This is a genomic window from Streptomyces sp. NPDC054796, assembly GCF_053611545.1.
Genome location: NZ_JBSHAO010000040.1, coordinates 20,267 through 75,906 on the forward strand (window position 1 = coordinate 20,267; position 55,640 = coordinate 75,906).

Sequence of the window (55,640 nt, forward strand, 5' to 3'; positions counted from 1 at the left end):
GCACCGGCCACCGGCACCGGATCCGGCATCCGCTCCGGCATCAGCAGCTCCTCACGAATCGGTGGGCGAGTTCGGGAGTGGCGGCCCAGTGGACGTGCGGGGAGGAGGCGTGCACGCTGCCCTGCGCGAAGCCTTTGGTGCGGTGTCGGGTGGGCGCTGTGCCGGTTGCGGTTGCGGTGGCGGCCTGGCGGTGGCCGGGTGTCGGTTGCTCCGGCATCAGCAGCTCCTCACGAATCGGTGGGCGAGTTCGGGAGTGGCGGCCCAGTGGACGTGGAGGTAGGAGGCGTGCACGCCGCTCTGCGCGAAGCCCTCGGCGCGGTGCGTCGGAGTCGTCAGGCCCCAGGCGGGGGCCGTGCCGGTGCCGGGCTCCAGTGCGGTGCGGTGGAACTCGTGCCCGGCGACGCGGAGTCCGGCCGGGGCGAGCGCGCTGTCGGTCACGGCGACGGCCTGGCGGTAGCCGAGGGTCAGCCGCTCCGTCATCCGCGCGCTCGCGTCCAGCACCCCGCACATCGGCGCACCGTCCAGCTCCCGCGCCAGATACAGCAGCCCGGCGCACTCGGCCGCGACGGGCGCGCCCGAGGCGGCGAGCGAGGCGACCTCCTTGCGCAGCAGCTCGTTCGCCGACAGCTCCGGCGCGTACACCTCCGGGAACCCGCCGCCGATGACGAGGCCGCGGGTGCCCTCGGGCAGCGTCTCGTCGCGCAGCGGGTCGAAGGTGACGACCTCGGCGCCCGCCGCACGCAGCAGTTCGGCGTGTTCGGCGTACGAGAAGGTGAACGCGGCACCTCCCGCGACGGCCACCACGGGCCGGTCACCGGCACCGGTCGCGGCGGCCGGACCGTCGCCCGCTCCAAGCCCCGCCCCCGCCGGGTCCCACGGCGCGCAGTCCAGCGGCGGCGCGCTCCGTGCCAGCGCCAGCAGCGCGTCGAGATCGACCCCCTCGCGCACCCGTTCCGCGAGCGCGGCCACCGCCTCGACGGCCTCGTCGGCGCGCTCGGCGACCGGCACGAGCCCCAGGTGACGGCTCGGCGTCCGCACGGCACCGACGCGCCGCAGCACACCCAGCACCGGCACACCCGACGTGTCCAGCGCCTCGCGCAGCAGCTCCTCGTGGCGGTCGGAGGCGACCTTGTTCAGGATGACGCCCGCGACCCGCACCTCCGGATCCCACGAGGCGAAGCCGTGCACCAGCGCCGCCACCGAGCGGGACTGCGACGAGGCGTCCACGACCAGCACGACCGGGGCCCGCAGCAGCTTCGCCACCTGCGCCGTCGAGGCGAGTTCGCCCTCGCCGCCCGCACCGTCGTAGAGGCCCATCACGCCCTCGACCACCGCCAGCTCCGTGCCCGCCGCGCCGTGCGCGAACAGCGGCCCGATCAGCTCGGTACCGCTCAGGTACGCGTCGAGGTTGCGGCCAGGGCGGCCCGTCGCCAGCGCGTGGTAGCCGGGGTCGATGTAGTCGGGGCCCACCTTGTGCGGGGACACGGCGAGACCGCGCCCGGAGAACGCCGCCATCAGGCCCGTCGCCACCGTGGTCTTGCCGCTCCCGGAGGACGGCGCGGCGACGACGAGCCGGGGGATGGACACGGTCACGCCGCGCCCACCCCCGTGCGCGCGCCGCGCGAGCGCGACCCGGTGGCCATGTTCACCATTCGATGCCCCGCTGGCCCTTCTGCCCCGCGTCCATCGGGTGCTTGACCTTCGACATGTCCGTGACCAGATCGGCGGCGTCCACCAGCGCCTGCGGCGCGTTGCGGCCCGTGATGACCACGTGCTGGTTGCCTGGGCGCTCGCGCAGCGCCGCGACCACCTCGTCGGTGTCCACCCAGCCCCAGTGCATGGGGTACGCGAACTCGTCGAGCACGTACATGCGGTACGTCTCGGCCGCCAGGTCCCGCTTGACCTGCTCCCAGCCCTCGCGCGCCGCGTCCTCGCTGCTCATCTCGCCGTCGCGCTGGATCCACGACCAGCCCTCGCCCATCTTGTGCCAGGCGACGGTGCCGCCCTCGCCGCTCGCGCCCAGCACGCGCAGCGCCCGCTCCTCGCCGACCTTCCACTTCGCGGACTTCACGAACTGGAAGACCCCGATCGGCCAGCCCTGATTCCAGGCCCGCAGCGCCAGCCCGAAGGCCGCCGTCGACTTGCCCTTGCCGATGCCCGTGTGCACGGCGACCAGCGGCCTGTTGCGGCGCTGACGTGTCGTCAGCCCGTCGTCCGGTACGACGCTCGGCTGTCCCTTCGGCATTACGCGGCCCTCCGTGTGCCCGTGTTGGCGCCCCTGTTCGCTCCCGTGCCCTTGCCCGTGTGCGTGCCCCGCACCGCGCGGACGAGGTCGGTCACCGCGTCGGCGCGCAGCTCGTCCAGCGTGACGGCCGGGCCGCCCAGCTCCCGCGCCAGCGCGCCCGCGAGGCCAAGACGCACCGGACCCGACTCGCAGTCCACGACCACCGAGGCCGTGCCCTCCCCGGCCAGCAGCCGCGCCGCCCGGTGCGCGCGTGCCACCGGCTCCGGGCCGCCCGTCGCCCTGCCGTCCGTGACCGTGACCAGCAGCGGACGCCGCGACGGATCGCGCAGCCGCTCGACGCGCAGCACCTCGTGCGCCCGCAGCAGCCCCGCCGCGAGCGGGGTGCGCCCGCCCGTCGGCAGTGACTCAAGACGCGCTGCGGCCGTGTCCACCGACGAGGTGGGCGGCAGGGCCAGTTCGGCCTCGCTGCGACGGAACGAGATCAGCCCGACCTTGTCGCGCCGCTGATAGGCGTCCAGCAGCAGCGACAGCACCGCGCCCTTCACCGCGCTCATCCGCTGCCGCGCCGCCATCGAGCCCGAAGCGTCCACCACGAACAGCACGAGGTTGCCCTCGCGCCCCTCGCGCACCGCCTCGCGCAGATCGTCGCGGCGCACGACGAGACCGCGCCCGCTGCGCCCCCGCGCCCGCTGGTGCGGCGCCGCCGCGTGCATCGTCGCGGACAGGTGCAGCTTGCCGAGCGTGCCGCTGGGGCGGCGGGCTCCCGTGGTGCGGCCGTGCGGTGTACGGGCCCGCGAGCGGCGGCCCTGCGCGCCCTCGCCGAGTCCGGGCACCGAGAGGGTGCGCGCCTTGAACGGCTCGGTCGCCGCCGCCGGTGCCTTCTCCTTGGCGTGGCCGCCCTCGGTGTCCTGCGCCTCCTCGTCGCGGGGGTCCTCGTCGGGGCGCGCGTCCGAGCGGGACGGCTGCGGCTCGGGGCGCTCCTGGTCCGGCTGCTCCTGACCCGGTTCCGGCTCCTGGTCCCGCTGCTCGGGCACGTCGGCGCCCGAGGAGTCGCCGGGCGGGTCCTGGGGCGGCTCGCCCTCGGGGGGCTGCCCGCCGGGACCGCCGTCGGGCCCGTCCGGGTCCGGGTCGTCGTCCTCGCCGCTGTGCCGGCGCAGTGTCTCGTCGAGCTTGTCCTCGTCCAGGTCGGGCGAGTCGAACGGGTTGCGCCGCTTGCGGTGCGGCAGCGCCAGGAGCGCCGCCTGCCGCACGTCCTCGGCCATGACGTCCGTGCGTCCCGCCCACGCGGCCAGCGCCGTCGCGGTGCGCGACATGACGATGTCGGCGCGCATCCCGTCGACCTCGAACGCCGCGCACGTCGCCGCGATCTGGCGCAGTGCCGCGTCCCCGAGCCGCACCTTCGGCAGCAGCGCGCGTGCCGCGACGATCCGCTCGCGCAGCGCCCGCTCCTCGTCGGCCCAGCGCGCGGCGAACTCCTCGGGCGCGTCGTCGTAGGCGAGGCGCCGCCGTACGACCTCCACGCGCTCGTCGGTCTCCCGCGACGCCGTGACCTCCACCGTCAGCCCGAACCTGTCCAGGAGCTGCGGGCGCAGCTCGCCCTCCTCGGGGTTCATCGTGCCGACGAGAAGGAACCTGGAGGCGTGCCGCACGGACACGCCCTCCCGCTCGATGTGGTTGACGCCCATGGCGGCGGCGTCCAGGAGCGAGTCGATGAGGAAGTCCTGGAGGAGGTTGACCTCGTCGACGTAGAGGATGCCCCGGTGCGCCTTGGCGAGGAGCCCCGGCTCGAACGCCTTGACCCCTTCGGCCAGCGCCCGCTCGATGTCCAGCGATCCGACGAGCCGGTCCTCGGAGGCGCCGACGGGCAGCTCCACCAGCTCACCGGCGCGCACGGCGCCGGTGCCCGGCTCGTGCGGCCCGTCGGGGCACCGGGGGTCGGGCGCGGCCGGGTCGCAGGAGAAGCGGCAGCCGGGCACCACGTCGAGCCGGGGGAGCAGCGCGGCCAGCGCCCGCACCGCCGTCGACTTCGCGGTCCCCTTCTCGCCGCGCACGAGCACGCCGCCGATGGAGGGCGAGACGGCGTTGAGCAGCAGGCCGAGCCGTAGATCGTCCTGGCCGACGAGGGCGGTGAACGGGAAAGGGGCACTCATGCGGCTGTTCCTCCTTCGGGTGAACGGAAGGCGTGCGGGGCGCGCGGGGAGGGTTCGGGGGTTGCGGGGGCGCTCACTCGCCGTCCCCCTCCAGGTCGCCTTCCAGCTCCAGGTACGTCTCGCGCAGCCGCTCCAGCGTCCGCCGGTCCGGCTCCTCCCACAGGCCGCGCTCGGCGGCCTCCAGCAGCCGCTCGCTGATGCCGCGCAGCGCCCAGGGGTTGGACTTCTTCATGAAGTCGCGGTTGGTCTCGTCGAAGACGTACTCGGACGCGAGCTTCTCGTACATCCAGTCGTCCACGACGCCCGCCGTCGCGTCGTACCCGAAGAGGTAGTCGACGGTCGCGGCCATCTCGAAGGCGCCCTTGTAGCCGTGCCGCCTCATCGCCGCCATCCAGCGCGGGTTGACGACACGGGCGCGGAAGACGCGGTGCGTCTCCTCGCCCAGGGTGCGTGTCTTGACCTGGTCGGGGACGGCCGAGTCGCCGATGTACGCCTCGGGGGAGTCGCCCGTCAGATGGCGGACCATGGCGACCATGCCGCCGTGGTACTGGAAGTAGTCGTCGGCGTCGTGGATGTCGTGCTCCCTGGTGTCGACATTTTTCGCCGCCACCTGGATGCGCCGGAACGCCGCCTCCATGTCGCCCCGCGCCGCGCGCCCGTCCAGACCGCGCCCGTACGCGTAGCCGCCCCACACCGCGTAGACCTCGGCGAGGTCCGCGTCCGAGCGCCAGTTGCGCGCGTCGATCAGGGGCAGCAGGCCCGCGCCGTACGCGCCCGGCTTCGAGCCGAAGATGCGGGCCGTCGCGCGCCGCCGGTCGCCGTGCTCGGCGGTGTCCTCGTCGGCGTGCGCCCGTACGTAGTTGTCCTCGGGGCTCTCGTCCAGCTCGGCCACCGCGCGCACCGCGTCGTCCACGAGCCCCACCACGTGCGGGAACGCGTCACGGAAGAAGCCCGAGATGCGCACCGTCACGTCGATACGGGGCCGCCCCAGCTCCGCCAGCGGCATCACCTCGAAGCCCGTCACGCGCCGCGACGCGTCGTCCCACACCGGGCGGCAGCCCAGCAGGGCGAGGATCTCCGCGATGTCGTCGCCCTGCGTACGCATGCAGGCCGTGCCCCACACGGTGAGCCCGACGGACTTCGGGTAGCTGCCGTTGTCGTCCAGGTGCCGCTTCACCAGCGACTCGGCCAGCGCCGAGCCCACGTCCCAGGACAGCCGCGAGGGGATGGCCTTGGGGTCGACGGAGTAGAAGTTGCGACCCGTCGGCAGCACGTTGACCAGGCCGCGCGTCGGCGAGCCCGAGGGCCCGGCGGGGACGTAGCCGCCCTCCAGCGCGTGCAGCACGTTGCCGATCTCGTCGGTCGTACGCTCCAGCCGGGGCACCAGCTCCTCGGCCGCGAACTCCAGCACCCGCACCGCGTCCGCGAGTTCCACGCCCAGCACCGAGGCCACCACGGGCGCCGCTGCCTCGGTCTCCCAGCCGCGGGCCTCCATCGCCTCGGCCAGATCGCGCGCCAGCCGCTCCAGCAGATCGACGGCGTCCGAGGCCGTACGGGCCGGGCCCTCGGCCAGCGCCGTCAGCGCCTGGGGCACCGCGATCCGCGCGCCCGGCTCGGCCAGCAGCTCGGACTCCGTCAGCCCGAAGTGCTCGGCGAGCGCGGCCCGCAGGCCCGGCAGGGCCCCGCCGACGCCGCCCCACACCTGCGCGGAACGCAGCACGGCCAGCGCCAGGTTGACGCGGGGCTCGCCCTCGGGGCCTCCGCCCAGGATGTGCAGCCCGTCGCGGATCTGCACGTCCTTGATCTCGCACAGCCAGCCGTCGATGTGCATGACGAAGTCGTCGAACTCGTCCTCGCCCGGCTGCTCGTCCACGTGCAGGTCGTGGTGCAGTTCGGCGGCCCGCACCAGCGTCCAGATCTGGCTGCGCACGGCCGGCGCCTTGTCCGGGTCCAGGTCGGAGACGAGCGCGTACTCGTCGAGCAACTGCTCCAGCTTGGCCAGGTCGCCGTAGGAGTCGGCGCGGGCCATCGGCGGCACCAGGTGGTCCACGACGGTCGCGTGGCCGCGCCGCTTGGCCTGGGTGCCCTCGCCCGGGTCGTTGACGATGAAGGGGTAGATCAGCGGCAGGTCGCCCAGCACCGCGTCGGGCGCGCAGGAGGCGGACATGCCCAGGCCCTTGCCCGGCAGCCACTCCATGGTGCCGTGCTTGCCCATGTGCACCACGGCGTCGGCGCCGAAGGTGTGCTCCATCCACCGGTAGGCGGCCATGTAGTGGTGCGAGGGCGCCATGTCCGGGTCGTGGTAGATCGCGATCGGGTTCTCGCCGAAGCCGCGCGGCGGCTGGATCATGACCACGACGTTCCCGAACCGGAGCGAGGCGAGCACGATGTCCTCGCCGTCCACGTACAGCTCGCCGGGCGGCTCGCCCCACGCCTCGGTCATGCTGTCGCGCAGCTCCGGGTCCAGCGAGGCGAACCACTGCCGGTAGTCGGCGAGCGGGACACGCGCGGGCGCGGCGGCCAACTGCTCCTCGGTCAGCCACTCCACGTCGTGGCCGCCCGCCGCGATGAGGCGGTGGATCAGCTCGTCGCCGTTGTCGGGGTAGCCGGAGACGCCGTAACCGGCCTCGCGCAGCGCGTCGAGGACCTTCACGGCGGAGGCGGGAGTGTCAAGACCGACGGCGTTGCCGACGCGCGAGTGCTTCGTCGGGTACGCGGTGAAGACGAGGGCGATCCTCTTCTCGGCGTTCGGCTTGTGCCGCAGCGCGGCGTGCCGTGCGGCGATGCCCGCGACGCGCGCCGCACGCTCCGGGTCGGCGGTGTAGACCGGCACCCCGTCGGGCCCGTCCTCCTTGAAGGAGAAGGGGACGCTGATGATCCGTCCGTCGAACTCGGGGATCGCGACCTGCATGGCCGCGTCCATCGGCGAGAGCGCCGCGTCCGACTCGGACCACGCCTTGCGCGAGCCGGTCAGGCACATGCCCTGGATCAGCGGCACGTCCAGCTCGGCCAGCGCGCCGATGTCCCACGCCTCGTCGTCGCCCCCGGCGGACGCGTCGCTGGCCCGGGTGCCGCCGGAGGCGAGCACGGTGGCGACGATCGCGTCGGTCTGGCCGAGCAGGTCGTAGAGCCCCTGGTCGGCGCCGCGCAGCGAACCGCAGTAGACGGGCAGCGCGTTGACGCCGCGTGCCTCGATGGCGTCGCACAGCGTCTCGACGAATGCGGTGTTGCCGGACATCTCGTGCGCCCGGTAGAAGAGCACGCCCACCGTGGGACGCCCCGGCTCCGGCACGTACGAGCCGTGCACCCCGTACTGCGGCATGGCGGCGGGCGGTTCAAACCCCTCGCCGCTCATCAGCACCGTGTCGGAGAGGAACCGCGCGAGCTGCGTCAGGTTCTCCGGGCCGCCTTCGACCAGGTACTTCAGCGCCTCCGCGACCAGTCCGGCCGGGACGCTGGACTCGGCCATCAGCTCCGCGTCCGGCACGGACTCGCCGCCCAGCAGCACGGTCGGCACCCCGGACGCCTTCAGCGCCGCGAGCCCGTCCTCCCAGGCCCGCTTCCCGCCGAGCAGCCGTACGACCGCGACGTCGGCGCCCTCCAGGAGCCCCGGCAGGTCCTCGGCGGCGTCCACCCGGGTGGGGTTGGCGATCCGGTATCCGGCGGCCGAGGCGCGGGCGGCGAGCAGGTCCGTGTCGGAGGTGGACAGCAGCAGGACGGTGCCCGGGGCGTCCTCCGCGCCCCGCGCGTCCTCGGTGCTCCTGGTGTCCACAGCGCCCTCGGTGTCCTCGGTTTCCTCGGTGCCCTTGGCGTCCTTGGCGTCCGCAGTGCTCATGCGCGTACTCCCGCGTCTCCAGCGTCGGGCGCTCCCGGGGCGATGAACGGCAGGCCCTTGGGCGGGCCCGACTCGATCAGCCGCAGCAGCGCGTCCGTATCGGCGTGTTCCTCGATCAGATCGCCGAGGCGATCCAACTGCTCCTCGCGCAGCGCGGCGAAGCTTGTGTCCGGTGCGGGGACGAAGCCGTCGCGGCCCGCCTCCTCCGCGACCCGGCGCAGCAGCGCACGCCGGAAACCGTCGCTCTCCAGCGATCCGTGCCAGTGCGTCCCCCCGACGGCGCCCACCCGGCACCCGTCCAGGCTGTTGCCCAGGGGGTCCGAGAAGAATGCGTCCCCGCCCAGCACCTCGGCCACACCGTGATGGATCTCGTATCCCTCGACGTGCTCGCCCAGCGCCGTGCCGCTCGGCCGCGCGAGGGTCTTCTCCGCAGCGAACCGCACCCGCAGGGGCAGCAGCCCCAGCCCCTCGACGGTCCCGGCCCGCGACTCGACCTCGTCCTCGATGCGCTCGCCCAGCAACTGGTAGCCGCCGCAGATGCCCAGCACGGGGCGCCCCTCGGCGGCGCGCCGCACCAGCGCTTCCGCCAGGCCGCGCTCCCGCAGCCACTCCAGCGCGCGCACGGTGCCGCGGGTGCCGGGCACGACGACGAGATCGGCGTCGGCCAGCTCCTCCGGTCTGTCGGTGAAGCGGACGACGACGCCGGGCTCGGCGGCCAGCGCGTCCACGTCGGTGAAGTTCGACATCAGCGGCACGGGCAGCACCGCGACCCGCAGCACGTCGGTGCCGTGCGGGGGCGCGACGGTGGACTCGCGCACGGTGCCGCGCAGCGACACGCGCAGCCCGTCCTCCTCGTCGATGCCCAGACCGTGCCGGAAGGGCAGCACCCCGAAGGACCGCCGCCCCGTGATGCGGCGCAGCATGTCGAGACCGGGCTCCAGCAGGGACACGTCGCCGCGGAACTTGTTGACGAGGTAGCCCGCGAGGAGTTCCTGGTCCTCGGGGGCCAGCAGCGCCGTCGTGCCGAAGAAGGACGCGAAGACGCCGCCCCGGTCGATGTCGCCGACGACCACGACGGGCAGCCGTCCGGCGCGGGCGAGGCCCATGTTGACGATGTCGCTGCGCCGCAGGTTGATCTCGGCGGGGCTGCCCGCGCCCTCGCAGATGACGGCGTCGTGGGTGCGGCGCAGCTCGTCGAGGCAGTCGGTGACCGTGGCCAGCAGCTTCTCCTGGCGGCCCTCGTGGTAGCCGCGTGCGCTGAGTTCGCCCACGGGCCTGCCCAGCAGCACGACCTGGCTGGTGCGGTCGCCGCCCGGCTTCAGCAGTACGGGGTTCATCAGCGCGCTGGGCTCCACCCTGGCCGCCGCGGCCTGCATGGCCTGGGCGCGGCCGATCTCGGCGCCCTCGCGGGTGACGAAGGAGTTCAGCGACATGTTCTGGGCCTTGAACGGGGCGACCTTCACGCCCTTGCGGGCCAGCCAGCGGCAGATGCCCGCGGTGACGACGCTCTTGCCCGCGTCGGAGGTCGTGCCCGCGACGAGGAGGCCGCCGCCCCTGGTGGTCGGGCGCGGTCCGGCGTTGCCGCCGTTGCCGTTTCTGCCGTTGCCGTTGCCGCTGTCGGCCGTGCCGCTCATGAGGTCCCCTTCCGTGGCCCGCGCACGCGGGAGTACCGGGAATGCGCAGCCCCGGCGGCGAGCCGCCCCGCCGCGGTCACCGCGAGCGCGAGCACGCCGACGCGACGCGACAGCCGCGCCGCGCGCGCGATGTCACCGGTCTCCACGGCGCGTCCGGGCGAGTTGAGTACGGGCCTGTGCTCGGTCCGCCCGCCGTAGGAGAGCGTTCCGCCCAGCCGCACGCCCAGCGCACCGGCGAACGCGGCCTCCACGGGGCCCGCGTTGGGGCTCGGGTGGCGGTGCGCGTCCGTACGCCAGGCGCGCAGCGCGCCGCGCGGGTCCGGGCCCGCGAGCGCTGCGAGGACGGCGGTGAGCCGGGCACCGGGCCAGCCCGCGACATCGTCGAGCCGGGCCGAAGCCCAGCCGAAGCGCAGATGGCGGGGGGAGCGGTGGCCGACCATCGCGTCGAGCGTGTTGACGGCGCGGAAGCCCGCCATCCCGGGCACTCCGGCCAGCGCGCCCCACACGAGGGCGCCGACGACCGCGTCCGAGGTGTTCTCGGCGACGGACTCGACCACGGCGCGCGCGATCCCGTCGGCGTCCAGCGCCTGGGGGTCGCGTCCGCACAGATGGGGCAGCCGCCGCCGCGCCGCCGCCAGATCGCCCGCCTCCAGTGCGGCGCCGACGGCGCGTGCCTCGCGGACCAGCCCGGCGCCGCCGAGCACGGTCCAGGTGACGCCCGCGGTGAGGGCGACGCTCGCGGGGCCGTGGGCCACGGTGTCAGCGCTGTTCGTACGGCGGTCCGCCGCACGCGCGGCGCGCGTCAGCGCCGTCGCAGCGGCGACGGCGCCCGCGACGCACAGGGCCGTGTAGGCGGCGCCGCTGTCGCGCCGGTCGCGCCACAGGCGGCGCTCGGCCGCACCGGCGGCGCGCCCGAAGGCGGCCACGGGGTGGCCGCGCCGGGGGTCACCGAGCAGCAGGTCGCCGAGGAATCCGAGGGCTGCGCCACAGGCGTGGGCGCGTGGGGCCCGCATCCGTCAGCGCGCCGTCATGCCTCGTAGGGCCGGTGCCGTGGTGGGCACCGGGCGTGCCGTGCCCACGTCAGGGCGTGCGGCCAGGAGTTGGTTGGCGGTGAAGCCGGGCATGGCGGTGTCCTCACTCAGGGTCCTCGCCCTGGCTCGACGTGACCGGCGGTGAGAGTCTCCTGGCTCCCGGATCGGCGCTCAGGGGGTGTCGTACGGACCCCCTCCCCGGCCTTCCAGCCCGCATGTGCGCGTGGGCCGTGACCTTCTGGTTGGGGAGCGCTCCCCGGTGACAGTGGCGGGACCGCGCCGGATTCGCACCGGCTTCCTCTCCTGCCGCCGTTGGGCAACGGGAAGTCCACCACGGTTCACGAGAGGGCGTCAACTCGCCCTGACCTGCGACGGGAGAGTGTGAGGAGACACACGGGCGCACATGGACGAGGGGTACGAGCAACCGCTCGTACCCCTCGTCAGGATGCCGTCGTGTGCGGACGGACGGACGCTGTCGTCCGCTGTCGTCGCTAGGCGGCGATGAGGTAGATGCCGAACGCCACGGCCGCCGCGCACAGCGCGAAGCAGGCGTAGGCACCGGTGCGGGCGAGCGCCGGGGCGCCGGTGCCGTCCGCCTTGCGGGCCGAGGAGCCGACGATGCCGAGCGTGAACACGCCCACCAGGCCGACCGTCGCCACGAGGCTGACGCCGAAGACCTGGCCGAGAGCGGCCCAGTCGATGTTCATAGCGGTCTTCCTTCTGACTTCCTGGACGGGGTGGGGTGCCGGGGCCTCTAGGAGGGGACGCCGGACCGGGGACGTGCGGTGCCCGCGCGCGGGCGAGGCTCCGGAAGCGTGGGCTCCGCTCCTGCGAACGGCACATGCTCGGGCCGGGGCTCGGAGGCGGTCTCGTCGGTCTCGTCGGACGAGGTCCCGTCGGCCGTGTCCGCGCCCAGGGCCGCTGCCGCCGCCTCGGAGGTGACGGGCGTGCCGGGGGCCGGAGGCGGTGCGACGGAGCGCATGGCCGCGGTGACGACACCGGCGGGCTCGTCCGCGCCGCCGAGAACGCCGGGAACACCGGAGCCGTCGGCCGGTGCGGGGGTCGCGCCGTCGTGGACGTCGTTCACGTTGGTGTGGTCCACCGGCTGGCGCCGCGAGAGCGCCCAGATGGTGAGGCAGATCGCCAGCGCGAGGACCGCGACCGTGGCCACGCCCCAGTCGCCCTGGTCGGCCAGCAGGGCCGAACCCGCGGCGACGAGACCGGCCGCGGGGAGGGTCAGTGCCCAGCCCGTGACCATCCGGCCCGCCGTCGACCAGCGCACGACGCCGCCCTTGCGGCCGAGCCCGGAGCCCATGACGGCGCCGGAGCAGACGTGGGTGGTCGAGAGGGAGAAGCCGATGTGCGAGGAGGCCAGGATGGTGGCCGCCGCGCTGGTCTGGGCCGCGAAGCCCTGCGGGGGCTGGATGTCGGTGATGCCCTTGCCCATGGTGCGGATGATCCGCCAGCCGCCGAGGTACGTACCGGCCGCTATGGCGATGCCGGCGGCGGCGATGACCCACACCGGCGGGTCGGCGCTCGGCGCGAGGGCGCCGCCGGTGATCAGCGCGAGCGTGATCACACCCATGGTCTTCTGCGCGTCGTTGGTGCCGTGCGCGAGGGAGACGAGCGCGGCCGAGGTGATCTGGCCCGCGCGGTAGCCCTTGGCGGTCTGGCCCTCGTCGGCGTGCCGGGCGAGCCGGTACGTCAGCCGCGTCGCGACGAGCGCTGCGATGCCCGCGACGAGCGGCGCCGCGAGTGCCGGGATGAGGACCTTCATCACGACGACGTCGGCGTTGACGGCCCCGAGGCCGACGGAGGCGACGGTGGCGCCGATGAGGCCGCCCATCAGGGCGTGGGAGGAGCTGGAGGGGAGGCCCGCCAGCCAGGTCAGCAGGTTCCAGATGATGGCGCCGACGAGACCCGCGAAGATCACTTCGGGCCGGATACCGGAGCCTTCGTCAATGATTCCCGACGAGATGGTCTTGGCCACCTCGACCGAGAGGAACGCGCCGACGAGGTTGAGGGCCGCCGACATCGCCACCGCGGTCTTGGGCTTGAGAGCCCCCGTGGAAATGGTGGTGGCCATGGCGTTGGCCGTGTCGTGGAAGCCGTTCGTAAAGTCGAACACCAAGGCCGTGACGATCACGATCCCGATGAGAAGCGTGATGTGTTCCATTCACCCAGGCCACAATCAGTTCGAAGGTTGATGACTCGGTGAACGTAAGAAGCACGGGTGAACGGAAGGTGAACTGCGGCAGGCGTCGGAGTGTCACTACCTGACGCCTGTTGTGAGCGGCGCTTCCGGGGCGCTTGCGCGCGCCCTCCCGTGTGTTCTGAGATCACCGCCGGGGCCCCGGTGGCCCCTTGGGGAAACTTAGGGGAAGGGGCGCTGGTCAGCCGCGCGCGTAGCGTCTGAGCTGGGCCATCGAACCGTTGAAGAGATTCTGGTCACCCGGCAGCTTGCCCTTGTTCGCGTACTGCCAGATGGTACGCGTACCCCATCCGGCCGGGAGCGGCCCCGCGCTCCTGCTCCAGTCCGCCAGCCACAGCGGATGCCGGGCCGCGAACGCGCGGCTGTTGCCCGTGCAGCTCTTCCACCAGCGGGTGGAGGTGTAGATGGCCGGATAGCGGCCCGTGCGCCGCCGTGTCTCCTCGCTGAACGCGCGGATCCACGCGCGCATCCGCGCCTTGCTCAGGCCGTGGCACCTGCTCCCGTACGCCGCCTCCAGGTCCACGGCGGGGGGCAGTGTCCAGCCGTCGCGCTTCCACGTGCCGCCGTTGGCCGTGAAATAGGCCGCCTGGCGCTTGCCCGAGGACTTGTCGGCGCGTGCGAAGTGGTACGTGCCGTGCAGGATGCCCGCCTTGCGCGCGCCGCGGAACTGCCGCGCGAAGTAGGGGTTCTTGTAGTGGGTGCCCTCGGTGGCCTTGACGTATACGAACCGCGCGCCGTTCGCCTTCGCGCGCACCCAGTTCACGGTGCCCTGGTGCGAGGAGACGTCGTGCCCCTTGGGCTTGGCCGAGGCTCCGGCGGGCCCCGGTGCGGCGAGCGCGCCGCCCGCGAGCGCGAGGGCGACGGCGGCCACGGCCAGCGACCGCGCCGTCCCGGTGGCGCGGGGGCCCTGCGGGAGCGGGTGGGGGAGGGAGAGGGGGAGGGGGAGCGGGGACCGTCGCGGAAGGCGGCGGGATGGGGCCATTTCTCTCCTCTGGTGCGGAAGCAAACCGAAGTGCACCGAAGCGGGTGCGGAAGGCGCCCGAGATTAGGGGATGTGGTGGAGAAGATAGGCGTTCTCCGGCCAAAGCCATGAAGTATCCCCATAACCCATACGTGTGATGAGGCGTTCAGCGGTCCGCGCTACAGTGCCCCGCCGGAGGTGCGGCATATGCAGAACGCCTGGCAGCAGCTGGTGGAAACGGCCCGTCGGACGGTTGAGGACGGTCTTGTCGTGGGCACGTCGGGCAATGTCTCGGTGCGTGTCGGCGACACGGTGCTGGTGACCCCGACCGGAGTCCCGTACGACCGTCTCGGTGCCGACGAGCTGTGCGCCGTCGACCTGGAGGGACGGGTCACGGCCGGGGACATGCGGCCCACGAGCGAGCTGCCGATGCACCTCGCCGTCTACCGGCACACGGACGCGCGGGCCGTCGTGCACACCCACGCCGTGCACGCCACCGCCGTCTCCACGCTCGTCGACGAGCTGCCCGCGATCCACTACATGACGGCGGCCCTCGGCGGCCCGGTGCGCGTCGCCCCGTACGCCACCTACGGCAGCGACGAACTGGCCGCGCACATGGTGGAGGCGCTGAAGGACCGCAGCGGCTGCCTGCTCCAGAACCACGGCACGGTCGTGTACGGCGACAGCCTGGAGCAGGCGTACGACCGCACCGCGCAGTTGGAGTGGATGTGCCGCGTCTGGCTCACGGCCTCCTCCCTGCCGGGGCGCGAGCCCAGCCTGATCCCCCGGGACGAGCTGGACCGCGTGGCGCGCAAGCTCAGCGGCTACGGGCAGCGGCGTGCCGAGGGCGCCGAGCCCACGGCCTGATGGGCCACGGCCTGACGGGCCCGGCCCGCGCGGCTCGCCCGGCCCGGGGGCCCGCCGGACCGGGCCCGGTCACCCGGCCGACGCGGCCCACTGGCCCCCGGCCGCCGTTCGCACGACACTGGGCGGAATGCGCCTGCGTACGTCAGCGGCCCTCGCCGCCACCTCCGCACTGGGTGCCGGTGCCGCCGCCATGGCGGCGGGCCGGTACGCGGCGGGGGCTGCCCTCCGACCGGCCCGGCCCAAGGCGGGCAGGGCCGCGCTGCCCGCGGGGTTCGAGCGCCCGGCGCTCACCGTGCACTCCAGCGGCCCCGACCACGTCGCGCTGACCCGCTCGCTGGCCGCCCGGCTGCCCGGCACCTACGGGCTCGCCGGGCGCGGCAGCCACGCTGTCGTCGGCCCCGTGCTGGAGGCGGAGTCCACGGACTCCGGCGCCGACACGGTGGTACGGCGCCTGGAGCGGATCCAGAGCGGCAGCCTGAACCCCGGCGACCGCGTCTGGCTCACCCCCCAGCTCCACACGGGCAACCCGCGCGACGCGCTCGGCCTGCACTGCGCCGACGTGGAGGTCCCCGGCGAACTCGGCATGCTGCCCGCCTGGTTCGTGCCCGGCGAGCGCGACACCTGGGTCATCGCCGTGCACGGCCTCGGCGCGACCCGCGAGCAGCCCCTGAACGTGGTACCGGCACTGGCACGGCTGCGCCTGCCGGTGCTCGTCCTCGCCTACCGGGGCGATCCGGGCGCGCCCAGCCCGTCCGACGGTTTCGGACACCTCGGCGACGCCGAATGGCGCGATCTCGACGCCGCGATCCGCTACGCCGTCCGCCACGGCGCCCGCCGCGTCATCCTCCACGGCTGGTCGACGGGCGCCTCCATGGCGCTGCACGCCGCTGCGAACTCCGCGCTGCGCGACCGCGTCAGCGGGCTGGTGCTGGACTCGCCCGTACTGGACTGGCAGGTCACCCTCCGCGCCCTCGCCTCGGCGCGCCGCACCCCGCGCCCCCTGCTGCCCCTGGCCGTACGGGCGGCCCAGGGCCGCACCGGGCTCACCACCGACCGGCTCTCCTCTGTCGCCGACCCGTCCCTGCTGAGGGTGCCCGCGCTGCTGGTGCACGGGCCCGACGACACCATCGCGCCCTGGTCCCGCTCCCAGGACTTCGCGGCGGCCCGCGACGACCTCGTCACCCTCCACACGGTCGGCCACGCCCCCCACGCGGCCATGTGGAACGCGTCCCCCCGCCCCTACGAAGAGGCCCTGCGCCGCTTCCTCGTCCCCCTCATGTAGACACCCCCATCTCCTCCCCACCTGCCACGACGCCGGACCGCCACGAGGGCGCGGGCACCCGGAGGCATGGCGGCCTCCCGCACCGGGGCACCGCACACCGGGCCCGGAAACGGGCGCCCCGCCTCCCGGAAACGGGCCCTGCCCGGGGCCCTCCGCGAGAGGCCGGGGACCCCGATTCCGGTCCCGTGTTTGGGTTTTGCCGTCACACCATGAAGACTGCTCCTTGTGACGTCGTCCCGTACTCCGCGTGACAACCGGCTCCGCCTCGTCCCCAGACGGCCGGTCGCCGCCGCCCGCCGCACCGTGACGGCCCGGCGACCACGGCCCGCGCCCCGGCCGCCCGAGGGCGTGCTGCCGCGCGACCAGTTGGCCCGCCAGGCGCGCGCGGCGCTCGCCGATGCCGTGGCCGTCGCGCGCTGGGTCGAACAGGACGGCTCGCTCCCGGAATCCACCCCGGACGCCGAGCGCGCCGGAAGCGAGCTGCGGATGCCCAGCCGGCACGTGCGCACCCACTGGGACCGCGCCAGGCTCGCCGGGCTCATCGAGCTGCACGGCGACGTCGCCCGCGCGGGCTGGCGGCTGCGCGCCTGGGACCGCGACGACGGCGCCGTGCTGCGCGGCTGGGTCGCCCTCTTCGACGCCTGGTCCCTCGCCTATCCCGCGCCCACACCCGCCGACCCCTCCCTGGTGGCGGAAGTCGTGGAGGCCGCGCCTCAGTTGTTGTCGGTCATGCACCTGACCGCCGGTCCGCTCACCTTCCCCTCGCTGCACGACCTGCTCGTCCAGCGCATCGCGGAACTCCGCGCCGAACGCGAGGCCCCTGGCACCGGCGCCGAGCTCGGCGCCGACCCGGGCGCCGCCGAGCTGCCCGCGCTGCCCGGCCTGCTCGACTGGGCGCTCGACGGCCTCGCCGCCGTCGGCGCGCTGACCCGCTGCCCCGACGAGGAGACCGGCGTACGGCAGGGCTCCGCCGTGCTCACCCCCCTGGGCAACTGGGCCGTGTGGACCAAGCTGGAGCAGATCTGCGTCGCCGCGCAGAGCCCGGCGGGCAACATCGAGCAGTCGGCCGAGGACATGCTCCGCGGCTGCGCCCGCCTCACCCCTGGCCCGGCCCGCGACGAGTACCGCGCCTGGCTGGCCGCCCGCCCCACAGGCCCCGCCGTCGCCGAGCTGCTGGAAGCGGCACGCGGCGACGACGCCCTGATCCGCGGCCTGGCCTTCGAGGCGCTGCGCGTCGTCGGCGCCCCGGCCGAGGGCGAGGTCCGCCTGGCCTCCGCCGAGCCCACCCTGCGCCCGTACGCCCTGCTCTGGCTCGCCGAGCTGGAGGGCGTCGACCCCGAGGACCTCGCGGGCGGCGCGGAGGGCGTCCTCACCAGGGAAGAGGCGACCTGGCTCTGGGTGGACACCGCGGCGGCCGTCACGGACCACGGCGAACAGCGGCTCCTCGTGGACCACTTGGAGACGGCCGTCCAGGGCACCGTCCCCAAGCTCCTCGAAGAGGTGCGCGCCACGGGGCACCCCCGCACGGTCCAGATCCTCGTGGCCCTCGCCGCGGCGCACCCCGACCCAGCGCTGGCCAAGGCCGTCCGCCGCGCCGCGTTCCAGGTCCACACGGGCGAGGGCTAGGGCGTGTTGCGGAAGTAGCGCCGTCCGCCGCGCCGCGTTCCAGGGCCACACGCCCCAGCCGCGCACCGGGTCAGGGGCGGCGCGGGATCAGGCGTCGGCCTGGCCCGGTATGTAGGTGCCGAAGCTCCACACGTTGCCCTCCAGATCACGCGCCATGTAGTCCCGCGCGCCGTAGTCCTGGTCCGTGGGCTCCGTCAGGATCTCCGCGCCCGCCTGCCGTGCCCGCGCGCAGTGCGCGTCCACGTCCTCGACGGCCACATAGACCCCCACGGGGCCCGCGCCCTTCATCGCCTGGACGAAGGCGCCCTCCCCGCCCTTGCTGCCCAGCATCACCGTGCCGCCGCCGTGCGTGAGTTCGGCGTGGAGCACGGCGCCGTCCTCCGCCTCGTACACCCCGGCGACGGTGAAGCCGAAGGCGTCCTTCAGCTGGGCGATGGCGGCCTGCGCGTCCTCGTACAGCAGCGTGGGGCAGATCGTCGGTCCGCCTGCCATGCCGATCACCTTCTTCCGCTCGTCAGAACCTGATCGCAGTCTCGCAGCGGCCACTGACAATCCCGCCCGTACCGCAGCTGAGCGGCGCGGGAGCCCCGGCCCGGCGTTCCGGCGTCCTGGTCCCGGTATCTCGATTATGGGCGGAATAACACGCGACGGCTCATTCGTTCCGTCAATGGCCGGGACCAGGACGGAACCGTGCCGGGCCGTGCCGGGCTCCGCCCCGGGAGGAGCGCGGGAAGGCGCGGGGGACCGCCTGCGGGAAATCCGGTTGCGGCCCGCCGTTAGACTGGTGGCATGTCTTGCCTCCTCGTGCATTAGCGGTCGTACGTCCACCGTCGCCCGACACCCAGTCCTCGGTCGTCCGTACGTCCGTCATCCCTGCCTTGGAGCCTTCGTGATCACCGCCACCGGTCTTGAGCTGCGCGCCGGAGCCCGCGTCCTCATCGAGTCCGCCACCTTCCGCATCGCGCGGGGCGACCGCATCGGCCTCATCGGCCGCAACGGCGCGGGCAAGACCACCCTCACCAAGTGCCTCGCGGGCGAGGCCGTCCCCGCCGCGGGCACCATCACGAGCAGCGGCGAGGTCGGCTATCTCCCGCAGGACCCGCGCACGGGCGATCTCGACGTCCTGGCACGTGACCGCGTCCTGTCGGCCCGCGGGCTCGATTCCGTCATCCGCAAGATGCGCGAGAACGAGAACCGCATCGCGTCGGGCCAGGGGGCCACCCGCGAGAAGGCGCTGAAGCGGTACGAGCGCCTGGAGACCGAGTTCCTGACCAAGGGCGGCTACGCGGCGGAGGCCGAGGCCGCCACCATCGCGGCCAGCCTCGGACTGCCCGACCGCGTGCTCGGCCAGCCCCTGCACACCCTCTCCGGCGGTCAGCGGCGCCGGGTCGAGCTGGCCCGCATCCTCTTCTCGGACGCGGACACCCTGCTCCTCGACGAGCCGACGAACCACCTGGACGCGGACTCCATCGTCTGGCTCAGGGACTTCCTCAAGACCTACCGGGGCGGCCTGATCGTGATCTCCCACGATGTGGCGCTCATCGAGACCGTCGTCAACAAGGTCTTCTATCTCGACGCCAACCGCGCGGCCATCGACACCTACAACATGGGCTGGAAGCAGTACCAGACCCAGCGCGCCGACGACGAGAAGCGCCGCAAGCGCGAGCGGGCCAACGCCGAGAAGAAGGCGGCGGCGCTCTCCTCGCAGGCCGCCAAGATGGGCGCCAAGGCGACGAAGGCCGTCGCGGCCAAGAACATGGCACGGCGCGCGGAGAAGCTGCTCTCGGGGCTGGAGGCGCAGCGCCAGGACGACAAGGTCGCCAAGCTGCGCTTTCCGGAGCCCGCGCCCTGCGGCAAGACGCCGCTCATGGCCGAGGACCTGTCGAAGTCGTACGGCTCGCTGGAGATCTTCACGGGTGTCGATCTCGCCATCGACAAGGGTTCGCGGGTCGTCATCCTGGGCCTCAACGGCGCGGGCAAGACCACCCTGCTGCGGCTGCTCGGCGGCATCGAGGAGCCGGACACCGGCAAGGTCGTCCCTGGTCACGGACTCAAGCTCGGGTACTACGCGCAGGAGCACGAGACCCTGGACCCGGACCGCACGGTGCTGGAGAACATGCGCTCGTCCGCGCCCGACATGGACCTTGTCGCGATCCGCAAGACGCTGGGCTCCTTCCTCTTCTCCGGTGACGACGTGGACAAGCCGGCCGGGGTGCTCTCGGGCGGCGAGAAGACGCGGCTGGCGCTGGCCACCCTCGTCGTCTCCTCGGCCAACGTGCTGCTCCTCGACGAGCCCACGAACAACCTCGACCCCGCCAGCCGCGAGGAGATCCTCGGCGCGCTGCACACCTACACCGGCGCTGTCGTGCTCGTCACGCACGACGAGGGCGCCGTGGAGGCGCTGGAGCCGGAGCGGATCATCCTCCTGCCCGACGGTGTCGAGGACCTGTGGGGCGACGAGTACGCGGATCTGGTCGCCCTCGCGTAGGCGTCCCCCGCCCGCTCGCACCCGCTCCTGACCGCCTCCACCTGCTTCCCGCAAGGGCCCGGCCGCCGTCGCGCGCCGGGCCCTTTCCCATGCCGCACCCGTGCGCGGACGCCCGTGTCAGAGCTTGATCAATCTCTTCTGGATCATTCGGCCGACGCGTGATCCTTCATCTGAGTGAGGGTGGCTCGTACCTCGGCGTGCCTCCGCGCCGGGCGTGCGCGACTGCGGGATGCGCCGCCCGCGGCGCGGGCGTGAGCCGGGTACGCCGCGCTGACCTGCCCCTTCTCGGAAGCACCGTCGCGCGAGGCCACTCACAGCTCAGCGGAATCAGTCGTTCCGGCCGAATCGGGTCACCCGTCCACGGGCGAGGCAGTTCGACGGACCTTGCCGAATGGGTGGCCAGAAGTGGGAGGAGGGGTGATCATGAGAGTCACAGAGCGCACTTCCCATGAGGAGGCACGGGTGGCCGAGACTCTGAAGAAGGGCAGCCGGGTGACCGGCGCCGCGCGCGAGAAGCTCGCGGCAGACCTCAAGAAGAAGTACGACTCCGGTGCGAGCATCCGGGCGCTGGCCGAAGAGACGGGTCGTTCGTACGGGTTCGTCCACCGGATGCTCAGCGAATCCGGCGTGACCCTCCGTGGTCGCGGCGGAGCGACCCGCGGAAAGAAGTCCGCCTCGTCCTGACGGGTGCTGCCCCATGTTCCGGCAGGGCTTCCACGTATCCGATCCCGGTGGTTACTCTTCAGTTAACTTAACTACGGAGTAACCACCGGAGGATGCGCGATGACCCTGCTCGACAAGGACGGCGTACGGCTGACCGTGGAAGGCGCCGTGGCCACGGTCACGCTCGCCAACCCGGACAAGCGCAACGCGCAGTCGCCCGCCCTGTGGCGGGCACTGACCGAGGCGGGCCGTGTTCTGCCCGGTGACGTACGCGTCGTCGTCCTGCGCGGTGAGGGCAAGTCCTTCTCCGCGGGGCTGGACAGGCAGGCGTTCACGCCCGAGGGCTTCGACGGCGAGCCGTCGTTCCTGGACATGGCGCGCGGGCCCGAGGCCGAGCTGGACGCGATCATCGCCGAGTACCAGGAGGCGTTCACCTGGTGGCGGCGTTCCGACGTGATCACCATCGCCGCCGTGCAGGGGCACGCCATCGGCGCGGGCTTCCAGCTCGCGCTCGCCTGTGACCTGCGGGTGTGCGCTGAGGATGTCCAGTTCGCCATGAAGGAGACCAGCCTCGGCCTGGTCCCCGATCTGACGGGCACCCACCCCTTGGTCGGCCTTGTCGGATACGCGCGTGCGCTGGAGATCTGCGCCACGGGCCGCTTCGTGCGCGCGGACGAGGCCGAGCGTACGGGCCTGGCCAACCTCGTCGTCCCCGGCGAGCAGCTCGACGGCGCCGTCTCCGATCTGACCGCCGCCCTCCTCGCCGCGCCGCGTGACGCGGTCATCGAGACCAAGGCCCTGCTGACGGGGGCCGTCTCCCGTACGTACGAGGAGCAGCGGGCCGCCGAGCGCGCCGCTCAGGGCCGTCGCCTCCGCGACCTCGCGGGGCTCTCGGACTGACGTCGCGTCGCGTACGCGGTGGGTCGTACGTGGCGGCGGGTGGGCCCGTGCCCGCCCGCCACCACGCTCAGTCCTCGTCCTCCGGGAAGCCGTCGACGGCGGTGACCAGGATCGCGACGGTCACCTCCGGCACCGCGGCCGCGGTCGCCGCCGCGCGGGCCGCGCGGGCGACGTCCAGCGCCCGGTGGCCCGCCGCGACGGCCAGTTCCACCTGGACGTGGCGCCCCTCCCGCCCGGTGATCTGGACGGCGTGAGCGGGGCCGTCCCCCGAGCCGTCACCCGAACGGGGGAAGGGGCGGCCGAGGACCGGGGCGAGCCGTGCGACTCCGGGTACGGCGACGACGGCGTCGGCCACCGCCCGTACCGTCCCCTCCGTTCCCCCGCCCGGCGCTGCTTCCGTTCTCGCTTCCGCTTCCCCTTCCGCTTCCGTCGCGGTGCCGGATCGGGTCCCGGCGTTCCCGTCCGCCGTACGCCGTGCGCTCCCGTCCCACGGATCCAGCAGGTCCGTCACCCGGATGTCCACCGCGGCCAGGCGCAGCCCCAACTTCCCCTCCGCGACGGCGAACAGCGCCGCGCGCAGCCGCTCCGTCACCACCGGAAGCGGCTCGCCGACGGGAACGGCGCACTCCGACTCGACGCGGAGGGGGCCGGGCGGCAGCGCCGACGGCGGCGCGGGGACGGCCGGGGGAGCGGGGTCACCGGGGTCCGCCAGGGAGAGCCGGAGCGCATCGATCCGTACCCCTGACAGCGCCTGCGTGTGCGTGTGCGCGTGCGCGGGCGTCGTGACGGAGCGGAGCGCTGCCCGTGCCGCCCGCTCCGTCAGCCATGCGCCGTCGTCCGCCCCGCCGAGTGGCAGCAGCCGCCCGATGCCGAGTTGATGCCGTACGGCCTGCGCCAGCCGGTCAGTGTCCACGGCGCTCACCCCTTCCCTCTCTTCTTCGGCTTCCGGCTCCGGCTTCCAGTTCCCGCGTGGGCGCCGGGGAAGCGCGGGTCACCCGTTCGGTATCCGTGCACGAGGCGCGATCGCCTGGACACGCTTAGTGTGAATCGCGGAGCGGCAGGCCGCTCTGTTTCCCGGATTCCTCGGAAGGGTGTGAAGGCGATGTCCGACACCGCGTCCCGCGAGCGTGCGAACGCCGACGCGTCGCAGGAGCCGGGACCAGGGCCCGGACCGGGTTCGGGGCCCGGTCCGGGGGCCCGCCGTTCCCACGGGGACGGCGCCGGACGGACGGAGCGGGGCCGTACGACCATCGCGGACGGCGTCGTCGAGAAGATCGCCGGGCTCGCGGCCCGCGATGTCACCGGAGTGCACGCGATGGGCGGTGGTCTGGCCCGCACGTTCGGCGCGGTACGGGACCGGGTACCCGGCGGCAGATCGGTGACGCGCGGGGTGAAGGCCGAGGTCGGTGAGGTCCAGACGGCGCTCGACCTGGAGATCGTCGTCGAGTACGGGGTATCCGTCCAGGAGCTGGCCCGCACCGTCCGCGGCAACGTGATCAGCGCGGTCGAGCGGATGACGGGGCTGGAGGTCGTGGAGGTCAACATCGCGGTCAGCGACGTCAAGCTCCCCGACGACGATGAGGATGAGGACGAAGGCGACAGCGACGAGCCGAAGAAGCCGCGACTGCGGTAGCTCTCGCGGTGCCCGTGCGGTGGCGCACGGCAGGGGCACCGCGAGGGCACGGCCCGGGCGCCGCACGGGCACTGAGCGAAGGAGCGCACGATGAGCATGGCCGTGGTCGGCATGATTGCCGGTATGGCGCTGGGCTTCGCCGGATTCTTCGGCGGATTCGGGGCCTTTCTGCTGGTGGCGGCGCTGGGCGCCATCGGCTTCGTGGCGGGCAGGTTCCTCGACGGGGACCTGGAGCCAGGCGAGTTCTTCCGCAGGCGCGACGACGGCCGACGCGGGTGAGCCGGTGTCCGGAGCGCGAGCGGTGACGGGATCGGCGGGCGACTCGGACCCGGGCGACGGCAAGGGACCGGACCTGGGCAAGAGACCGGGCCCGGTGAAGGGACCGGAGCCAGAGCCGGGGTCGGGGCAGGAGGCGGGAGCGGCGTCCGGCGCGAGCACGAGGGCGGACGTGGTGGCCGAGGGCCATGACGCGGACGGCGGCGGCGACTCCGTCGCGGAACGGGGCGAGACGACGATCGCCGACCGCGTGGTCGCGAAGGTCGCCGGACGCGCCGCGCACGAGGCCCTGCGCACGGGGCCCGACGCGCGCAAGCTGCCGCGCGGGAAGCGCTCGGCGCCGCGCGCGACGGTCGACGTCCGCGAGTCGAGCGCACGCGTGAAGGTGTCGGTCGAGCTGGGCTACCCCTCCGACATCGGTGCCCAGTGCAGCGCTGTGCGTCGACAAGTCGCTTCGCGGGTACGGGAACTGGTCGGGATGGAGGTGCCGGACGTGGCCGTGGAGGTCGAGCGGCTCCACTCCCCGCATCTCGACGGCGAGACCCTCGGGAGGGTCCGGTGAGTGACGAGAGCACACAGCGGATGCCGACACTGGAGAAAGGCCCCGGACACGCCGCGCACGCGCGCGACGGCGGACGCGGCGGATACGGCGGGGAGGCCGGGGACGGCGGCGATCTGGAGCAGTCGGCATCGGCCGCCGCGTACGAACCCGGCGAGGGAACCAAGGGCATCGGCGGCAGCGCTGCCCGCTTCTGGTCGGCGCGCCGCGTCCCCGCGGCGATCGTCGCGCTGCTGCTGCTCGCGGGGACGGGGGTGCTGCTGTACGACGTCGCCTCCGTACGGGCCGGGCGGCCCGGCATGGCCTGGCGCCGCACCCTCGCGGACGAGCTGGCGAGCAGGCGGCTGGACGACACCGCGCTGATCGTGGGCGCGGCGGTGGCCGCGGTGCTGGGGCTTTGGCTGCTGCTGCTCGCGCTCACCCCCGGGCGGCGAAAGCTGCTGCCGATGCGCCGGGACGTCCCCCACGTACGCGCCGGCCTGGAGCGCAAGGCGGCGGCACTGGTACTGCGGGACCGCGCGATGGAGGTGTCGGGCGTCCAGTCCGTGCAGGTCAAGGTGAAGCGGCGCAAGGTGAAGGCGCGGGCGCAGTCGCACTTCAGGGACCTGGACGAGGTGCGCACCGACCTCGATGACGCGCTCGACGACGGCATCCGCCAGCTCGGCCTCGCCCGCAGGCTGGGCCTGTCCGTGCGCGTACGACGGCCGGGGAAGAAGCGGTGAGCGGCGCGGGCCGGGCGCCGGAGGCGCGGGCGGACGTTCGGGTGCCGAAGCCGAAGCCGAAGCCGAGGGTGAGGTGAGCGGGATGCTGCGTGCTGTGAACCGCGTGCTGCTGGGCCTGGTCGGAGTGGTGCTGCTGGCACTGGGGCTCGCCCTGCTGCTGGGCGGCCTCGACCTGGCGAGCCGCTGGGGCCTGGACCTGCCCTCGGCCTGGCCGTGGCAGGGCCCGGACGATGTGGCGCTCTCCGACGGCGACCGTACGAAGTGGCGCGCCGAGGGCTGGTGGTGGCCGGTCGTCCTCGCCGTGCTCGCCGTCCTGGTCGTCCTGCTGCTGTGGTGGCTGCTGGCGCAGCTGCGGCGGCGCAGGCTCGGCGAGGTCCTGGTCGACAGCGGTGACGGCGCGGGCGCGCTGCTGCGCGGGCGCGCGCTGGAGGACGTGCTGGCGGCCGAGGCCGAGTCGATGAAGGGCGTCGGCAAGGCACGGGTCGCCCTGACGGGGCGGCGTTCGCAGCCGGGCGCGCGGGTGGGGCTGCTGCTGGAGCCGCACGCGGAGCCGGGTGCGGCGGTACGGCAACTGGGCGCGGAGGCGCTGGAGCACGCGCGGGCCTCGGCCGGGCTGGAGCGGCTGCCGGCCGAGGTGCGGCTGCGGTGTGCGCGGCACCGGGCCGAACGGGTCAGTTGACGGGCGCGCGCCGCCGCGAGGATCCTCGCGGCGGCGTCGAGCCGTGGGCCGCCGTACCCCTCGCGTCGTGCCCCGTCCGGGACACGACGCGGGGTGCGACGGCCACACCGTCGTCCGGTCGTCGGAAGTGCGGAGGCTCAGAGGCTCGGAGGCTCAGAAGCCGTGCGAGGAGCCGCCGTCCACGGGGAGCATGAAGCCCGTGAGGTAGGAGGCTGCGGGCGACAGCGCGAACGCGGCCGTACGGCCGAACTCCTCCGGCTCGCCGTACCGCCGCAGCGGAATGGCGCTCTCGTTGTGGCGGCGGGTGGCCTCGCCGTCGCCGGAGAGCGAGTCCAGGTACTGGAGCCGCTCGGTGCCGATGCGCCCTGGCAGCAGTCCGAAGACGCGGATGCCGCGCGGGCCCAGCTCGTTCGCGAGGGTCTTCGCGTAGCCCGCGAGGCCGGGGCGCAGGCCGTTGGAGAGGGTGAGCCCCGGGATCGGCTCGTGCACGGACATCGACAGGACGAAGCCGATGACGCCGCCCTCGCCCAGCTCGCCCGAGGCGGTACGGGCGATGCGCACCGCGCCGAGGAAGACCGTCTCGAAGGCGGACTGCCACTGTTCGTCGGTGAGCGCGTCGGAGGGGACGCCGGCGGGCGGGCCGCCGACGCTGATGAGGACGCCGTCGAAGCGGCCGAAGTGGGAGCGGGCCGCCTCGATGAGGCGGGCAGCGGCGTCCGGGTCGGCGTTGTCCGCGGCGATGCCCGCCGCGGAGTCCTCGCCGAGGCGGGCAGCCGCTGCGGAGGCGGCTTCCTCCGTACGTCCTGAGACGATCACTTTGGCGCCGTCGGCGACAAGGCGCTCCGCGGTCGCGAAGCCGAGGCCGCGGGTGGCACCTGTGATGACGTAGACACGGTCTTTCAGGCCAAGATCCATGGCCCCAGTCTGCCTCTCGCCCCGCGCGCCCGCGCGGGGTACCCCTCAGCTCAGCGCCCGCCCCGCGCCAGGGGTGCGTCGTGCGTGCCGGAAGCGTTGTCGTCGTCCGAGGCGGCGGCAGCCGGAGCCTCGGCATCCGCATCCGTCTCCGCATCCGCCGGAGCCTCGTCGGGCGGACCGCCGTCACCGCCGGAACCGGAATCGGAACCGCTACCGCCGTCGGGACCGGAATCCTCGGGCGAGGTCTTCGCCGCGAGGCGGTCGCGGCGCTCGCGGCGGACGAGGACGACCCAGCCGACCGGTACCGCCGCGGCGAACAGCCACCACTGGACCGCGTACGCCATGTGCGGCCCGATGCCGCTGTGGTCGGGCTCGGGGATCTGCTCCGGCTGCTTGCCCTTCGGGAGGGCCGACGCCGGGGACGTCTTCGTGAGCTGGAGGTACCCGCCCAGCACGGGCTTGCCGAGGGTCTTCGCCTGCTGCTTGCTGTTGATCAGCATGACCTGGCGCGGCGGCAGCCCCTTGGTGTCCTTGATACCGCTGGCCTCGCTCGTCTCGTCGGCCATGATCCGCCCTGTGACGGTCACCTCGCCCTTCGGCGCGTCGGGCACCTTGGGGAAGCTCGTGAGATCGCGGTCGGCCTCGATCCAGCCACGGTTGACCAGGACGGCCCTGCCGTCCTTCTGGACCAGCGGCGTGACGATGAAATAGCCGATGGTCTGCTCGTCGGCCGCCGTGCGGTGGCGGACGACGACCTCGTGCCGTGTGTCGTACGTGCCCGTCGCCGTGACCGTACGGAACTGGTCGTCCTCGGCGGGACCGCGCCCCACCCCGGTGAGCTTCGAGAACGGCACCGCGGGGGACGCGAGGCTGGACGAGATCAGCTCGTTGTGGGCGACCTTGTCCTCGTGGCGGTGCAACTGCCAGAAGCCCAGCTTGATCATCACGGGGATGAGAACGAGGCCGAGGAGGGTGAGGATCACCCACTGCCGGGACAACAGGAAGCGGTACACGCCTTTGACGGTACCCGCCCCCCGTCAGCTCCCCGGCGCGGGGGCCACGTCCTGGAGGAGCTGGCTGAAAGCGGCCTCGTCGATGACGGGGGTGCCGAACGAGCGGGCCTTGCTGACCTTGGACGTGGGGGAGTCCGGATCGTTGGTGACCAGCAGGCTCGTGAGCCGGGAGACGCTGGTGGCGATGTGGAGCCCGGCCTCGATCGCGCGGTCCTCCAGCAGCTCCCTGTCCACGGAGGTGTCACCCGAGATGGCCACCCGCATGCCCTGGACGAGGGGGCCGCCCGGTTCATAGCGCCCGGGGTTCGGATAGGGGCAGGCGGGGCGCTTGCGCGAGGTGCGCCAGGTGCTGGAGTAGGCGCGGGCGCCGCGATAGCCGTAGCCACCGCCCGTTCCGTTGCCGCCGTTGCCGCCACCGTTTCCCTGGCCGCCCCTCACCACCGAGTCCGTCCACTCGGAGAGCGGCTGGCAGGCGAGCAGCGGGAGCCGGACCTGCTGGCGCGCCGCGAGGTGGAGGCTCGGCCGGAACGCCTCGGCCAGCACGCGGGCGTCGTCCAGCGCGTGGTGCGCGCGCTGCTGGACCACGCCGTAGTGCGCGGCGAGCGTCTCCAGCTTGTGGTTGGGGAGGGGGAGCGACAGCTCCTTGGAGAGCGCGATGGTGCACAGCCGCTGGCGCACGGGTGCGGTGCGCTCGGCCCGTGCGTACTCCCTGGCGATCATGGACCAGTCGAAGATGGCGTTGTGCGCGACGAGGACGCGGCCCTCCAGGCGGGCGGCGAAATCATCGGCGATGTCCGGGAAGAGCGGTGCGTCCGCGAGCATGCTCGCGGTGAGACCGTGGATCCAGGTGGGCCCGGGATCGCGCTGGGGGTTCACCGGCGAATACCAGTGGTCCTCGACGTTGCCCTGGGCGTCCAGACGATAGACGGCGGCGGAGACGATCCGATCGTCTCGCGCGAGGCCCGTGGTCTCGACGTCCACCACCGCATAGCCGTCCGGATAGGCGGACGGCCATTGGGCGTCGGGCGCGGTTGACTGCGCGGGCAGTTGTGGTGTCCCGGCTGTCTCTTCCGGGAGTGCCGTCTGGTCTTCGAGCATGGTCCCAGAGAATACGGGGCCGGACTGACAGCGCTCGAAGCGCGGCGGGAGGAGCGGGTTCTTCCGCCGTTCACGGCCCGTCGGAAGGGCCGTCGGAGGTGCCGCCCGAAGAACCGTCCTGCGAACCCGCGGAACCGTCGGCGCCCGTCGGCAGCAGGCCGTTGACGAGTGCCCGCAGCGACGCGGTGAAGACTCGCTCCGCGTCCGGCGCTCGCGCCAGCGCCCGCGCGAGAGCACGGTCGTCCTCGGCGGTCCGTGTGTCCCACAAGTCCGGTTCGCCAGGACGCTGTATGGGGGCGCGTTCGCGGTTGCGCTCCACCAGCACGTGCCCGATGACCGTGAACTGCACGGCACGTACCGCCTCGGCTGCGCGGGCCCCGCGCAGACCCGCCGCGTGGACCTCGTGGAGCAGCGCCTGCTGGGCGCTCAGGAACATCCGCTCCGTCAGGCCGCGTTCGTGGACCATCGCGACGAGGTGCGGGCGCGCGAGGAGTTCGCGCCGGAGCGTGCGGGCGAGGGAGAGGACGCGGGCGCGCGGAGTGGCGCCGCGCGCCCGGATCTCGTCCAGTTCCCGCACGGTGCGCTCGACGAGTGCGTCCAGGAGGGACTCGCGGTTGCCCACGTGCCAGTAGATCGAGGTGACGGCGGTGCCCAGCTCGGCGGCGAGCTTGCGCATGGTCAGCCCCTGGGGGCCGTGCTGCCGCACCAGCGAGGCGGCGGCGTCGAGCACGGCCTCGCGGGTGAGCGTGGCGCGGGGCTGCCCCTGGGCGGGGCGGCGAGGGGAGGGGGGCGTCGGCATGGTGCCCTCATTCTCAGCCGGACCGTGCGCGTGTCTTTACCCTTCGAGCGAGCCGTTGTAACTGTGTTACAGGCAGGGCGCCGGAAGGAGCGCGGAGGACCGGAACGACGACCGGGGCTCCTCCGGCGGACCGATGCTCCACCGACACCGACGAAGGGTGGTACGCGATGACGCGCGTACGGTACGGCCCGCGCGGCGAGGACGAGATCAGGCGGGCGCGGGAGGCGCGCGCGAAGCTCCCCGACATCTGGTCGACGGGCGTGGTGGCGGTGTGGGAGACCGCCCCCGACGTGGTCGCCGCCGTGCTGCCGCCGCCGCTCGAGCCGACGGGCGAACCACTCGTACGGGTCACCATCAGCCAGGTCGCCCTCCCCGGATACCCGCTCGGCGCGGGCTCCTTCTCCGTCGCGGCGCACCACGGCGGGGTGGACGGCTGGTACCCGCTCGTCATGCCGATGACCCACGAGCGGGCGCTGATCGGCGGGCGCGAGGTCTTCGGGGAGCCGAAGAAACTCGGCGAGGTCACCGTGGAGCGGGACCGGGACACGGGTGCGCTGCGCGCCGGAATGGCCCGGCACGGCGTCACCTTCGTCGAGGTCACGGGCACGGTCGGCGCCCCGCTGCCGCTGCCGGAACCGGCGCGGAAGGTGGACTTCTACTTCAAGTTCCTGCCCGGCGTGGACGGCGCGGGCTTCGACAGCGAGCCCGTCCTCGTGCACTGCCTGCGCGAGGAACGGGTGCGCGCGCTGGAGGTGGTCGAGGGCGGCGAGGTGACGCTGCGCGAGTCGGCGTACGACCCGGTGGCCGACCTGCCCGTGCGGCGGCTGCTGAGCGTCACCCTCGGCGAGAAGACCTCCGACCAGAGCGGCCGGATCGTCGAGCGGGTGAGCGCGCGTGCGCTGCTCCCGTACGTGCACCAGCGCTACGACGACGCGGCCCAGGTGCACGACGGCCCGCCGGAAGCGGGGGCGGAGGCGGAAACGGAAGCGGCCCCGGACGCGGGCGCGGTCCCGGCGGACATCGCGGAAGGGAAGCGCTGATGGAGCTGCGCGAAGGGCAGACGGCCGTCGTCACGGGCGCCGCGAGCGGCGTCGGGCTCGCGATGGCGCGGCGCTTCGCAGCGGAGGGGCTGCGGGTGGTCCTCGCCGACGTGGAGGAGGGCGCCCTGGAGAAGGCCGCGGCCGGGCTGCGGGCCGAAGGCGCCACCGTGCTGGCCCACACCGTCGACGTGAGCGAACAGGCCGAGGTCGACGCGCTGGCCGAGGCAGCCCGCTCCGCCTTCGGCCCGGTGCACGTGCTCTGCAACAACGCGGGCGTCGGCTCGGGCGCCGAGGGCCGCATGTGGGAGCACGACCTCAACGACTGGCGCTGGGCGTTCGCGGTCAACGTGTGGGGCGTCTTCCACGGGGTGCGCAGCTTTGTACCGCACATGCTGGCGTCGGGGGAGCCGGGGCACATCGTCAACACGTCCTCCGGCGACGGCGGCATCGCGCCCCTGCCGACGGCCTCCGTCTACGCGGTGACCAAGGCCGCCGTGGTCACCATGACGGAGTCCCTGTACGCGCATCTGCGGGCCGAGGGCGCGGCCGTCGGCTGCTCGGTGCTCTTCCCCGGGCCCCACATGCTGCGCACGGGTCTGTGGGAGTCGCACCGCAACCGCCCCGCGCGCTACGCCAAGTCCCGCCCCCGCAGGACCCCGTACCGCTCCCTGGACCAGTGGGAGTCGGCCATGCGCGAGGCCGGGCACGAGGTGACCTTCACCCCGGTGGAGGAGGTGGCGGACTTCGTCGTACGAGGCATCGCCGAGGACCGCTTCTGGATGCTCCCCGAGAGCGAGCACAGCGACCGGCAGATCCGGGCCAGGTCGCGGTCGATGCTGGACCGCGCCGACCCGTCGTACCTGGAGAGCTTCATTCTGGACTGAACCGGCCTCCCGGAGTCCGGACGGCCGGACCGAGGGGCGACCGACCGAGGGATTGTGGGTGTGCGATGACCGCACGGCAGAACCCGTACGGGTCAGGCGACCCGTACCGGAACCCGTATCTGATCGTCTCCTCCGACTGCCACGCCGGGCTGCCGACCGAGGAGTACAGGCCGTATCTGGAAGCCAGGTTCCACCGGGAGTTCGACGACTTCCTGGGGCAGCGTGACGCCCGTATCGAGGAGTCGACACGGCTGGGCATCCGTAATGAGGGCTTCGCCCGCAAGTGGTTCGAGGAGAACGAGGAGGGGCTGCGCGGCGGCTGGGACGCGGCGCAGCGCGTCAAGGAACTCGACGGGGACGGGGTGGCCGCCGAGGTGGTCTTCCCGGACGCCGACGCCGTGGACAGCCGCACGGCCGCGCCCTTCGGCGTGGGCCTTGGCCTCTCCGGCGACCAGGACCCCGCACTGGGCATGGCGGGCGCGAAGGCGCACAACCGCTGGCTCGCGGACTTCTGCTCCCAGCACCCCGAACGGCACTGCGGCGTCGCGCTGCTGCCCGTCACCGGCGCGGTGGACGAGGTCGTCGCGGAGATCCACAGGGCGAAGGAGTCGGGGCTCGGGGCGCTGATGATCCCGTCGATGTGGGTGGACAAGGCGCCCTACCACGACCGCCGTTACGACCGCGTATGGGCGGCGGCGGCCGAGACCCGGATGCCCGTGGTCACCCACTCGGGGGCCGCGCCGCGCCATGAGTACGGGGACCACCTGGGGATCTACGTCAGCGAGGTGACCTGGTGGCCCGCGCGCCCCCTGTGGTTCCTCCTGTGGTCCGGCGTGTTCGAGCGGCATCCGGGGCTGCGCTTCGGGGTGGCCGAGTCCGGGTGCTGGTGGCTGCCGAACCTGCTGTGGTTCATGGACCGGCTCTATCTGGGCGCACACGGAGGCAAGAAGCTGTCGCCCTTCGCCGAGCTGAAGCGCCCGCCGCACGAGTACCTGGACCGGCAGGTCTTCGTCTGCGCCACCAACACCAAGCGGCGCGAGCTGGCGCAGCGCTACGAGATCGGCGTCGACAACATCCTCTGGGGCAGCGATTTCCCGCACCCCGAGGGCACCTGGCCCGCCACCCGCACCTGGCTGCGCGACACCTTCCACGACATCCCCGTGGCCGAGACCCGGCGGATGCTGGGCGGTGCGGCGGCCGAGGTCTTCGGGTTCGACACGGCGGCGCTGGCACCGCTGGCAGCGCGCATCGGGCCCACCCCGGCCGAGCTGGGGCAGCCCGAGGATCCCGAGGGCCGGGCAGCCGTCGAGGAGTCCTGGCGCGGCGCGCGCGAGGTCGGCCGCCACTGGCTGACGGGGCACGACTTCCCGTACGTCGGAACGGGTCCTGGGCCCGTCGCATCGGCGCCCCACGCGGCGAAGGAGGCGGGCTCGTGAGCGCGACGGAACAGCAAACGGCACAGCAAACGGAACAGCAAGGGGACACGGACCGCTACACCGTCATCTCCGCCGACTGCCACGCGGGCGCCGACCTCCTGGACTACCGCCCGTACCTGGAGAAGGCGTACCACGACGACTTCGACGTCTGGGCCGAGCACTACGTCAACCCGTACGAGGACCTGCTCGCCGACACCGCCGACCGCAACTGGAACTCGGCGCGGCGCCTGGCCGAGCAGGAGCGGGACGGCATCGTCGCGGAGGTCGTCTTCCCGAACACGATCCCGCCCTTCTTCCCCAGCGCCTCCCTGATGGCGCCCGCGCCCACCCGCGAGGAGTTCGCGCGGCGCTGGGCGGGGCTGCGTGCCCACAACCGCTGGCTCGCCGAATTCTGCGCCGAGGCCCCCGGACGCAGGGCGGGCGTCGCACAGATCCTCCTGCACGACGTGGACGAGGCGGTGCGCGAGGTCAGGTGGGCGAAGGAGGCGGGGCTGACGGGCGGCGTCCTGCTGCCGGGTACACCGCCGGGTTCGGGCCTGCCCGAGCTGTACTCGCGGGTGTACGACCCGCTGTGGGCGGTGTGCGACGAGCTGGACGTGCCCGTCAACCACCATGGCGGTTCCGCTTCGCCGCCGCTGGGTGAGGAGCCCGCAGCGCGCGCCGTGTTCATGGTGGAGACCACCTGGTTCTCGCACCGGGCGCTGTGGCACCTCGTCTTCGGCGGCGCCTTCCACCGCCATCCCGGGCTGCGGCTGGTGCTGACCGAGCAGGGCTCGGGCTGGATACCGGGCGTCCTGGAGATGCTCGACTACTACCACGCGCGCCTGGTCGCCGCCGCGTCCCGGAGCACGCATCCCACATCCGGCGCCGACGAGGGCTCCGACGCCGCCGAAGCGTCCACCGCCGAGTCGAAGTTCGGCGCCGGGCTGGCCGCCTCGATGGGCAGGGGCCCGAGCGAGGTGTGGCGCGAGAACTGCTACGTGGGCGCCAGCTTCATGCGCCCGCACGAGGTGCCGCTGCGGGAGCGGATCGGCATCGACAAGATCATGTGGGGCAGCGACTACCCCCACGACGAGGGCACCCCGCCCTACTCCCGCGAGGGCCTGCGCATCGCCTACGCGGGCCTGCCGCGCGAGGAGGTCGCCGCCATGGCGGGCGGCAACGCGGCCCGCGTCTACGGCTTCGACCTCGAGCGCCTCGGCCGGATCGCGGCCCGGGTGGGTCCGACGGTCGCCGAGATCGCCGAGCCGCTGGAGCGGGTCCCGGAGGACGCGACGAGCCCGGCGTTCGCACCGGGCGGCCGGGTCCGGGTCTGGTAGGCGTGTCGAACGGACGTCGAATACTTGTGGGTAACCACCCCTAGCCCGCGCGGCACGGAGCGCTCTACCTTGCTGACATGCCGTCCAACCTGCCCGACGTCGTGCTCTGGTCGATCCCCGCCTTCGTGCTGCTCACGGTCCTGGAGATGGTCAGCTACCGCCTCCACCCGGACGAGGACTCCGCCGGTTACGAGACCAAGGACGCCGCGACCAGCCTCGCCATGGGGCTCGGCAGCCTGGTCTTCGACGCGCTGTGGAAGATACCGATCGTCGCGATCTACGCGGCCGTCTACGAACTGACCCCGCTGCGCGTCCCCGTCCTCTGGTGGACGCTGCCGCTGCTGCTGCTCGCCCAGGACTTCTTCTACTACTGGTCGCACCGCGGCCACCACGTGATCCGCATCCTGTGGGCCTGCCACGTGGTGCACCACTCCAGCAGGAAGTTCAACCTGACGACCGCGCTGCGCCAGCCCTGGACGTCCTGGACCGTGTGGCCCTTCTACGTCCCGGTGATCGCCCTGGGCGTCCATCCGGCCGCGCTCGCGTTCTGCTCGTCGGCGAACCTCGTCTACCAGTTCTGGATACACACCGAGCGCATAGGGAAGCTGCCGCGGCCGTTCGAGTTCGTCTTCAACACCCCCTCGCACCACCGCGTGCACCACGCCTCACAGGGCAGCTACCTGGACCGCAACTTCGGCGGCATCCTCATCGTCTGGGACCGGCTCTTCGGCTCCTTCGTGCCCGAGACGCAGCCGTGCGTGTTCGGGCTCACCAAGAACATCGCGACCCACAATCCGCTGCGGGTGGCCACCCACGAGTACGCCGCGATCGGCAGGGACCTGCGCGCGGCGCGCGACTGGCGGGAGCGCGCGGGCCGTGTCTTCCGCGGCCCCGGCTGGCAGCCCGTCGCGACGGCGCAGGGGGGCCCGGCAGCGGAAGGGTCTCCGGCGGCGGAAGGGGCCGGACCGCTCGCGCGGCCCGGCCCCGGAACCGGCCCGGGGGCCACGGCGTCACCGCCGCCCCCGGCCCAGCAGGTCACTTCGTGACGTTCACCCCGTGACCGGAGGTCACTCCGTGCGGGTCACTTCTTGCGGGTCACTTCTTGACGGCCGCGAGGGCGTCCACGAGGCCGTGCCCGTAGAAGCTGTTGTTCCCGGGGACACCGGTGCACGTGGCGGCGTAGGTGCCCTTGCCGTCGGGGTCGTACTTGGTGGGGCACTTGACGGTCTGCGCCTGTGCCTTCAGACGCCAGCCCAGCTCCTGGGGCGACACCTTCGGGTGCTTGCTCTTGATGAGCGCGGCGACGCCCGCGACCTGCGGTCCTGCCATCGAGGTGCCCTGGAGGTACGCGTACTCACCGTCCGGCATGGTGGACAGGACGCCACCACTCTTGGCCGGGGGCTCGGGCGTCTGGTAGCGGGTGTCGCCACCGGGACCCGCGACGTCGATCTGACCGGCGCCGTAGTTGGAGTAGTACGACTTCAGGTTCTCCGGGCCCGTCGCCGAGACCGAGGTGACACCCGGCAGCATGGTGGGCATGTCCGGGCACTGCGCGGGGTTGATGGTGCGCTCGACCGGCGTGGAGTCGTTCGGGCTGGTGTCGTCCGTCAGCTCCGCTGCGGCGAGGTCCTGCGAGGAGTTGCCGGCGGAGGAGACCGTGGCGGTGCCCTTGCCCGTCGCGTACTTCAGGGCCCGGCTCACCGAGTCGACGAGGGCACCCTGGTCCTTGTCGTTGCGGCAGTTGTAGAGCCACGGGTCGATGTAGTAGCTGTTGTTGGTGATCTCGACGCCGTGGTCGGCGGCGAAGACCATCGCGCAGACGACGGCCTCGGTGTAGAAGAGGGACGTCTCCTTCTCGCTCACCTTGATGGACGAGACCTGCACACCGGGCGCCGCACCCGCGATGCCCACGTCGTTGCGCGGTGCCGCGATGATGCCCGCGACGTGCGTGCCGTGGTAGTCGCTGGCCGCGTCGAAGGGGCGCCAGGCCCCCTCGCTCGTGTCGGCCTTGCCGCCGACGCAGCTCGCGGACTGCTCGGCCGAGAAGTTGTCCTGGAGGTCGGGGTGCGTGTCGTCGACGCCGGTGTCGATGACACCGACGGTGACCTTCTTGCTGCCCTCACTGATCTTGTGGGCCTGGTCCGCCTTGATGGCCCGCTTGTCCCACTGGAGGGACTCCAGCGGCTCCTCGCCCTGCGCCTTCGCCTGGGCGGTGGCCGCCGACGTGGACTTGGGCGTCTGCACGTACTGCGGCTTGCCGACGTCCGTGGTGGCCGCGGCCTGGATCGGCGCTGTGCGGGTCGCGCCCGCCGAGTCGACGCCCTTCACCGCGCGTAGCGTGTCGCCGAACTCCGGGTTCGTGGAGTGCGCGACGATGACGCCGATCTTCTTGTACGCGGTGACGACGGTGCCGTCGGCCTTCGTTATCTCCTTCTTCACCCGCTCGATGGTCGAGGCGTCCGTCGCGGTGTTCACGACGTAGCTCAGCTTCTCCCCGTCCTGCGCGGCGGTCGCGGTGGCGGCGTGCTGCGTGCTGGCCACGGCGACACCCGCCATCCCGACCGAAGCGGTGAGGACCAGTCCGAGCGGCATCGCGAGCGCACGCCAACGTCTGGAAGGTTTTGAATCCATGGGGTCTCCATGTCGTCTGAAGTTGACCACAGACGTGGGAAGTTAGCGCCGATTGGTGCAGCTCAGCAATGGATTCCGAAAGATAGTCCGAGCGAGTCGACAATGTGTCTTACGGGTTTCAACCTCTGACCCCTGTTGTGACACGTGCCGAAGATCTACGATGCGCGCACTGTACGGCCAGTAAGCACCCCCACACGCCCTACACCGTCCTCTCCCCCCACCCACTCATTCCGACTGGAGTCACCGTGGACACCGCATCAGAGCACGAGGGTTCAGGCCCCCCGCGCGGCCTGAATTACACGGAGGTGCAACAGAGTGCCGAGTTCGGTGAACTACGGCGCACGTACCGGTCGTTCGCCTTCCCGCTCACCGTCGCCTTCATCGTCTGGTACCTGCTGTACGTCCTGCTGTCGAACTACGCGGACGCCTTCATGGCGGCCAAGGTCGTCGGCAACGTCAACGTGGCCTTCGTCTTCGGCCTCGCACAGTTCGTGACCACCTTCCTCATCGCCTGGTGGTACTCCAGGCACGCCGCGGCGAAGCTCGACCCGAAGGCCGACGCGATCAAGGCCCGTCTGGAGGGCGACGCATGAGCATCAGTCAGCACCTGGCCTCGGCTCCGGCGCGGTTCCCCCTCGCGGCCGAGGGCGCCAGCGAGCACCGGACCCTGATCATCACGCTCTTCTCGTGCTTCGTGGTGGCCACCCTGGCCGTCACCGTGTGGGCGGGGCGCCGCACCAAGGACGCCACCGACTTCTACGCGGGCGGGCGGCAGTTCACGGGCTTCCAGAACGGCCTGGCGATCTCCGGTGACTACATGTCGGCCGCGTCCTTCCTGGGCATCGCGGGCGCCATCGCCCTCTCCGGGTACGACGGCTTCCTCTACTCCATCGGCTTCCTGGTCGCCTGGCTCGTCGCGCTGCTGCTGGTGGCCGAGCCGCTGCGCAACTCAGGGCGCTACACGATGGGCGACGTCCTGGCCTACCGGATGCGGCAGCGGCCCGTCCGCACGGCCGCGGGCGTCTCCACCATCATCGTCTCGATCTTCTACCTGCTGGCCCAGATGGTCGGCGCGGGCGCGCTCGTCGCGCTGCTGCTGGGCATCACGGGCGAGACGGGCAAGAACCTGATCGTGGTCTTCGTCGGCATCATCATGATTCTGTACGTGACCATCGGCGGAATGAAGGGGACCACCTGGGTCCAGATGATCAAGGCGTGCCTGCTGATCGGCGGAACGCTCGTCATCACGGTGCTGGTGTTCCACAAGTTCAACTACAACATCTCCTCGCTCCTCGGCGCCGCGGCCGAGAACAGCGGCAAGGGCGCCGCCTTCCTGGAGCCGGGGCTGAAGTACGGGGTCACCACCACCTCGAAGATCGACTTCATCTCGCTGGGCATCGCGCTCGTCCTCGGCACCGCCGGACTCCCGCACATCCTGATCCGCTTCTACACCGTCCCGACGGCCAGGGCCGCGCGGAAGTCCGTGAACTGGGCCATCGGCATCATCGGCGTCTTCTACCTGATGACGATCGCGCTCGGCTTCGGCGCCGCAGCGCTGCTCTCGCAGAAGGAGATCGTCGAGTCGAACGCGGCGGGCAACACGGCCGCGCCCCTGCTCGCGCAGGAGATCGGCGGCGGCGCCGACTCGACCGGAGGCGCGATCCTGCTCGCGATGATCTCGGCGGTCGCCTTCGCGACGATCCTCGCCGTGGTCGCCGGGCTCACCCTGGCCTCCTCCTCGTCCTTCGCGCACGATCTGTACGCGAACGTCATCCGCAGGGGCGAGGCCACCGAGAAGGAAGAAGTCTCGGCAGCCCGTATCTCCGCCGTCATCATCGGCGCCGTCGCGATCGGGCTCGGCATCTTCGCGGGCAAGCTCAACGTCGCGGGACTGGTGGCGCTCGCCTTCGCGGTGGCCGCCTCCGCGAACCTGCCGACGATCCTCTACAGCCTCTTCTGGAAGCGCTTCACGACACAGGGCGCGCTGTGGTCGATCTACGGCGGGCTCGTCTCCTCGGTGCTGCTCGTCCTCTTCTCGCCCGTGGTCACCGGCAAGCCGACGTCGATGTTCCCCGACGCCGACTTCGCCTGGTTCCCGCTGGAGAACCCAGGCCTGATCTCGATCCCGCTCGGCTTCCTGCTCGGCTGGCTCGGCTCGGTCCTCTCCAAGGACGAGGGCGCGGGCGGCGAGAAGTACGCTGAGCTGGAGGTGCGCTCCATGACGGGTACGGGCGCGCACTGACCCGTCGCACCAACGCCTGCTACGGCGGCCCGACCACGGCACCGTCACGCAGCGTACGCGCGGGGAAACTTCAACGATCTGTTGAATGTCATACACGTCGCGTACGCTTCGAGACAGATCAGGCAACCGTGGGAGGGCCGCCAGCATGCTGCTCGACACATACGGCCGAGTCGCCACCGACTTGCGCGTATCACTGACCGATCGCTGCAATCTGCGCTGCACCTACTGCATGCCAGAAGAGGGCCTCCAGTGGCTCGCCAAACCCGACCTCCTCACGGACGACGAGATCGTGCGCCTCGTGCGCATCGCCGTGACGGAACTGGGCATCGAGGAGGTCAGGTTCACCGGCGGTGAGCCGCTGCTGCGCCCCGGCCTCGTCGGCATCGTCGAACGCTGCGCCGCGCTGGAGCCCCGGCCCCAGATGTCGCTCACGACGAACGGCATCGGCCTGGAGCGCACCGCCACGGCCCTGCGCGAGGCGGGCCTGGACCGCGTCAACGTCTCCCTCGACACCCTGCGGCCCGATGTCTTCCAGCGCATGACGCGCCGCAAGCGCCACGGCGACGTGCTGCGCGGTCTCGAAGCGGCACGCTCGGCGGGCCTCACCCCCGTCAAGGTCAACGCCGTCCTGATGCCGGGGCTCAACGCCGACGAGGCGCCCGATCTGCTGGCCTGGGCCGTCGAGGAGGGCTATGAGCTGCGCTTCATCGAGCAGATGCCCCTGGACGCGCAGCACGGCTGGCACCGCGAGGGCATGGTCACCGCCGGGGACATCCTGGAGTCCCTGCGCACCCGCTTCACGCTGACAGCCGAGGGCGAGGAGGAGCGCGGCTCGGCCCCCGCCGAGCGCTGGGTCGTCGACGGCGGACCGCACACCGTCGGCGTCATCGCCTCCGTCACCCGCCCCTTCTGCCACGCCTGCGACCGCACCCGTCTCACGGCCGACGGCCAGGTGCGCACCTGCCTCTTCGCGAGCGAGGAGTCCGATCTGCGCGGAGCGCTGCGCGCGGGCGCGGCGGACGAGGAGATCGCCCGGCTGTGGAAGGTGGCCATGTGGGGCAAGAAGGCGGGAGCCGGGATCGACGACCCGTCCTTCGTGCAGCCGTCGCGGCCGATGTCGGCCATCGGGGGCTGAGGCGGGCGCGGGCGGCTTCGGCGGGTGCGAGGTGCGGGCGGCGCGGCTGTCCGGGGTCCGGGGCCCGCTGCCCGTCGGCCGGTCCGGCCCGCGTCGGCCCCGTCGGCTCGTCTGGTCCGTCAGTCCGACGTGCCGGTCCCGGAGGCCGGGCGACGGTGCCACTCCTCCAGCGTGACGACCTCCTTGAGGAAGTCCCGCATGCCGAGGAAGTCCGACAGATGCTCGCGGTGCTCGTCGCAGGCCAGCCAGGTCTTGCGGCGCTCGGGGGTGTGCAGCTTGGGGTTGTTCCAGGCCAGCACCCACACGGCGGGGGCGCGGCAGCCCTTGGCTGAGCAGATGGGGGTCTCGGGGTCTTCGGCTGAGGGGATCATGCCCCCATCCAACACCCGGCCCGCACAAGGAAACGACGCCGGGCAGCCACGGGGGGAGCCGCCCGGCGTCGGTCTATCGCTCCGACGGGGGATGCGGAGCGTTTCTGAAGTATGGCATGCGAGACCCTGCGCAGTGCAGCGGAACCGCATGATTGATCTGAGCTTTTCATGAGCTTCATACGGTGGCCCGGCCCAAATGCCTTTCAGGCTGGGCCCTCTGACGGGCCGTCGGACTTGTTCACGCCCGCTTCAGGGACGCGTTCCGCCGAGCCGAGCATGGGGCGCGTGGGGGAGGGGATGTACGAGGCCGGGAGCGAAGGAGCGTTCTCGCGGCCCGCGTTGGCGATCACTACCGCCACGTACGGAAGCAGCGCTCCCAGCACGAGCGTCACCACGGCCAACGGGCGTTGCACGTTCCACAGGAGCACGGTCAGCAGAACCGACGCCGTGCGCACGAGCATCGAGATCACATAGCGCCGCTGCCTGCCGCGTACGTCGTCTTCCAGTCCCTGCCGGGCCCCGGTGATCCGGAAGACCTCGGGCCGGCGCTGCTTCCGCATCACGTTTCCACCACCTGCTCACTGTGCCGGTTCTGGTCCGCCGCGCGGGGTTCCGGGCCTTCACTACGGTACGCCCGGGCTCAGCCGGGTTCGAGACCGGGGCGCTGATCCCCGGGACCAGTGGCGGCGCGGCATCACCCGTATGGAGCTGTACGCCATGCGGCGTAGTCGGGCCGGGAGGAGAGTGTTCCCCGTATACGTACAAGGGTGCGCAAACCGCGCCGAACTGCGGAGGCGACATGAGCTGGTTGTGGGCGATTGTCCTTGGTTTGGTGCTGGGTGTCCTCGCCCGCGCCATCCTTCCGGGCAAGCAGGACATCCCGCTGTGGCTGACGGCGATCTTCGGCATCCTGGGCAGCATCCTGGGGAACGCCGTGGCCACCTGGGTGGGCGTCAACGACACCAAAGGCATCGACTGGATGCGGCACGTACTCCAGCTCGCGGGCGCCGTGGTCGTCGTCGCGCTGGGCACGCCGCTGTGGGCGATGATCCGGGGCAAGAGCAGAGAGCGGACCTGAGCTGACCCCCTCCGCCCCGGGGGAGGGGCGGAGGAGGGTAAGGGGTTCAGGGGATCCGCCGGTCGGTCCTACAGCCCCTTGATCTCGGCGATCTTGCGGCCGGCCTTGAGGTAGACGGTGCCCGCCACCCCGGCCCCGTCCTTCGTGACCAGCCCGGCCTCGGCGAGCTTCTCCAGCGCCACCTCGGTCAGCGGACGCAGCGCGTCCGCCTCCGGCAGCACGACGGCGTGCTGCTCCGCGCCCTCGGGCTCCATGATCAGCCGCAGCCCGTTCTGCTTCGCGACCCGGCGCGCCGCCGAGGCGCTCGGCTGGAACTGGAGCACCTTCGCGAGGATCGACGCGATCCCCTCGGCACCGTGCTCGGCGGCATCCACGACGGGCAGCGACTCCACGTCCGTGAACGACTTCTTCGAGAACTGTGCGACGAAGCCCGCGCGCGCAGCCATCGCCGCCTCCACCCCGTACAGCGCCGCGACGACCTCGCCCGCCAGCACCTTCTTGAGGTCCATCGGGTGCAGCGTCCTGGCCTCGATACGGGCCGTGGCGGCGGCGATCTCGCCGTCCGTCCACTCCGTCCAGGCGCGCAGGTAGGGCTCCATCAGCCGGTCGGGGATCGACATGATCTTGCCGAAGACGTCGTCCGCGGTCGCGGACAGACCGATGTAGTTGCCCTTCGACTTCGACATCTTCGCGCCGGACCCGTCCGTGCCCTCGATCAGCGGCACCGTGGCGACCAGCTGCGGCTTCTGGCCGCGGACCTCCATCAGCTTGCGGCCCATCTGGAGGTTCAGCAGCTGGTCGACGCCCCCCAGCTCGATGTCGCAGTCCAGCGCCACCGAGTCCAGGCCCTGCGCGATCGGGTACAGCAGCTCGGACATGGTGATGCCCGCGCCCGAAGCCAGCCGGTTGCGGAAGTCCTCGCGCTGGAGCAGCGAGGAGGCGGGGACCTGCGTCAGCAGCGACAGCAGCTCGGGGAACGTGTAGGGCGCCAGCCACTCGCTGTTCTGCCGGAAGCTGACCTTCTCGAAGTCGAAGAAGGGCCGCACCTGCTCGCGGTAGCCCTGGAGGTTCTTCGCGATGTCCTCGTCGGTGAGCGGCGGGCGCTCGGCCGTACGGCCCGAAGGGTCGCCGATCTTCGCCGTGAAGTCGCCGATGAGGAGGGTCACGTCGTGCCCCATCCGCTGGAAGCGGCTGAGCACGATCATGGGCACGGTGTGGCCCAGGTGGACATCGGCGGCGGTCGGGTCGATGCCCAGCTTGATGTGCAGGCCCTTGCCCTCCGCGCGGCGCTGCTCGATGCGCTCGGTGAGCTTCTCCTCCGAGGGCAGCACGTCCACCGCGCGGGACGCGATGAGGGCCGCCTGCTCGGACGCCGGGAGATCGCTCAGGTCCAGATAGCGCCGCGAGCCCGTCTCCGCGAGCAGCCGCTCGACGGTCTGGTCGGAGGAGAGGTCCTGCGCCAGCAGTTCGCTGGCACGCTGCACGGAGTCGCCGAGGCGTGTCACGTATCTGTCCTGATGATCGTCGGTGGTCGGAAGGCCGCGGCCCTGCCCGCGCGCCACACGGTGCGGGCGCGCGGGCGGGAAACGGCCGGTAACGAGTCTAAGCCGGTCACACCGGCGGGCTGACGCGGGCGCGGACCCACGAGGGCACGGGCGGTCACACGCCCCGGCTCACGGAACTCATGTTGAAGTCCGGTACGCGCAGGGGAGGCATCGCGGCGCGGGTGAAGTAGTCCGACCACTCGCGCGGCAGCGTCCGCTCCGTGCGGCCCGCCTCGGTGGCGCGGGAGAGGACGCCGAGCGGGGACTCGTTGAAGCGGAAGTTGTTGGCCTCCCCCGTCACCTCACCGTTCTCCACCAGATACACGCCGTCCCTGGTCAGCCCCGTCAGCAGCAGCGTCGCCGGATCCACCTCGCGGATGTACCAGAGGCACGTCAGCAGGAGCCCACGGGCCGTGTCCGCGACCATCTCGTCCAGCGAGCGCCCGTTCCCGCCCTCCAGGATCAGGTTGTCGACGGGCGGCGCCACAGGCAGGCCCGTCAGCGCCGCGCTGTGCCGGGTGGTCAGCAGCCGGGACAGCTCGCCCTCGCTGATCCACTCCGTGGGGGCCAGCGGGAGCCCGTTGTCGAAGACGGACGCGTCGTCACCGGAGGAGTGCGCCAGCACGAACGGCGCCGCCTCCAGGCCCGGCGCGTGCGGGTCGCCGCGCAGCGTCAGCGGCAGCTCCGAGAGCCGCTCGCCCAGCCGCGTGCCCCCGGCGGGCCCGCTGAAGGCCGTCCGGCCCTCCGCCGCGTCCCGCGCCGTGGACGACCACTGCTGGTAGATCAGCAGATCGGCGACGGCCGTGGGCGGCAGCAGCGTCTCGTACCGCCCCGCCGGCAGCTCGACCTTCCGCTCGGCCCACTTCAGCCGCCGCTCCAGCTCCGCGTCCACCGCGGCCAGATCGATGTCGCGGAAGTCCCTCGTGGCCCGCCCCACCCACGCGGAGCCGCCGGTTCCGGGAGACTTGCCGTTCACCTCCAGGGTGCCGGTGGGCTGGTCGTGGCGCAGCCGCAGCCCGGCCGATGAGCCCAGATACGTCGAGACCACGCCGTGCTGCGCGAAGCCGTACAGCTCCCGGCCCCCGGCGGCGGCCCGCGCGAAGGACTCCCCGAGCGCGGGCGCGAAGCCGTCGAATACCCGCGAGGAGGTCTCGTCCGGCGCCTCCGTGAAACCGGGGGAGACGGGCACCCCCTCGACGAGCGGCTGGGCGTCCTCGGCCGCCTCCGAGGCGCGGGCCGCCTCCTCGGCGGCCCGCACCAGCGGCTCCAGCTCGTCCGCCGTCACGGCCGCGCGCGAGACCACGCCGGAGGCGGTGCCCCGGGCGCCGTCCACGGTGGCGACGACGGTCAGGGTGCGGCCCCGGGTGACACCGTTCGTCGTGAGCGCGTTGCGGGCCCAGCGCAGGTTGGCGCTGGACTCCTCGTCGGCGATGACCACACAGCCGTCGGCGCGGGACAGTTCAAGGGCCCGCTCGACGACCTCGTGCGGCCTGCTCGTGCCGCTCGTGCCGCCCGTACGGATGCCGGTCATCGGCCCGCCTCCCGCGTGGTGTTGAGGATGTTGACGCCGCGGAACAGCGCCGAGGGGCAGCCGTGCGAGACGGCCGCGATCTGCCCCGGCTGCGCCTTGCCGCAGTTGAAGGCGCCGCCCAGCACATAGGTACCGGGGCCGCCGACGGCCTCCATGGACCCCCAGAAGTCGGTGGTGGTCGCCTGGTAGGCGACGTCCCGCAACTGTCCCGCCAGCTTGCCGTTCTCGATGCGGAAGAAGCGCTGCCCGGTGAACTGGAAGTTGTAACGCTGCATGTCGATGGACCACGAGCGGTCGCCGACGACGTAGATCCCGCGCTCCACGCCGCCGATCAGCTCCTCGGTCGACGGGCCGTCCGGGGCGGGCGCCAGCGACACGTTCGCCATCCGCTGGAGGGGCACGTGCCCCGGCGAGTCCGCGAAGGCGCACCCGTTCGAGCGCTCCCGCCCGGTGAGGCGGGCGATGCGGCGGTCGAGCTGATAGCCGACCAGGGTGCCGTCTCTGACCAGGTCCCAGGACTGGGCCTCGACGCCCTCGTCGTCATAGCCGATGGTGGCGAGCCCGTGCTCAGCGGTGCGGTCACCCGTCACGTTCATGATCCCGGAGCCGTAGGCCAGCGTGCCCAGCTTGTCGGGGGTGGCGAAGGAGGTGCCCGCGTACGCCGCCTCGTAGCCCAGCGCGCGGTCCAGCTCCGTCGCGTGGCCGATCGACTCGTGGATGGTCAGCCACAGGTTGGAGGGGTCGACCACCAGGTCGTAGGCGCCGGGCTCGACGCTCGGCGCGCGCAGCTTCCCCGCCAGCAGCTCCGGCATCCGCTCCAGCTCCGTGTCCCAGTCCCAGCCGGTGCCGCGCAGATACTCCCAGCCCCTGCCGACGGGCGGCGCCAGCGTCCGCATCGAGTCGAACGTGCCGTCCCCCGTGACCGCGACGGCCGTGAGCTGAGGATGCAGCCGCACCCGCTGCTGGGTGGTGACGGTGCCCGCGAGGTCGGCGTAGAACTTGTTCTCCTGGACGGTGAGGAGCGTGGCGTCCACGTGGCTGACGCCCTCCGCCGCCAGCAGCCGCCCGCTCCACTCGGCCAGCAGCCCGGTCTTCTCGACGTCGGGTACCTCGAACGGGTTGACCTCGTACGAGGAGACCCACGTCCGCTCCCCGTGCACCGGCTCGGGGGCCAGCTCCACGGCGTCCCGCGCGCTCGCCGCCTCGGCGACCTTCGCGGAGAGCTTCGCCATCTCGACGGCCTGCGCGGCCACTCTGGCCGCCGCGTCCATCGTCGGCTCGACGCCAGAGGCGAAGCCCCACGCGCCGCCGTGGACGACGCGTACCGCGTAGCCCGTGTCCGTGGTGTCCGAGGCGCCGGACGGTCTGGCGTCGCGCAGTCGCCAGGCCGCGCGGCGGACGCGCTCGAAGCGGAAGTCGGCGTGCTCGGCGCCCAGCGCGCGGGCCCGCGCGAGCGCGGCGTCGGCGAGGGGGCGGAGGGGGAGCGCGAGGAAACTCTCGTCGAGAGGCGGTGCGGCGCGGGGCTGCCCGGCGCGGGCGGAATTGGGGGGTCCGGGGGTGGGGCCGTCACGACCGGTCGGGCCCACGTGGCCGGTGGGTTCATCGGAGCCTGTGGGGCCGCTGGGCTGGATGGGCTGGGGCAAGGCGTCCTCCCGTCGTCGGCAACCGATCATGCCCTGTCAGAGCCGTTTCCGCCGCCGCTTTCTGTAGGGACTCCACAGGAGGCTGTCCGGCCCCCTGTCGCTGCCCGAGTCCACGACGGGGTAGACCAACCGATAGTTTTCGTACGGACAGACTTCGGCCGCGTCACCGCGGAACCAGCAGAAAGGGTGGTCACACCTTGAGCCGCTCGGTACTCGTCACAGGAGGCAATCGCGGCATTGGCCTCGCCATCGCCAGCGCCTTCGCCGACGCAGGCGACAAGGTCGCCATCACCTATCGCTCCGGTGAGCCGCCGTCGGGCTTCCTCGCGGTCAAGTGCGACATCACCGACCCGGAGCAGGTGGAGCAGGCCTACAAGGAGATCGAGGAGAAGCAGGGCGCGGTCGAGGTGCTCGTCGCCAACGCCGGTGTCACGCGTGACCAGCTCCTGCTGCGGATGTCCGAGGAGGACTTCACCTCGGTGGTGGAGACCAACCTGACGGGCACGTTCCGGGTCGTCAAGCGCGCGACGCGCGGCATGCTGCGGGCCCGCAAGGGCCGCGTGGTGCTGATCTCCTCCGTGGTCGGGCTCCTGGGCTCCGCAGGGCAGTCGAACTACGCCGCCTCCAAGGCCGGACTGGTCGGCTTCGCCCGCTCCCTGGCCCGCGAGCTGGGCTCCCGCAGCATCACCTGCAACGTCGTCGCGCCAGGCTTCGTCGACACCGACATGACGCAGGCGCTCACCGACGAGCAGCGCGAGAACATCATGGGACAGGTTCCGATGGGCCGTTACGCGCAGCCCGGCGAGATCGCCTCAGCGGTGCGCTTCCTGGCGTCCGACGAGGCCGCGTACATCACTGGAGCCGTCATTCCCGTAGACGGCGGATTGGGCATGGGTCACTGAACATGAGCGGAATCCTCGCTGGCAAGCGCATCCTCGTCACCGGCGTACTGACCGAGGGATCGATCGCCTTCCACGCCGCCAAGGTCGCCCAGGAGGAGGGCGCCGAGGTCATCCTCACCGGCTTCGGGCGCCTCTCGCTGGTGCAGCGCATCGCGAAGCGGCTGCCCAAGGAGGCCCCGGTCATCGAGCTGGACGTGACCGACCAGGAGCACCTGGACGGGCTTGCCGACAAGGTGCGCGAGCACGTCGACGGCCTCGACGGCATCGTCCACTCCATCGCCTTCGGCCCGCAGGGCGCCTTCAACTTCCTGGAGGCGAGCTGGGAGGACGTCGGCACCGCCGTGCACGTCTCGGCGTACTCGCTGAAGTCCCTCACGATGGCCTGCCTGCCGCTGATGCCGCACGGCGGCTCCGTCGTCGGCCTCACCTTCGACGCGCAGATCGCGTGGCCGAAGTACGACTGGATGGGCGTCGCCAAGGCGGCCCTGGAGTCCACCAGCCGCTACCTCGCCCGCGACCTGGGCGAGAAGAACGTGCGCTGCAACCTGATCTCGGCCGGTCCCATCAAGTCCATGGCCGCGAAGTCCATTCCGGGCTTCGAGGAGCTGGCGGACGTGTGGAACCACCGCGCGCCCATCGGCTGGGAGCTGACCGACCCGGAGCCCGCGGGCCGCGGCGTGGTCGCCCTGCTGTCCGACTTCTTCCCGCGCACGACGGGCGAGATCGTCCACGTGGACGGCGGCGTCCACATGATGGGGGCGTAGGGCGTAGGGGGCGGCTGACGCCTGACAACTAACGGGTAACAGGTGGCAGATATTGAAATCTGTTACCTGTTAGTTGTCATCTGTGATCTGTCATCCGTTACCTGTCATCTGTCATCCGACACCCCGCGTCCCCACTCCCGCGTGTACGAGGCGGCCTCGCGGCCCGCCGTCTCGGGGTCCCCGTCGCGGATGGCCTCGACCAGCCGCTCGTGGTCCATGTGGTTCTCGGGGCGCAGTTCCTCGCCGACGTCGAAGCGCAGGAAGTCCCGCATCACGTCGCCGAGGTCGGCGTAGACCGCCGTGAGCACCTCGTTGTGGGAGGCCGCGACGATGCCCAGGTGGAGGTTGGCGTCCGCCTCCACGAAGCGGTCCACCTCGCGCGATTCCCACGCCGCCTCGCGCCGCTCCAGCAGCGCGTCGAGCTGGTTCAGGTCAGCTTCCGTGCGCCGTCGCGCGGCCAGTTCGGCGCCCGAGGTCTCCAGGGCCGCGCGCAGCTCGGCGACGTGACGCGGGTCCGCTTCGGCGAACCGGCGCTGCATGACCCCGGCCAGTTCGCTGGTCGCGACCACATAGGTGCCGGAGCCCTGCCGGATGTCGAGCAGGCCGTTGTGCGCCAGCGCGCGTACGGCCTCCCGCACGGTGTTGCGGGCCACGCCCAGTTCCTCGACCAGTTCGGGCTCGGTGGGGATGCGGGAGCCCACGGGCCATTCCCCCGAGGTGATCTGCGTACGCAGGGCGGCGATCACTTGGGCGGCCAGCGCCGAGCGCTGCGGTGTGGACAGGGTCATGACTCTCCAGGGCGGAACGAGGCGGTACGACTGTTGGCGTGAATTCGTCCCATGATTCTATGATGGCCTCTATGCCAGTGAAAGACGACGATCTCAGGCCCCCTTCCGATTCCTCTCGGGCGTCGGCGGCCGGCGCCTCCGGTGCATCCGGCGTGCCCGATGTGTCCGACGCGTCCCGCGCGTCCGGTGGTGCCGCGAAGACCGGTCAGCCGTCGGCCTGGGTGCTGCGCCTGGTCGTCGTCGGGCTCGTGCTCGCCGCGCTCAACCTCCGCCCCGCGATATCCGGCCTCGGCCCCCTCATGGAGGAGGTGCGCGACGGCCTCGGCATGAACGGCACCGTGGCCGGGCTGCTCACCTCCGTGCCCCCGTTCTGCTTCGCGGTCTTCGGCGGACTGGCCCCGAGGCTGGCCCGTCGCTGGGGCCCGGCCACCGTGGTCCTCGTGGGGATGGTCGCGATCACGGCAGGGCTCGCCCTGCGCCCCTTCGCGGGCGGCACGGCCGGCTTCCTCGCCGCCAGCGCGCTGGCCCTCTTGGGCATCGCGGTGAGCAACGTGCTGATGCCGGTCGTCGTCAAGCACTGGTTCCCGGACCGGGTCGGCCCGATGACCGGCCTCTACTCCATGGCCCTCGCCCTGGGCACCGCCAGCGCCGCCGCCGTCACCGTGCCCATGACCGAGGCGCTGGGCGGCAGTTGGCAGCTCGGTCTGGCAGCCTGGGCGCTGCTCGGCGTGGTCGCGATGGCGCCATGGGCGGCCGTCCTCCGGGACCGCGGCTCCCGCGCCCCCGAGCCGGACGCGGCGCGGGAGGCCGTCCCGGAGCGTACGGAGGCGGCCGAGCGCGCGGAGGAGGCCGAGGGCGCGGAGCGGTCCGCAGGCTCTGGGCCGGATGCGGGACCGGACGCGCGGGCGGACGCAGGCGCTGATGCCGAGCCCGCCGTGCGCATCACGTCCTCGCCCACCGCCTGGGCACTGGGCATCTTCTTCGGGCTCCAGGCGTCGGCCGCCTACATCACCATGGGCTGGCTGCCGCAGATCTTCCGCGACGCCGGTGTCTCCGCCTCGTCGGCCGGACTGATGCTCGCCGTGACCATGGGCATGGGCGTCCCCCTGTCCTTCGTGCTGCCGCGCATGGCCGCCCGTATGCGGCACCAGGGACCGCTGGTGCTCGCGCTGGGGGTCTGCGGTCTGGCCGGGTACGCCGGGCTGTGGTTCGCCCCGGCCGAGGGCGCCTGGCTGTGGGCGCTGGTGCTGGGCGTCTCCAACTGCGCCTTCCCGCTCGCGCTCACGATGATCGGCATGCGGTCGCGTTCCAGCGCGGGCGTCGTCAAGCTGTCCGCCTTCGCACAGAGCACGGGCTACCTCATCTCGATCCCCGGACCCCTGCTCGTCGGCGCCCTGCACGACACCAGCGGCGGCTGGCACGTCCCGCTGCTGCTGATGACGGTGCTGATGTTCGGGCAGATCGCCATGGGCGTGCTCGCGGGGCGGGACCGGGTGATCGAGGACGGGCGCTGAGTGCGACACTGACGGGTATGCCAGTCCTTGAACCCAATCCGCAGAACGGGCAGAAGAAGCTGCTCCTGGTCTTCGCCACGATCATCGGCATCCTGGTCGTCATCGGTGTGATCGCCAGCATCGTCGCCCCGTAGCGTCACGTAGCACCGCACAGCGTCCCGTCCCGCACCTTCAGGGCGTCCATGGTGGGGCTGGCCCCACCATCCCCTAGGGGGTTCGGGTCAGGGGTAAGTGGGTGGGTCACCGGATGGGAGCCACGCCGCCGCTTCCGTAGCGTCTGAGTCGCACCGTTCGACGACCCCGACCCGACCCACGGAGGCGAGCCCCATGACGGCCCGTGTGTATCCGGCACCCTCCGCGACGACCCCTTCCGCGGCGAGCCCCACGGCGAGTTCCGCGGCGAGCGGTGCGCAGACGCGGCTTCCCTGGTGGGCGGTCGCGCTGCCCGTCGTCGCCTTCGTGATGCTGCTGGCGCTGCTCCTGGGCGGGGGAGAGGCGGGCGCGGCCGAGCAGGCGGGGCCCCTGTTGCAGCCGTTCAGCGCGATTCTCCAGGGGCTGATACGGGTGCTGTTCGGCTGAGGTGACGGCCCCTTTACAGCACGTCACCCGTGCCGGTCGAGCAATCCCAACACCCTGCGCCCGGTGGCGCGTTTCGTGCGAAGCTGGAAAACATGAGCGTCGATGTGCCCCGCAGTATCGTCCTTCTCCGGCACGCCAAGGCCGACTGGCCTGATGTGGACGACCACGAACGCCCCCTCGCAGACCGAGGCCGCAAGGATGCCCCGGCCGTCGGCGAGTGGCTGGCCGCCCACGGCGTCAATCCCGGACTGACCCTCTGCTCGACCGCGACCCGGACCCGTGAGACCTGGAAGCTGGCCGTGCACCAGCTGCCGCAGCGTCCCAAGACGGTTTACGAGGACCGGCTCTACGAAGCCTCACCCGGCGAGATCATCGCTGTGATCAACGAAGTGTCCGAGGACGTCCGGGACCTGCTCGTCGTCGGACACAACCCCGGTATCCAGGGCGTCGCCGAGGCACTCACGGGCAGTGCCGAGGGCGACGCGGCGGAGCGGATGTCCCGCAACGGCTTCCCGACCTCCGCCCTCGCGGTCCTTCGCTTCGGCGGCTCCTGGAAGTCCGTCGAGCCCGGCGTCGGCACCCTGAGCGACTACTGGGCACCGCATGAGGAGTAGCCGCTCCAGACGCGCCGGAGGAGAGCCGCTCACTCCGGCGCCGGGCCCCTCCGGGCGGCCCCGCGCAGTGTCCGCAGTGCCCCCAGTGTCCGCAGCACCCCGTGCGTCAACGGGCCCCGCGCCCGCGACGGTTGCGCGAGGGCCCGCGCACTGACCCGTACAGGGGGCGTCGGCCGGTGCCCGCACGAGCGGGACCCGGTCACGCCCCCGAACCCGGACCCGGTCACGCCCCAGGGCCCGGACCCGCCCGACCCCGCTCCGGATCCGGAACCGGCCGGGTTCAGTCCTCGTCCTCCTCGCCGTCCGCCGCCTCGACCTCTTCCCTGGTGATCCCGAGCAGATAGAGCACGGTGTCCAGGAAGGGCACGTTGACGGCGGTGTGCGCGGCCTCGCGCACGACCGGCTTCGCGTTGAAGGCGACGCCGAGCCCCGCCGCGTTGAGCATGTCCAGGTCGTTGGCGCCGTCGCCGATGGCGACGGTCTGCGCGAGCGGCACCCCGGCCTGCTCGGCGAAGCGCCGCAGCAGCCGTGCCTTGCCCTCGCGGTCGACGATCTCGCCCGTGACCCGGCCCGTGAGCTTGCCGTCCACGACCTCCAGGGTGTTGGCCTGGGCGAAGTCGAGGCCCAGCTCCTCCTGGAGCGCGTCGGTGACCTGGGTGAAGCCGCCGGAGACGACGCCGACCTGGTAGCCGAGGCGCTTGAGCGTCCGTACGAGAGTGCGCGCGCCCGGCGTGAGCCGCACCTCCGTGCGCACCTTCTCCACCACGGACTCGTCCAGCCCGGCCAGCAGCGCGACGCGCGCGTGCAGCGACTGCTCGAAGTCCAGCTCGCCGCGCATCGCCCGCGCCGTGACCTCGGCGACCTGCTCCTCGCAGCCCGCGTGGGCGGCGAACAGCTCGATCACCTCGTCCTGGATCAGCGTCGAGTCGACGTCCATCACGACCAGCCGCTGCGCCCTGCGCTGGAGCCCGGAGGCGACGACGGCGACGTCCACGCCGTGCCGTGCCCCCTCCATCGCGAGCGCGGTGCGCAGCCCGGAGGTCTCCGTGCCGGAGACGTCGAACTCGACGGCGATGACGGGGTACTTGGCGAGCCGGAAGATGCGGTCGATGTTGCCGCCCGTGGAGGTGATCGCGGCCGCTATGGCGGCGGTCGTCTCCGCGGTGAGGGGGTGGCCGAGCACGGTGACGTGGGAGCGCCCCGTGCCGCGCGGACGGTTGTCGCCGGTGCCCGAGATGATCTCGGCCTCCAGCTTCATGGACTCGGCCCAGCTGTGCACGGTGGCACGCAGCTCACCCTCGGTGGCGGTGCCGGTACTCGGCGCGGTGACCAGGGCGCACAGTGTGATGCGGCCCCGGGTGACGAGCTGCTCGATGTCGACGACCTCGACCGCGAAGGCGGCGAGTGTGTCGAAGAGCCCGGCGGTGATCCCGGGCCGGTCCTTGCCGAAGATCTTGACAAGGAGGGTGGGGGTATCGGCGTACGAAGGCGGAGTGGCCAGCGATGTGGTCATGGTTCTCTTACGTTAGCCGCTGTGGGACGGGGGTCTCCTCCTGGGGCGCTCTGTGCGGGAGCGGTGGACGCGCCCCGATCCGCCCCGATCCCCCGCTTCTCCGGACGGAACGGACGCCCAGGTCAGCGCCCCCTCCTCGCTCGCTGCTCGCGCTCTCCCCATGGCCGCCGCCCTCTCTCCCCGCCCCTCCCCGTCCCGCGTGGGCGCCGATTTCCCGCACCTTTCACGCGGGCTTCAACCAGGGGGACGCCTCCCGTTCGGCTCCGGTTCGGGGCCGCCGCACGCTCCGCCCCGGACCTGCCCCGGGCCCGCTTCGGACCTGCCCCGGACCCGGCTCAGCCCCGGCCGTGAGCCGGGCCCTCGTCGTCCGGCTCCGTGCCGCTTCCGGGCCGCCGCCCGCGCCGGGGCCCCCGAGGCGGCGGGTGCGGCGGCGGAGGGCCGGGAGGGGGCGGTTCGGGGCTGCTGCGGTACGGGCGGTGCGGGGGGCCGCCCGCGATCGTCGGCGCCGAGTGCGGGCTCCCGCCCCGCGCGGGCCCCTCGCCGCCGCGCGGTCCGCCCCCGTGGGGGCCGGGCTCCCGTCCGTACGGGTCCCCCGCGTCCGGTCCCTCCTTGTACGGGTTCCGCTCGCCCGCGCCCAGCCCGGGCGGCGGCGTAGGCCGGTAAGGCCCGCGCTCGTAGGCGAGGGCTGGCCAGGTGCGCGACGTGTCATACGCACCGGAGCCCTCCGGCGCCTCCCTCTCCGAGGCGAACCGGGAGGCCCGCTGTCCCGCCGCGCCCGTCGCGCACGCCATCAGCGCCCCCACGAACCCCGCTGCCGCGCCCCACAGCGCCCCGAGCACCAGCGCCCCCGGCACGCTGCCGCGCAGTTCGACGCCCGCGCCCATGGCGTCGAAGCCCATCACCGAGAGCCCCGCGTTCGCCTCGACCCCGGTGAGCAGCACCAGCACGGGCAGCGCGACGGCCGTCACGGCGCCCAGCGACGCCCCGCACCGCACGGCGAACCCGAGCGCTCCCCGCCCCCGCCCTTGCCCCCGCCCCCGTTCCCTTCGTGGCGTACGGGCGCCCGTGAGCACGCCCGCCGCCAGCAGTGCCAGCGCGACGGCCACGGTCAGCAGCCACACCCGTGCGTCGAGCCCCGCGAGATCGGCCACCGTCATGGACCGGCCGCCACCGTCCCCCGTACCGCCCTTCCCCGCGCCGCCGTCCCCCGCGGCGAGGAACGCGTCCACCGGATCGGGCAGCAGCTTCGCCAGCTCACCCGTCGCCGCGCCCCGGAAGGTGACCAGGAGTCCGAGCGGGACCGCCAGCCAGGTGCCGTTCGGAGCCCCCAGCAGGGCGGCTCCCGCGATGCGGCCAGGGTCCTCGCCCGTCCCCGCCCCGGCCTCCGTCCCAGCCCCCGTCGCCGCCGCGTAACCGGCGGCGGCGAGCCCGGCCGGGACCGTCAGCAGCAGGACCAGCACCAGCGCGGAAGCGGCGGGCCTGACCGTACGGTGCACGCACTCGCACAGCCGCCCCGGCGGCAGCGGCGTGCGGTGCGAGGCGGCCAGCGCGGTCAGCAGCACGCCGAGGACCCAGCAGGCGCCCGCCAGCAGCGTCGGAACCGTCTCCACGGTGAAGCCGACGGACGTCTTCGCGTCCATGAGGCCGCCGAGCCCGTCCATGAGCCCGCCCCCGAGGTCTCCGACGCCGCCGTCGAGCCCGTCCAGCCCGTCGCCCATCCCGTCCCGCAGGCGGTCCTCGGCGCCCTGCCGCAGCCGCTCGCCGTCGAGGGTCACCGTGGAGTGCCCCGCCCAGGCGAGCCAGCCGAGCACGGCGAGGAACAGCACGGCCACCGAGGCGACGCGTGCGGCGAGTTCGGGAAGCCGTACGACGTGGCCGACGGCGCGCAGCGAGCGCAGGAAGAAGTACGCGAGGAGCAGCGCCCCGGCCAGCGCGACGCCCAGCGGCATCACATCGAGGGCCGCCTCGGCATCGGCACCCTTCAGTCCGAAGACCTTCACATCACCGTCGGGCACGACCGAGCCGCCCACGGCCAGTGCCACGGCCGCCGCGGTCAGGGGGCCCAGCGAACCGGCGGCGTCGGCGCCCAGCAGATGCAGCCCGAGGGCCGCGGTTCCCGCCATTCCGGCGAAGGACCAGGTCACCGAGGCGACGGCCGTCAGCAGGATGTCGAGGGCGCGACGGGCCGGTGCGGGAGCCCCGGGGGCACGCACGGCGCCCCCACGGGTACGGGTACGGGTACGGTGCGCATCGTCGCCCATGGCGCTCCCCCGATCGATGCCCAGTTGTCCGCATGATTCCCGATGCGTGCGGATCCGGGGTTTCTTACCACTCTCCGAGCCCCTTTCGACCGAGTCAACCGGCGACGTCGGGACGAGCTTGATACGGGGCGACTTCCTGTTCGAGGCCCGGGCCTGGAATAGTTCCCCACGATGTTCGCCATCCCTAGACTCCCTATCCAGGGGGTTGCTCGGGGGACAACTTTGTGGGGCATGGAGTGCCGGAACTCGTACTGGAATTGAAT

General features: G+C 72.6%; 52 protein-coding genes and 1 riboswitch (1 of these 53 cut by a window edge). Of the genes, 27 read left to right on the forward strand and 25 right to left on the reverse strand.

Annotation, left to right across the window (positions count from 1 at the left end; genetic code table 11):
• Positions 1-40 precede the first annotated feature (40 nt).
• The 10 genes from ACWGJ2_RS28030 to ACWGJ2_RS28075 all read right to left on the reverse strand — a co-directional run bounded on the left by ACWGJ2_RS28030 (position 41) and on the right by ACWGJ2_RS28075 (position 14,089).
• The gene (locus ACWGJ2_RS28030; RefSeq protein ID WP_453349039.1) at positions 41-217 is read right to left on the reverse strand and encodes a hypothetical protein; all 177 of its coding nucleotides are present in this window, start codon (positions 215-217) and stop codon (positions 41-43) included.
• On the reverse strand, positions 217-1,587 hold the full coding sequence (locus ACWGJ2_RS28035; protein ID WP_453349095.1) for a cobyrinate a,c-diamide synthase: 1,371 nt from the start codon (positions 1,585-1,587) through the stop codon (positions 217-219). The genes ACWGJ2_RS28030 and ACWGJ2_RS28035 overlap by 1 nt, the downstream gene beginning before the upstream one ends.
• 58 nt (positions 1,588-1,645) lie before the next feature.
• Positions 1,646-2,245: a cob(I)yrinic acid a,c-diamide adenosyltransferase gene (cobO, locus tag ACWGJ2_RS28040; RefSeq protein WP_453349040.1), complete on the reverse strand. Its 600-nt coding sequence runs from the start codon at positions 2,243-2,245 to the stop codon at positions 1,646-1,648.
• Entirely contained in the window at positions 2,245-4,395 is a 2,151-nt protein-coding gene (locus tag ACWGJ2_RS28045) for a putative cobaltochelatase (protein ID WP_453349041.1), read from the reverse strand. The genes cobO and ACWGJ2_RS28045 overlap by 1 nt, the downstream gene beginning before the upstream one ends.
• 73 nt (positions 4,396-4,468) lie before the next feature.
• Positions 4,469-8,230 (reverse strand): cobaltochelatase subunit CobN, encoded by a 3,762-nt coding sequence (gene cobN, locus ACWGJ2_RS28050; protein WP_453349042.1) that lies wholly within the window; start codon positions 8,228-8,230, stop codon positions 4,469-4,471.
• On the reverse strand, positions 8,227-9,864 hold the full coding sequence (locus ACWGJ2_RS28055) for a cobyric acid synthase (RefSeq protein WP_453349043.1): 1,638 nt from the start codon (positions 9,862-9,864) through the stop codon (positions 8,227-8,229). The genes cobN and ACWGJ2_RS28055 overlap by 4 nt, the downstream gene beginning before the upstream one ends.
• Positions 9,861-10,877, reverse strand: a complete 1,017-nt coding sequence (locus tag ACWGJ2_RS28060; RefSeq protein ID WP_453349044.1) for a cobalamin biosynthesis protein — start codon at positions 10,875-10,877, stop codon at positions 9,861-9,863. Before ACWGJ2_RS28060 ends, ACWGJ2_RS28055 begins: the two co-directional genes overlap by 4 nt.
• 144 nt (positions 10,878-11,021) lie before the next feature.
• Positions 11,022-11,243: riboswitch (cobalamin riboswitch) on the reverse strand.
• Between the two features lie 143 nt (positions 11,244-11,386).
• On the reverse strand, positions 11,387-11,602 hold the full coding sequence (locus tag ACWGJ2_RS28065; RefSeq protein WP_453349045.1) for a hypothetical protein: 216 nt from the start codon (positions 11,600-11,602) through the stop codon (positions 11,387-11,389).
• Positions 11,603-11,649: 47 nt separating this feature from the next.
• The gene (locus tag ACWGJ2_RS28070) at positions 11,650-13,071 is read right to left on the reverse strand and encodes an anion permease (RefSeq protein WP_453349046.1); all 1,422 of its coding nucleotides are present in this window, start codon (positions 13,069-13,071) and stop codon (positions 11,650-11,652) included.
• Positions 13,072-13,288: 217 nt separating this feature from the next.
• Positions 13,289-14,089, reverse strand: coding sequence for a lysozyme (locus ACWGJ2_RS28075; RefSeq protein ID WP_453349047.1), 801 nt, complete (start codon positions 14,087-14,089; stop codon positions 13,289-13,291).
• Between the two features lie 186 nt (positions 14,090-14,275).
• Here ACWGJ2_RS28075 and ACWGJ2_RS28080 point away from each other — a divergent pair, with 186 nt between their 5' ends.
• The 3 genes from ACWGJ2_RS28080 (at position 14,276) to ACWGJ2_RS28090 (ending at position 17,843) form a co-directional block, all read left to right on the forward strand.
• Complete coding sequence (locus tag ACWGJ2_RS28080; RefSeq protein WP_453349048.1) at positions 14,276-14,935, forward strand: class II aldolase/adducin family protein; 660 nt, start codon at positions 14,276-14,278, stop codon at positions 14,933-14,935.
• Between the two features lie 127 nt (positions 14,936-15,062).
• A complete protein-coding gene (locus tag ACWGJ2_RS28085) occupies positions 15,063-16,217 on the forward strand; it encodes an alpha/beta hydrolase (RefSeq protein ID WP_453349049.1) in 1,155 nt (384 codons plus the stop codon).
• A 225-nt stretch (positions 16,218-16,442) separates the two neighbouring features.
• Positions 16,443-17,843 carry a hypothetical protein gene (locus ACWGJ2_RS28090; protein WP_453349050.1) on the forward strand — a complete coding sequence of 467 codons (1,401 nt, stop codon included), beginning with the start codon at positions 16,443-16,445 and terminating at the stop codon, positions 17,841-17,843.
• An 87-nt stretch (positions 17,844-17,930) separates the two neighbouring features.
• Here ACWGJ2_RS28090 and ACWGJ2_RS28095 read toward each other — a convergent pair whose 3' ends face one another.
• Positions 17,931-18,344: a VOC family protein gene (locus ACWGJ2_RS28095; RefSeq protein WP_453349051.1), complete on the reverse strand. Its 414-nt coding sequence runs from the start codon at positions 18,342-18,344 to the stop codon at positions 17,931-17,933.
• Positions 18,345-18,732: 388 nt separating this feature from the next.
• Here ACWGJ2_RS28095 and ACWGJ2_RS28100 point away from each other — a divergent pair, with 388 nt between their 5' ends.
• From ACWGJ2_RS28100 to ACWGJ2_RS28110, 3 genes are all read left to right on the forward strand, one after another.
• Positions 18,733-20,331: an ABC-F family ATP-binding cassette domain-containing protein gene (locus ACWGJ2_RS28100; protein WP_453349052.1), complete on the forward strand. Its 1,599-nt coding sequence runs from the start codon at positions 18,733-18,735 to the stop codon at positions 20,329-20,331.
• A 462-nt stretch (positions 20,332-20,793) separates the two neighbouring features.
• Positions 20,794-21,015, forward strand: a complete 222-nt coding sequence (locus ACWGJ2_RS28105) for a helix-turn-helix domain-containing protein (protein ID WP_016907245.1) — start codon at positions 20,794-20,796, stop codon at positions 21,013-21,015.
• Between the two features lie 99 nt (positions 21,016-21,114).
• Complete coding sequence (locus ACWGJ2_RS28110) at positions 21,115-21,894, forward strand: enoyl-CoA hydratase/isomerase family protein (protein ID WP_453349053.1); 780 nt, start codon at positions 21,115-21,117, stop codon at positions 21,892-21,894.
• A gap of 67 nt (positions 21,895-21,961) precedes the next feature.
• Here ACWGJ2_RS28110 and ACWGJ2_RS28115 read toward each other — a convergent pair whose 3' ends face one another.
• Positions 21,962-22,807 carry a hypothetical protein gene (locus tag ACWGJ2_RS28115; RefSeq protein ID WP_453349054.1) on the reverse strand — a complete coding sequence of 282 codons (846 nt, stop codon included), beginning with the start codon at positions 22,805-22,807 and terminating at the stop codon, positions 21,962-21,964.
• Positions 22,808-22,996: 189 nt separating this feature from the next.
• Between ACWGJ2_RS28115 and ACWGJ2_RS28120 the strand changes: the two genes are divergently transcribed.
• The 5 genes from ACWGJ2_RS28120 (at position 22,997) to amaP (ending at position 25,763) form a co-directional block, all read left to right on the forward strand.
• Complete coding sequence (locus ACWGJ2_RS28120; RefSeq protein WP_453349055.1) at positions 22,997-23,527, forward strand: Asp23/Gls24 family envelope stress response protein; 531 nt, start codon at positions 22,997-22,999, stop codon at positions 23,525-23,527.
• A gap of 90 nt (positions 23,528-23,617) precedes the next feature.
• A complete protein-coding gene (locus tag ACWGJ2_RS28125; RefSeq protein ID WP_453349056.1) occupies positions 23,618-23,806 on the forward strand; it encodes a hypothetical protein in 189 nt (62 codons plus the stop codon).
• A gap of 172 nt (positions 23,807-23,978) precedes the next feature.
• On the forward strand, positions 23,979-24,365 hold the full coding sequence (locus ACWGJ2_RS28130) for an Asp23/Gls24 family envelope stress response protein (protein ID WP_453349096.1): 387 nt from the start codon (positions 23,979-23,981) through the stop codon (positions 24,363-24,365).
• Complete coding sequence (locus ACWGJ2_RS28135) at positions 24,362-25,084, forward strand: DUF6286 domain-containing protein (RefSeq protein ID WP_453349057.1); 723 nt, start codon at positions 24,362-24,364, stop codon at positions 25,082-25,084. Before ACWGJ2_RS28130 ends, ACWGJ2_RS28135 begins: the two co-directional genes overlap by 4 nt.
• Positions 25,085-25,166: 82 nt before the next feature.
• Positions 25,167-25,763 (forward strand): alkaline shock response membrane anchor protein AmaP, encoded by a 597-nt coding sequence (gene amaP / locus ACWGJ2_RS28140; protein ID WP_453349058.1) that lies wholly within the window; start codon positions 25,167-25,169, stop codon positions 25,761-25,763.
• A gap of 153 nt (positions 25,764-25,916) precedes the next feature.
• Here amaP and ACWGJ2_RS28145 read toward each other — a convergent pair whose 3' ends face one another.
• The 4 genes from ACWGJ2_RS28145 to ACWGJ2_RS28160 form a co-directional block, all read right to left on the reverse strand.
• Positions 25,917-26,678: an SDR family oxidoreductase gene (locus ACWGJ2_RS28145; protein WP_453349059.1), complete on the reverse strand. Its 762-nt coding sequence runs from the start codon at positions 26,676-26,678 to the stop codon at positions 25,917-25,919.
• A 50-nt stretch (positions 26,679-26,728) separates the two neighbouring features.
• The gene (locus ACWGJ2_RS28150) at positions 26,729-27,691 is read right to left on the reverse strand and encodes an SURF1 family cytochrome oxidase biogenesis protein (protein ID WP_453349060.1); all 963 of its coding nucleotides are present in this window, start codon (positions 27,689-27,691) and stop codon (positions 26,729-26,731) included.
• Positions 27,692-27,715: 24 nt separating this feature from the next.
• A complete protein-coding gene (locus ACWGJ2_RS28155) occupies positions 27,716-28,789 on the reverse strand; it encodes a DEDDh family exonuclease (RefSeq protein ID WP_453349061.1) in 1,074 nt (357 codons plus the stop codon).
• A 70-nt stretch (positions 28,790-28,859) separates the two neighbouring features.
• Positions 28,860-29,588: a TetR/AcrR family transcriptional regulator gene (locus ACWGJ2_RS28160; RefSeq protein WP_453349062.1), complete on the reverse strand. Its 729-nt coding sequence runs from the start codon at positions 29,586-29,588 to the stop codon at positions 28,860-28,862.
• Positions 29,589-29,755: 167 nt separating this feature from the next.
• Between ACWGJ2_RS28160 and ACWGJ2_RS28165 the strand changes: the two genes are divergently transcribed.
• From ACWGJ2_RS28165 to ACWGJ2_RS28185, 5 genes are all read left to right on the forward strand, one after another.
• A complete protein-coding gene (locus tag ACWGJ2_RS28165; RefSeq protein WP_453349063.1) occupies positions 29,756-30,628 on the forward strand; it encodes an acetoacetate decarboxylase family protein in 873 nt (290 codons plus the stop codon).
• On the forward strand, positions 30,628-31,512 hold the full coding sequence (locus ACWGJ2_RS28170) for an SDR family NAD(P)-dependent oxidoreductase (RefSeq protein WP_453349064.1): 885 nt from the start codon (positions 30,628-30,630) through the stop codon (positions 31,510-31,512). The genes ACWGJ2_RS28165 and ACWGJ2_RS28170 overlap by 1 nt, the downstream gene beginning before the upstream one ends.
• Positions 31,513-31,577: 65 nt before the next feature.
• Positions 31,578-32,948: an amidohydrolase family protein gene (locus tag ACWGJ2_RS28175; RefSeq protein ID WP_453349065.1), complete on the forward strand. Its 1,371-nt coding sequence runs from the start codon at positions 31,578-31,580 to the stop codon at positions 32,946-32,948.
• Positions 32,945-34,267, forward strand: coding sequence for an amidohydrolase family protein (locus ACWGJ2_RS28180; RefSeq protein WP_453349066.1), 1,323 nt, complete (start codon positions 32,945-32,947; stop codon positions 34,265-34,267). Before ACWGJ2_RS28175 ends, ACWGJ2_RS28180 begins: the two co-directional genes overlap by 4 nt.
• Before the next feature lie 77 nt (positions 34,268-34,344).
• A complete protein-coding gene (locus ACWGJ2_RS28185) occupies positions 34,345-35,313 on the forward strand; it encodes a sterol desaturase family protein (RefSeq protein ID WP_453349067.1) in 969 nt (322 codons plus the stop codon).
• 49 nt (positions 35,314-35,362) lie between these two features.
• Here ACWGJ2_RS28185 and ACWGJ2_RS28190 read toward each other — a convergent pair whose 3' ends face one another.
• Positions 35,363-36,898 carry a S8 family peptidase gene (locus tag ACWGJ2_RS28190; RefSeq protein ID WP_453349068.1) on the reverse strand — a complete coding sequence of 512 codons (1,536 nt, stop codon included), beginning with the start codon at positions 36,896-36,898 and terminating at the stop codon, positions 35,363-35,365.
• 245 nt (positions 36,899-37,143) lie between these two features.
• Here ACWGJ2_RS28190 and ACWGJ2_RS28195 point away from each other — a divergent pair, with 245 nt between their 5' ends.
• The 3 genes from ACWGJ2_RS28195 (at position 37,144) to moaA (ending at position 40,275) form a co-directional block, all read left to right on the forward strand.
• Positions 37,144-37,491 (forward strand): DUF485 domain-containing protein, encoded by a 348-nt coding sequence (locus ACWGJ2_RS28195; RefSeq protein WP_453349069.1) that lies wholly within the window; start codon positions 37,144-37,146, stop codon positions 37,489-37,491.
• Entirely contained in the window at positions 37,488-39,140 is a 1,653-nt protein-coding gene (locus tag ACWGJ2_RS28200) for a solute symporter family protein (protein ID WP_453349070.1), read from the forward strand. Before ACWGJ2_RS28195 ends, ACWGJ2_RS28200 begins: the two co-directional genes overlap by 4 nt.
• Positions 39,141-39,285: 145 nt before the next feature.
• Positions 39,286-40,275 (forward strand): GTP 3',8-cyclase MoaA, encoded by a 990-nt coding sequence (gene moaA, locus ACWGJ2_RS28205; protein ID WP_453349071.1) that lies wholly within the window; start codon positions 39,286-39,288, stop codon positions 40,273-40,275.
• Positions 40,276-40,394: 119 nt separating this feature from the next.
• On the opposite strand, the gene ACWGJ2_RS28210 is transcribed toward moaA, so the two are convergent.
• On the reverse strand, positions 40,395-40,646 hold the full coding sequence (locus ACWGJ2_RS28210; RefSeq protein ID WP_453349072.1) for a hypothetical protein: 252 nt from the start codon (positions 40,644-40,646) through the stop codon (positions 40,395-40,397).
• Between the two features lie 203 nt (positions 40,647-40,849).
• Positions 40,850-41,206 carry a DUF3099 domain-containing protein gene (locus ACWGJ2_RS28215; RefSeq protein WP_453349073.1) on the reverse strand — a complete coding sequence of 119 codons (357 nt, stop codon included), beginning with the start codon at positions 41,204-41,206 and terminating at the stop codon, positions 40,850-40,852.
• Between the two features lie 239 nt (positions 41,207-41,445).
• On the opposite strand from ACWGJ2_RS28215, the gene ACWGJ2_RS28220 reads away from it, so the two are divergent.
• Entirely contained in the window at positions 41,446-41,724 is a 279-nt protein-coding gene (locus ACWGJ2_RS28220; RefSeq protein ID WP_453349074.1) for a GlsB/YeaQ/YmgE family stress response membrane protein, read from the forward strand.
• Between the two features lie 68 nt (positions 41,725-41,792).
• Here ACWGJ2_RS28220 and tyrS read toward each other — a convergent pair whose 3' ends face one another.
• The 3 genes from tyrS to ACWGJ2_RS28235 all read right to left on the reverse strand — a co-directional run bounded on the left by tyrS (position 41,793) and on the right by ACWGJ2_RS28235 (position 46,442).
• Positions 41,793-43,229: a tyrosine--tRNA ligase gene (gene tyrS, locus ACWGJ2_RS28225; RefSeq protein ID WP_453349075.1), complete on the reverse strand. Its 1,437-nt coding sequence runs from the start codon at positions 43,227-43,229 to the stop codon at positions 41,793-41,795.
• 154 nt (positions 43,230-43,383) lie between these two features.
• Positions 43,384-44,799, reverse strand: a complete 1,416-nt coding sequence (locus ACWGJ2_RS28230) for a metallopeptidase TldD-related protein (protein WP_453349076.1) — start codon at positions 44,797-44,799, stop codon at positions 43,384-43,386.
• Entirely contained in the window at positions 44,796-46,442 is a 1,647-nt protein-coding gene (locus tag ACWGJ2_RS28235) for a TldD/PmbA family protein (protein WP_453349077.1), read from the reverse strand. The genes ACWGJ2_RS28230 and ACWGJ2_RS28235 overlap by 4 nt, the downstream gene beginning before the upstream one ends.
• Before the next feature lie 197 nt (positions 46,443-46,639).
• Between ACWGJ2_RS28235 and fabG the strand changes: the two genes are divergently transcribed.
• Positions 46,640-47,344, forward strand: coding sequence for a 3-oxoacyl-[acyl-carrier-protein] reductase (fabG, locus tag ACWGJ2_RS28240; protein WP_453349078.1), 705 nt, complete (start codon positions 46,640-46,642; stop codon positions 47,342-47,344).
• 2 nt (positions 47,345-47,346) lie between these two features.
• Positions 47,347-48,108, forward strand: coding sequence for an enoyl-ACP reductase FabI (gene fabI / locus ACWGJ2_RS28245; protein ID WP_453349079.1), 762 nt, complete (start codon positions 47,347-47,349; stop codon positions 48,106-48,108).
• A gap of 104 nt (positions 48,109-48,212) precedes the next feature.
• Here the strand turns inward: fabI and ACWGJ2_RS28250 are convergent, their stop codons facing one another.
• On the reverse strand, positions 48,213-48,896 hold the full coding sequence (locus ACWGJ2_RS28250; RefSeq protein ID WP_453349080.1) for a FadR/GntR family transcriptional regulator: 684 nt from the start codon (positions 48,894-48,896) through the stop codon (positions 48,213-48,215).
• Positions 48,897-48,967: 71 nt separating this feature from the next.
• On the opposite strand from ACWGJ2_RS28250, the gene ACWGJ2_RS28255 reads away from it, so the two are divergent.
• From ACWGJ2_RS28255 to ACWGJ2_RS28270, 4 genes are all read left to right on the forward strand, one after another.
• Positions 48,968-50,410: a CynX/NimT family MFS transporter gene (locus tag ACWGJ2_RS28255; RefSeq protein WP_453349081.1), complete on the forward strand. Its 1,443-nt coding sequence runs from the start codon at positions 48,968-48,970 to the stop codon at positions 50,408-50,410.
• Positions 50,411-50,427: 17 nt separating this feature from the next.
• Positions 50,428-50,544, forward strand: coding sequence for an SGM_5486 family transporter-associated protein (locus ACWGJ2_RS28260; protein WP_453349082.1), 117 nt, complete (start codon positions 50,428-50,430; stop codon positions 50,542-50,544).
• Positions 50,545-50,737: 193 nt separating this feature from the next.
• On the forward strand, positions 50,738-50,989 hold the full coding sequence (locus tag ACWGJ2_RS28265; RefSeq protein ID WP_453349083.1) for a hypothetical protein: 252 nt from the start codon (positions 50,738-50,740) through the stop codon (positions 50,987-50,989).
• A 92-nt stretch (positions 50,990-51,081) separates the two neighbouring features.
• Complete coding sequence (locus tag ACWGJ2_RS28270) at positions 51,082-51,603, forward strand: SixA phosphatase family protein (protein WP_453349084.1); 522 nt, start codon at positions 51,082-51,084, stop codon at positions 51,601-51,603.
• Between the two features lie 280 nt (positions 51,604-51,883).
• Here ACWGJ2_RS28270 and serB read toward each other — a convergent pair whose 3' ends face one another.
• Both serB and ACWGJ2_RS28280 read right to left on the reverse strand, forming a co-directional pair.
• Complete coding sequence (serB, locus tag ACWGJ2_RS28275) at positions 51,884-53,116, reverse strand: phosphoserine phosphatase SerB (protein ID WP_453349085.1); 1,233 nt, start codon at positions 53,114-53,116, stop codon at positions 51,884-51,886.
• A gap of 335 nt (positions 53,117-53,451) precedes the next feature.
• On the reverse strand, positions 53,452-55,377 hold the full coding sequence (locus ACWGJ2_RS28280; RefSeq protein WP_453349086.1) for a streptophobe family protein: 1,926 nt from the start codon (positions 55,375-55,377) through the stop codon (positions 53,452-53,454).
• 236 nt (positions 55,378-55,613) lie between these two features.
• On the opposite strand from ACWGJ2_RS28280, the gene ACWGJ2_RS28285 reads away from it, so the two are divergent.
• On the forward strand, positions 55,614-55,640 hold the 5' portion of the coding sequence (locus ACWGJ2_RS28285; protein WP_453349087.1) for an FHA domain-containing protein. Its footprint extends 2,673 nt past the window's final position; 27 of the gene's 2,700 nt are visible here — the first part of the coding sequence; its start codon is at positions 55,614-55,616; the stop codon falls past the right edge of the window.

Bases quoted from the DNA above. Each gene is read 5' to 3' on its own strand.
- ACWGJ2_RS28085 (WP_453349049.1), top strand. From the start codon at position 15,063: ATGCGCCTGCGTACGTCAGCGGCCCTCGCCGCCACCTCCGCACTGGGT.
- ACWGJ2_RS28210 (WP_453349072.1), bottom strand. From the start codon at position 40,646: ATGATCCCCTCAGCCGAAGACCCCGAGACCCCCATCTGCTCAGCCAAG.
- ACWGJ2_RS28170 (WP_453349064.1), top strand. From the start codon at position 30,628: ATGGAGCTGCGCGAAGGGCAGACGGCCGTCGTCACGGGCGCCGCGAGC.
- ACWGJ2_RS28265 (WP_453349083.1), top strand. From the start codon at position 50,738: ATGACGGCCCGTGTGTATCCGGCACCCTCCGCGACGACCCCTTCCGCG.
- ACWGJ2_RS28175 (WP_453349065.1), top strand. From the start codon at position 31,578: ATGACCGCACGGCAGAACCCGTACGGGTCAGGCGACCCGTACCGGAAC.
- ACWGJ2_RS28055 (WP_453349043.1), bottom strand. From the start codon at position 9,864: ATGAGCGGCACGGCCGACAGCGGCAACGGCAACGGCAGAAACGGCAAC.
- cobO (WP_453349040.1), bottom strand. From the start codon at position 2,245: ATGCCGAAGGGACAGCCGAGCGTCGTACCGGACGACGGGCTGACGACA.
- amaP (WP_453349058.1), top strand. From the start codon at position 25,167: ATGCTGCGTGCTGTGAACCGCGTGCTGCTGGGCCTGGTCGGAGTGGTG.
- serB (WP_453349085.1), bottom strand. From the start codon at position 53,116: ATGACCACATCGCTGGCCACTCCGCCTTCGTACGCCGATACCCCCACC.
- ACWGJ2_RS28160 (WP_453349062.1), bottom strand. From the start codon at position 29,588: ATGCCGACGCCCCCCTCCCCTCGCCGCCCCGCCCAGGGGCAGCCCCGC.
- ACWGJ2_RS28125 (WP_453349056.1), top strand. From the start codon at position 23,618: ATGAGCATGGCCGTGGTCGGCATGATTGCCGGTATGGCGCTGGGCTTC.
- ACWGJ2_RS28075 (WP_453349047.1), bottom strand. From the start codon at position 14,089: ATGGCCCCATCCCGCCGCCTTCCGCGACGGTCCCCGCTCCCCCTCCCC.
- moaA (WP_453349071.1), top strand. From the start codon at position 39,286: ATGCTGCTCGACACATACGGCCGAGTCGCCACCGACTTGCGCGTATCA.
- ACWGJ2_RS28250 (WP_453349080.1), bottom strand. From the start codon at position 48,896: ATGACCCTGTCCACACCGCAGCGCTCGGCGCTGGCCGCCCAAGTGATC.
- ACWGJ2_RS28145 (WP_453349059.1), bottom strand. From the start codon at position 26,678: ATGGATCTTGGCCTGAAAGACCGTGTCTACGTCATCACAGGTGCCACC.
- ACWGJ2_RS28220 (WP_453349074.1), top strand. From the start codon at position 41,446: ATGAGCTGGTTGTGGGCGATTGTCCTTGGTTTGGTGCTGGGTGTCCTC.
- ACWGJ2_RS28070 (WP_453349046.1), bottom strand. From the start codon at position 13,071: ATGGAACACATCACGCTTCTCATCGGGATCGTGATCGTCACGGCCTTG.
- ACWGJ2_RS28190 (WP_453349068.1), bottom strand. From the start codon at position 36,898: ATGGATTCAAAACCTTCCAGACGTTGGCGTGCGCTCGCGATGCCGCTC.
- ACWGJ2_RS28060 (WP_453349044.1), bottom strand. From the start codon at position 10,877: ATGCGGGCCCCACGCGCCCACGCCTGTGGCGCAGCCCTCGGATTCCTC.
- cobN (WP_453349042.1), bottom strand. From the start codon at position 8,230: ATGAGCACTGCGGACGCCAAGGACGCCAAGGGCACCGAGGAAACCGAG.
- ACWGJ2_RS28165 (WP_453349063.1), top strand. From the start codon at position 29,756: ATGACGCGCGTACGGTACGGCCCGCGCGGCGAGGACGAGATCAGGCGG.
- ACWGJ2_RS28215 (WP_453349073.1), bottom strand. From the start codon at position 41,206: ATGCGGAAGCAGCGCCGGCCCGAGGTCTTCCGGATCACCGGGGCCCGG.
- ACWGJ2_RS28120 (WP_453349055.1), top strand. From the start codon at position 22,997: ATGTCCGACACCGCGTCCCGCGAGCGTGCGAACGCCGACGCGTCGCAG.
- ACWGJ2_RS28110 (WP_453349053.1), top strand. From the start codon at position 21,115: ATGACCCTGCTCGACAAGGACGGCGTACGGCTGACCGTGGAAGGCGCC.
- fabI (WP_453349079.1), top strand. From the start codon at position 47,347: ATGAGCGGAATCCTCGCTGGCAAGCGCATCCTCGTCACCGGCGTACTG.
- ACWGJ2_RS28260 (WP_453349082.1), top strand. From the start codon at position 50,428: ATGCCAGTCCTTGAACCCAATCCGCAGAACGGGCAGAAGAAGCTGCTC.
- ACWGJ2_RS28030 (WP_453349039.1), bottom strand. From the start codon at position 217: ATGCCGGAGCAACCGACACCCGGCCACCGCCAGGCCGCCACCGCAACC.
- ACWGJ2_RS28230 (WP_453349076.1), bottom strand. From the start codon at position 44,799: ATGACCGGCATCCGTACGGGCGGCACGAGCGGCACGAGCAGGCCGCAC.
- ACWGJ2_RS28270 (WP_453349084.1), top strand. From the start codon at position 51,082: ATGAGCGTCGATGTGCCCCGCAGTATCGTCCTTCTCCGGCACGCCAAG.
- ACWGJ2_RS28200 (WP_453349070.1), top strand. From the start codon at position 37,488: ATGAGCATCAGTCAGCACCTGGCCTCGGCTCCGGCGCGGTTCCCCCTC.
- ACWGJ2_RS28255 (WP_453349081.1), top strand. From the start codon at position 48,968: ATGCCAGTGAAAGACGACGATCTCAGGCCCCCTTCCGATTCCTCTCGG.
- ACWGJ2_RS28065 (WP_453349045.1), bottom strand. From the start codon at position 11,602: ATGAACATCGACTGGGCCGCTCTCGGCCAGGTCTTCGGCGTCAGCCTC.
- ACWGJ2_RS28185 (WP_453349067.1), top strand. From the start codon at position 34,345: ATGCCGTCCAACCTGCCCGACGTCGTGCTCTGGTCGATCCCCGCCTTC.
- ACWGJ2_RS28080 (WP_453349048.1), top strand. From the start codon at position 14,276: ATGCAGAACGCCTGGCAGCAGCTGGTGGAAACGGCCCGTCGGACGGTT.
- ACWGJ2_RS28155 (WP_453349061.1), bottom strand. From the start codon at position 28,789: ATGCTCGAAGACCAGACGGCACTCCCGGAAGAGACAGCCGGGACACCA.
- ACWGJ2_RS28045 (WP_453349041.1), bottom strand. From the start codon at position 4,395: ATGAGTGCCCCTTTCCCGTTCACCGCCCTCGTCGGCCAGGACGATCTA.
- ACWGJ2_RS28280 (WP_453349086.1), bottom strand. From the start codon at position 55,377: ATGGGCGACGATGCGCACCGTACCCGTACCCGTACCCGTGGGGGCGCC.